Genomic DNA, 57264 nt, shown 5'->3' on the forward strand with positions numbered 1-57264 from the left:
ATCGTCACGCGGTCGGCCAGCGCGTCGCCGCGCCGCGTCGGGCGCAGGACGGTCCGCACCCGCGCCCCGTCACCGGCCGCGATCGCGAGCGGGTGCCGGTCGCGGTCCGCCGCGGCCGACGGCGGCCCGCCCGCGTACGCCCCGGTGCCGCCGACTCCTCCGACGCACGACGCGCCGGCCTCCGCCGCTCCGGCGTCCCCCGCGGGCGCCGACGGGCCGCCGAGCTGGACGAAGACCGAGCCCGCCGCCGCGGCGCCGGCCGCACTCGCACCCCAGCCCGCGGCCGCGCCTCCCGCCCCGCCAGCACCGGCCCCGTCGACCGCGCCGGCGGGGCCGCCCGCACCGAGCGTCGCGCTGCGGTCCGCGCTCGCCGACGTCCGGCTCGAGGTCGCCAAGGCCGTCGTCGGGCAGGACGCCGCCGTCAGCGGCCTCGTCATCGCACTGCTGTGCCGCGGCCACGTGCTGCTCGAGGGCGTGCCGGGCGTCGCCAAGACGCTGCTCGTCCGCTCGCTGTCGGCGGCGCTCGACCTGTCGACCAAGCGCGTGCAGTTCACGCCCGACCTCATGCCGGGCGACGTCACGGGCTCGCTCGTGTACGACGCGCGGACGGCCGAGTTCTCGTTCCGCGAGGGTCCTGTCTTCACGAACCTCCTGCTCGCGGACGAGATCAACCGCACGCCCCCGAAGACGCAGGCGTCGCTGCTCGAGGCCATGGAGGAGCGCCAGGTGTCGGTCGACGGCACGCCGCGCCCGCTGCCGGACCCGTTCCTCGTCATCGCGACGCAGAACCCGGTCGAGTACGAGGGCACGTACCCGCTGCCGGAGGCGCAGCTCGACCGCTTCCTGCTCAAGCTCACGCTGCCGCTGCCCGAGCGCGAGGACGAGGTCGAGGTGCTCGCGCGGCACGCGGGCGGCTTCGACCCGCGCGACCTCGCGGCGGCTGGCGTGCGGCCGGTCGCGGACGCCGCGCTGCTCGCCGCCGCGCGCGCCGAGGTCGCGCGCGTGCAGGTGGCGCGGGAGGTGCTCGGCTACGTGGTCGACGTGTGCCGCGCGACGCGCCGGTCCCCGTCGCTCGGGCTGGGCGTGTCGCCGCGTGGCGCGACCGCGCTGCTCGCGACGGCCCGCGCGTGGGCGTGGCTGTCGGGTCGCGGCTACGTGACGCCGGACGACGTCAAGGCGCTCGCGCACCCGACGCTGCGGCACCGCGTGCAGCTCCGCGCCGAGGCCGAGCTCGAGGGCGTCACCACGGAGAGCGTGCTCGACACGGTGCTCGCGTCCGTGCCCGTCCCCCGGTGACACGCGCATGACGCTCACGTGGCGGGCGGTGGTCCTCGCGGCCGTCGGGGTGCCCCTCGTGCTCGTGCTGCCGTCGACCGGGACGGTGCTGGTCTGGGCGCTCGTGTGCCTCGCGCTGTACGCCGTCGACGCGGCGCTCGCGGCCTCGCCGCGGCAGGTCGCGGTCCAGCGGGACCTGCCGGCGTCGGTCCGGCTGACCGAGCCGGCCACGTCGACGCTCACGCTGACGAACGTGGGCGGGCGACGGCTGCGCGGCGTCGTCCGCGACGCGTGGCCGCCGTCGGCCGCGGCGGACCGCGACCGGCACCCGCTCGCGATCGCGGCCGGTGACGGGGCGCGGGTGGCGGACCAGGGTGCATCGCCTGGTCGGCGGGCGGGGCCGGCGGCCGGTGGGCAGGGTCCGGGCCGCTCACGGGGGTCGGCGGCTGCGGTGCGCCGGTCGTCTCGTCGGTCACGGTCGGTGAACCTCGCTCTCCAGGTGGTCCAGCGCCTGCGCGAGCTGCGCCAGGCCGCTGTCGTCATGCGGTGGTGGTCCGTACAGCAGGGCCTCGACGGTGGCCGCGGGGCGGCCCGTCGCGCGGGCGACGGCGTCGACGAGCGCGTGCGGCTCGGCGGACCGGGGCAGTCCCAGCCGCGCGGAGCAGCGCGAGGCCGCGCCCGCGCGCAGGGCGGCGGCCGCGTGCCCGTAGGAGCGGGACCTGCGGTAGAGGCGTCCGCGGCCGCGCGTCGTCTCGGCGGCGGGGACGACGACGGGCAGCGGCTCGGCGACGACGCGCCCCAGCCGGCGGCCGCGCCACACCGCTGCGACGAGCACGACGAGGAGCAGCTGCAGCCCGAGGATCGGGACCCACGGGGGCAGGATGTCCGCCGTGCCGGGCCCGCTCGGTCCGCTCCCGGTCTCGAACGCGGTCGGCAGGTACCAGACCAGGCGGTCGTGCCGGCCGAGCGTGCGCAGCACGAGGGCGGCGTTGCCCTCGTCCGCGAGCCGCTCGTTCGTGAGCACGCGCCCGTCGGACAGGGCGGTCACGCGCCGGTCGCCGTCGACGACCGCGTACGCGCCGACGGTCGGGTCGTCCGCGGCGGGGAAGCACACGACCGCGTCGTCGCTCAGCGCCCGAAGGCCGGGCGCGGCGGTGATCGTGCCGGCGGCGGTCGCGTCGGGGTCGTCGCACGCGGCCGGGAGGTCGCCGTCGGGCCAGTAGCCCAGGTCGCCGCTGAGGGCGTCGGTCGCGGACTCGAGCAGCCACGGCGAGTCGACGACGACGAGGTCGGCCTCGGTCCCGACGACCGCGTCGACCGCGGCCTGGTCGAGCAGCAGGTCGCCGTTGACCACGAGCAGCGTCGTGCCCTCGCGGGCCTGCGCGACCGCGTCGCCGAGCCGGGTCACGTACCGGACGTCGACGCCCTGGCGCTGCAGGATCTGCGCGGCGGCCCGGGCCCCGCTCGGCGCGGGGTTGTCGGGCGCGAACGGGTCGCTCGACGTGCGCGGCGTGGGCAGCGCGGCCAGCAGGCCGACGAGGACGAGCAGCCCGCCGATCGCGAGCGGCAGGCGCCAGCGCCGCCACCGTCCCGTGGCGCGCGAGCGGGCGGTCGTGCCGTCGCCGAGGACCGGGGCGGGCGCGCTCACGACGGCACCACCAGACGGTCGCCCGCGGCGGCCGCGACTGTCGTCGGGCGGGTCGCCCGGACCCGCTGGTCGAGCTCGCGCAGGCGGCGGTCGTCGTCGGCCCCGGCTCGCACGTCGCCGTACGCGACGTCGTCGAACAGGTCGCCGGCGGTGCGCAGGTCGGCGCCCAGCCCGGGCAGGCGCAGCGCGGCGTCGGTGACGGCCTCGTGCGCGGTGCGGCCGGGGCGCTCGTCGAGCACGGTGCGCTCCTCGAGGCTCCGGACGACGGCGCGGAACCGCTCGAGCACCGCGAGGTGCCAGTCGCCCGCGGCGGCCGCGGCGTCGGCGGCGGCCCGCAGCTGCTCGGCGGTGCGCCGGTCGTCGGCGGACAGCACGACGGCTCCCGAGCGCGCGCGCGTGCGCGAGCGCCGCACGGGTCCGACGAACCAGAGGACGCCCAGCACGAGGGCGACGCCCGCGACGACCGCGACGGTGAGCGCGACACCGTCCGGCAGCCCCAGCGACGGCACCGAGTCGAGCTGCTCGCGCAGCCACTCGAGGAGGCGCTGCAGCAGCGACGGCTGGCGGTGGTACTCCGGCCGGGCGAGCTCGTCGCGCGCCCACTCGCGGGCCGTCTCGGCGTCCGGCTGGACGGGGACGTCGCGCAGGAGCGCGGCGACGACGGACAGCGCGGTCATCCGGCCTGCGCGGCGCGGGCGAGCTCGAGGTCGAGGCCCTCGCGGCGCATCCGGACGTCGATGTAGAGCAGCGCGTAGATGGCCGCGGTGAAGGCGGTCGTGAGCGTGTACGCGATGACGTTCCCGATGCCCGTGAGGACGATCGAGACGAAGGACGTGCCCGTCGGGTCCTGCGTCACGAGCGTCCCGACGAGCTCGAACGGGAACATCACGAAGTAGCTCGCGACGCTCACCATGATCTGCACGAGCACGTAGTACCCGAGCAGCCGCCAGAAGCTGCCGCGCGTGAGCCGCCATGCGCGTGCGACGGTCCGCCAGAACGCCTTGCCCTCGAGCATGAGCGCGGGCGGCGCGAGCAGGGTGCGGATCGTGAACCAGATCCCGGCCACGACGAGCGCGAGCCACCCGAGGATCCCGACGGTCACCGCGAGGCCCGTCTGGTCCGCCGTGGCGAGGCCGATCACGGCGCCGACCAGCAGCGCGACGACGACCAGCACGGCAGCACCCGCGAGCAGGGTGAAGCCGACGACCCACCACACGCGGCCCGAGCGCAGGACCTCGCCGATCGTGATCGTGCGGCCGAGCACCGACCGGCTGACCGACACGATGAGCAGACCCGTGAGGACCGTGGTGGCGAGCCAGATGATCGGCGCGGTCAGGATCGTGCCGACCGCCCAGCCCAGCATCGCGTCGAGGCCGCTCGCACCCGACGGGTCGAGCTCGAGCAGCGCGTCGCTGATGGCGCCTGAGACGAGTCCCTGCACGTACCACGTGAGGATCGTCGACAGCACCACCGCGCCGCCCACCACGAGCGCCGACAGCCCGAACATCACGCGCGGGTTGGCCCGGATCGCCTTGAACGCGCCGTCGAGGACCTCACCGAGACCCAGCGGCCGCAGCGGCACGATGCCCGGCTGGAGGGCGGGCGGCTTCCACGCGGAGCCCGGCGGCGGGGGAGGCGGCACGGGCGCGCCCCAGCCACCCTGGCTCGCGCCCCACTGCGTCGGAGGTGCGGGCGGTGCGGGCGGGGGGACGCCGGGGCCGGGGCTCGGCTGACCGCCGCCCGGTGCGGCCCACGCCGGCGGGCGGGGCGCGTCGTCCTGCGGGCTCGTCATGCGGAGCGCAGCCTCCTCGGGCTCGTGGTGCGGCTCGAGGCGGTGGCCGTCCTCGCGCGACGCCCATCGTGCCACGTCGCCGTCGGCGGCCGGGGGAGGTGCGGGTGATCTGTGGGCCGTCCGGGCGGTCCCGTCCTGGATCGACAGGTGACGGTGCCACAATGTCGCGCATGAAGGGACGCGTGCTGGTGGTCGACGACGACACCGCGCTCGCCGAGATGATCGGCATCGTGCTGCGCTCGGAGGGTTTCGAGCCCGTCTTCTGCGAGGACGGGGACGAGGCGCTCGCGACGTTCCGGGCGACCCAGCCCGACCTCGTGCTGCTCGACCTCATGCTGCCCGGACGCGACGGCAACGAGGTGTGCCGGCAGATCCGGGCCGAGTCGGGCGTGCCGATCGTCATGCTCACGGCCAAGAGCGACACGGTCGACGTCGTGCTGGGGCTCGAGTCCGGCGCCGACGACTACATCTCGAAGCCGTTCAAGCCCAAGGAGCTCGTCGCGCGCGTGCGCGCCCGGCTGCGCCGCAGCGACGAGCCCGCGCCCGAGCACCTCTCGATCGGCGACGTCACCATCGACGTCCCCGGTCACCGCGTCGCGCGCGCGGGCCGCCCCATCTCCCTGACCCCGTTGGAGTTCGACCTGCTCGTCGCGCTCGCACGCAAGCCGTGGCAGGTGTTCACGCGTGAGGTGCTGCTCGAGAAGGTGTGGGGCTACCGGCACGCCGCGGACACCCGCCTGGTGAACGTGCACGTGCAGCGGCTGCGCTCGAAGATCGAGAACGACCCGGAGCAGCCGGAGATCGTCGTGACCGTCCGGGGCGTCGGCTACAAGGCGGGCGTGACCCCCACGTGACGTCGGGCAGGGCCGCGCCGTGCCGCGCGTGAACAGCGTCTGGCGCCTGACGAGGGCCAGGGCGATGCGTCGGGTGCGTGCGTGGCCGCGGGCGTGGCGCGGGTCGCTGCAGTTCCGCGTCATCGCCTCGACGCTCGTGATCGGCCTCGTCGCGCTCGCGGGCGTCGGCCTCTACGTCGGCGAGCGCATGCGCGACGGCCTGTTCGACGCGCGGCGCGACCAGGTGCTCGACGAGAGCGCCCGCAGCACCCAGCAGGCGCAGGACACGTTCAGCTCCTCGAACGCGACGCTGGGACCGGACGTGCGGCGGCTGCTGCGCGACGTCGCGCAGTCCCAGCGGACGGGCACGTCGGGGGAGCGCGAGGTGTTCCTGCTGCGCGCGCCCGGGCAGACGTCGCCCGTGACCGGTGGGGCCGCGGCCTCCGACGCGTCGCTCATCGACATCGTGAGCGACGACCTTCAGCTCGCCGTGGCCGAGGGCGGCCAGCACTGGCAGTCGGTGGGCGTCGAGGCCGAGGACGGTCGCGTCGTCCCCGCGATCCTCGTCGGCCAGGAGGTCGTCGTCCCCGTCGTCGGGCGCTACCAGCTGTTCTTCCTCTACAGCCTGCAGGCCGAGCAGGACCGGCTCGACTTCCTGCAGCGCACGCTCGGGCTCGCGGGCGTCGTGCTCGTGCTGCTGCTCGGGTCGATGACGTGGCTCGTCACGCGCCAGACCGTGCACCCCGTGCGACGCGCCGCGCAGGTCGCGGAGCGGCTCGCGGACGGCCACCTGTCCGAGCGTCTGCCGGAGCGCGGCGAGGACGAGATGGCGACGCTCGCGCACTCGTTCAACGAGATGGCGGCGAGCCTGCAGGACCAGATCCACCGCATGGAGGAGCTGTCCGCGGTGCAGCGGCGGTTCGTGTCCGACGTCTCGCACGAGCTCCGGACGCCGCTCACGACCATCCGGATGGCGGGCGAGGTGATCCACGCGTCCCGCGACGACTTCGACCCCGCGACCAAGCGCTCGGCGGAGCTCCTGCAGACCCAGCTCGACCGGTTCGAGGACCTGCTCGCCGACCTGCTCGAGATCAGCCGGTTCGACGCGGGCGCCGCGGTCCTCGACGTCGAGGGCCGCGACGTGCGCGACGTCGTCGTGCGGGCCGTCGACCTCGCCGGGCCGCTCGCCGAGCGGCGCGGGTCCTGGCTGCGCGTCGTCGTGCCCGAGGACCGGTGCGTCGCCGACATCGACCCGCGTCGCGTCGAGCGCATCCTGCGCAACCTGCTCGTGAACGCGATCGAGCACGCCGAGGGCACGCAGGTCGAGGTGACGGTCGCGGGCGACGCGCACGCGGTCGCCGTGACGGTCCGCGACCACGGTGTCGGCATGACGGCGGACGAGGCCGAGCACGTGTTCGACCGGTTCTGGCGCGCCGACCCCGCGCGTGCCCGCACCACCGGCGGCACGGGCCTGGGCCTGGCGATCTCGCTCGAGGACGCCCACCTGCACGGCGGCTGGCTCGAGGCGTGGGGTCGTCCCGCGCGCGGCGCGTCGTTCCGGCTCACGCTCCCGCGGCGCGCGGGGATCCGCCTCACGTCGTCCCCGCTGCCCCTCCAGCCCGACGACGCCGTCGCGCCGGACCCGGTGCTCGACGCGCAGGAGCGCCCGCGCACCGACCCCGCGGCCCTGCCGGACCTCGACGCAGCCGTCGGCACCGCGACGTCGCCGACCGGCATCCGGGCCGTCAGCGTGCACGTCGCCTCCGGCGACGCCGACCGGCAGGAGGCCGTGCGGTGACGCGCGCCGTGCGCCGTCGTGCGAGCGCGGCCGTCGCGGCCGTCGTGACGCTGCTCCTGGCCGCCTGCACCGCGATGCCGACGTCCGGACCGGTCCAGCAGGGCGGTGACGGGCGCGTCGACGAGCCGTCGAACATCGACGTCCTCGCCGAGGGCCCGCGCCCCGACGCCGCGCCGCTCGAGATCGTCGAGAGCTTCCTCGTCGCGGGCTCCGCCGGCTTCCGGGACGACTTCGTCGTCGCCCGCCAGTACCTGGCCGGGCAGGCGCGCGCCGACTGGCAGCCGCTGGCGGGCGTCGTGGTGTCGGGCGCGCTCGAGTTCGCGGACATGGGGGACGGGCAGGTCCAGGTCGACGTCCCCGTCGTGGCCCGGGTCGACAGCGAGGGTCGGTACGCCGAGGCGCCCGCAGGGGCCGAGTCGTCGGTGACCTTCGGCCTCGTGCAGGACGACGAGGGCCAGTGGCGCATCTCGGAGGCGCCCGACGGGCTCGTCGTCCCGACCGACGACTTCGAGGTCTTCTTCCGCCAGACGTCGATCTACTTCCTGTCGCCCGACGAGACGTTCCTCGTGCCCGAGCAGCGCTGGCTCCCCGTCAAGAGCCGGGAGACGTCCGTCGTGAGCGCGCTGCTCGCCGGCCCGTCGCCCTGGCTGCGCGACGCCGTGCACACGGCGCTGCCCGACGGCGTCCAGCTCAGGCCCGAGGCGGTGCGCGTCGACCCCGAGGGCGTCGCGCACGTCGGCCTGTTCTCGACGCGCACGTCCGAGCTGCTCGACGCCGACCGGCCCCTGCTGCTCGCGCAGATCGAGCAGTCGCTCCTCGCGCTGCCCGGGGTCTCGTCGGTCGACGTGACGGCAGGAGGCGTGAACCTCGACGGCGCGGCGTCGCTGCGCGCGGGCGAGGGGCCCGCGGGTGCACCCGAGGTGCTCCACGACGACGCGCTGCTCCAGGTCGGCAGCGAGGGGCTCGTCCCGGTCGAGGGCGTGGGGCCGCTCACGGTGCCCGACCCGAGCCACCCCGCGCGCGACGAGAGCGGCACCGTGCGCGTGCTGCTGTCGGACGGGCGCGCGCTCGTGACCGTGCCGACCGAGGACGACCCGGGCACGACCCTCTACACGGGCACCGCGCTCTCGGCGCCGTCGGTGGACCGCTACGGGTACGCGTGGACGACCGATGTCGGCGTCGGGGTCGTCGCGGCGCTCGCGGCGGGGGCGACGGGCGAGCCGCCAGCCCCGGTCGTGCAGGTCGCCGCCCCCGCCCTCGACGGGCGCACCGTCCGCTCCGTGCGCGTCGCGCGCGACGGCGTGCGCGTCGCCGTGGTGTCGACGGGCGACGACGGCGTCGCGGTCCAGCTGGGTGCGGTCGTCCGCGACCGGCACGGCGTCCCGCAGGCGATCGGCGGGCTCGTGCGCGTCGGGACGCCGCTGACGGCCGCGTCGTCGGTCGTGTGGCTCGACGAGGCGACGCTCGGCGTGCTCGCGACCGACGGCGGCGAGAGCGTCGTGCACGTCGTGCCCCTCGCGGGGGAGACGACCGAGCTGCCGCGCGCGTCCGGGCTGGTCTCGCTGTCGGGCGGGCGCACGCCGTACGCGGCGACGGCCGAGGGGTCGCTGCTGCGGCTGGTCGGCACGACGTGGGTGCGGCGGCAGGACGTCTCGGGCGTGCGGGACCCGTCCGTCCCGGGCTGACGGCCGACCGCTCGACGGGGGACGCGCGCTCGGTGCCCCGACCGAGGGCCGCCCGACGGCTCGGCGCGACGACTCGCCAGGCCATGTGCCCTGGTGACACGGGCTGTGGCGCGCGCGCTCGTCGACGTGTGCCCCGGAACGGTGCGCGCGACGAGCCGTCCACAGCCCGTGCGCCGCGCGGGCCGTCCACCGGATCGCGCCCGCCGTCCCGTGTCGTGCCCGGGGAGCGCTGGGCTGGGTACGTGCCGACGACTGCGTCCCTGCCCCGCCCGCGCCTCCCGCGGACCACGAGGCGCGCGCTCGCGCGTGCCGCCCGGCACGGGCTGCGGCTCGCGCGCGACCTCGTCGCGCTCGTCCTGCCGGTCGCGTGTGCGGGCTGCGGCACGCTCGACGTCGCCTGGTGCACCACGTGCCGTTCCAGACTCGGGGGCCTGCCGTGGAGGTGCGAGGAGCGCGCGGGGCGGTTGGACGCGCTCGACGGCCGACCTCCCGTGCCCGTCTGGACGCTCGGAGACAACGTCGGTCCCGTGCGCGACGCGATCGTCGCGTGGAAGGACGGCGGACGGCTCGACCTGTCGCGCGCCCTCGTCGGCGCCGTCGCCCGGGCGGCGCAGCACGTGGCCCCTGGCGTCCCGCGGTCGCGCGCGGGGCCGCTGCTCGTCGTGGCGGTGCCGTCGACCGCGGCCGCGCGCCGACGCAGGGGCCGCTGGCTCGTGGACGACCTCGCGCGCGGGGCCGTGCGCGGCCTGCGGTCCGCCGGCGTGGACGCCCGGCGCGCGCCCGTGCTGCGGCGTCGCGGCGGCCGCGACCAGGCCGGGCTCGGTGCGCGCGCCCGTGCGCGCAACCTCGTCGGGCAGGTGCGCGTCGCCCGCGCCGCGGGCCGCGCGCTCGCGGGGCGCGACGTCCTGCTCGTCGACGACGTGCTCACGACGGGGGCGAGCGTCGCGGCGTCGTCCGCCGCGGTCAGGGCCGCCGGAGGGGTGGTCGTCGCGTGCCTGACGCTCGCGTCGACACCCGGCCCGGGCGTCCGGCCGCACGTCGCGGTGACCGGTTGGCGCCGGTCGTCCGGTTCGTGGTCCGCCGGTCGGGCGGCGATTGGTCCGACCCCCGACCGGGGGGTTAGCGTGGGTGTCTGAGCCGACGGCGCAGCGGAGCCCCGACCTCGAAGCAGTCGAGGTCGCCCCGCAGCGCGGGAGGAGGTGACGCCGCCCGACTGTCCCCCGGGGCAGGAAGAAGCATGTCGCCGGGCGGTGCGAGCCGCCCCAGACCTCTCAGGAGGCTCACATGGAGATCGTGGTTGCAGGCCGGCACACCGAGGTGCTCCCGAAGTACCGGGCACACCTCGAGCAGAAGCTCGCGAAGGTCGAGCAGCTGGCCCCCCGCGCACAGCGGATCGACGTCCTCGTGTCGCACGAGGCCAACCCTCGTCAGTCGGGCAGCTGTGAGCGCGTCGAGCTCACCGTCGTCGACAAGGGTCCCGTCATCCGTGCCGAGGCGTGCGCAGACGACCGGTACGCGGCCCTCGACCTGGCGCTCGGGAAGCTCCTCGAACGCCTGCGCCGCACACGCGACCGTCGCAAGGACCACCGCAACCACACTCCGCTGACCCCCGTCGACGTGCGTCCCCTCGAGCAGGTCCCCGAGCCCGCCGACGCACCCGCGCCGGCCGACGGCGCCGTGGAGACGACGCTCGGCGACTCGCCGGTCGTCATCCGCGAGAAGGTCCACGAGGCGCTCCCGATGACGGTCGACGACGCGCTGTACGAGATGGAGCTCGTGGGCCACGACTTCTACCTCTTCATCGACGCCGAGACCGCCCAGCCGGCCGTCGCGTACCGTCGCCGCGGCTGGAGCTACGGCGTCATCAAGCTCGACACCGCCGTGCGCACCGACGCCCCCGCGTCCGCCGCCGTCGGCGGCTGACCCACCCGTCCGACGACGCCCGGCTCTCCGACGAGGGCCGGGCGTCGTCGCGTGCAGGCGCCTCGCCCTGCGGGCCGTCCGGAGTTCCAGCGCACGCGGCACACGAGCAGGGCGCCGTGCGTGTGGGCGGTCACCGCCATGATGGGTCGGTGCCTCCCGCCGGTCTCCCCGCCCCGACCGAGTCGCTGTCGCTCTCGCAGGCGCGTCGCGTCGCCCTACGTGCCCAGGGGCTCGACGTCCCGCGACCGGAGCGGGCCGGTCCCGCGACGATGCGGCACCTGCAGCAGGTCGTCGACCGGCTCGGTCTGCTCCAGATCGACTCCGTCAACGTGCTCGCACGCGCGCACCTCATGCCGACCTTCTCGCGCATCGGCCCGTACGACCCCGCGCTGCTCGACCGCGCCGCGGGGCGGGCGCCGCGCCGGCTGGTCGAGGCGTGGGCCCACCAGGCGTCGTACGTGCCGCCGGAGACGTTCCGGCTGCTCGGCTGGCGGCAGCGCGCCTACGCGACGCAGGCGTGGGGGTCGATCGCGGAGGTCCCGCTCCAGCACGCCCCGGCGCTCGCCGAGGTCCGTGCGCTCCTCACCGCGTCCGGACCGCTCACGGCGAGCGAGGTCCAGGTCCACTTCGAGGCCGACCACCCGACGTCGCGCGACGAGTGGGGGTGGAACTGGTCGGTCGCGAAGCGCGTGCTGGAGTTCCTGTTCTTCACCGGCGAGGTGACGTCGGCGGGCCGCAACGCGGCGTTCGAGCGCCGGTACGACCTGGCCGAGCGGGTGCTGCCGGCCGAGGTCCTGGCCGCACCCGAGCCCGACGACGCGACGGCCCTGCGCCGGCTCGTCGAGATCTCCGCGCGTGCGCACGGCGTCGCGACGCTCGGCTGCCTCGCCGACTACTTCCGCATCTCGCAGCAGCGTGCCGCCACCGCGGCCGCCGAGCTCGTCGAGGAGGGCGCGCTCGTGCCCGTGCGCGTGGCCGGGTGGGAGGCGCGCCCGGTCTTCCGGCACCGGGACGCGACGCTCCCGCGCTCGGCCAGGGGCGCGGCGCTGCTGAGCCCGTTCGACCCGCTGGTGTTCGAGCGCCGCCGCCTCGAGGAGCTGTACGGCCTGCGCTACCGGATCGAGATCTACGTGCCCGAGCCCAAGCGGGTCTGGGGCTACTACGTCCTGCCGTTCCTGCTCGGCGAGCAGCTGCCGGCGCTCGTCGACCTCAAGGCGGACCGTGCCGCACGCGCCCTGCGGGTCGTCGCCGCGCACGTCAGCCCGGGGACCGAGCGGCTGCCGACCGGGACCGTCGAGGCGCTGGCGGCCGAGCTCCGGCTCGTCGCGACGTGGCTCGGGCTCGACGACGTGGTCGTCGGTGCGCCCGACGGCACGCTGCGCGGCGACCTCGCGGCCGAGCTGCGGCACGCGACCGCCGCCGCGGCGTGATGCGCCGGTCGGACTTCGCGCTCGTCGCGCTCGCGGGCCTGCTGTGGGGGACCGGCGGCCTCGCGGGCGCCGCCGCGGGGGAGAGCGGCCACCTGGAGTCGGTCGCCGTCGCGGCGTACCGGCTGCTCGGCGGCGGGCTCGTCCTCCTCGTCGGGGCCGTGCTGCTCGGGGCGTTCGGCGGCGTCCGGGTGACCCGCGCGCTCGTCGGGCACGTGACGGCCACGGCCGTGCTCGCCGCGGCGTATCAGGCCGCGTACTTCGCGGCGGTCGAGCGCGCGGGCGTCGCGACGTCGACGCTGGTCGCACTGGGGGGAGCGCCGGTGCTCGTCGCGGTGGGGACCGCGGTCGCGACGCGTCGCCCGCCGTCGCGGACGACCGTGCTCGCGACCGTCCTCGCGCTCACCGGCCTGGTCGCGCTCGTCGGCACGAGCGGCGGCACCGGACGTGCGCCGCTCGCGGGCGTGCTGCTGGCGCTCGTGTCGGCCGCGTCGTTCGCCGCGATGACCGGGCTCGGGCGTCGCGTCGTCCCGCAGGCCGGACCGCTGCCCACGACCGCGCTGGCGTTCACGCTCGGCGGAATCCTCCTCGCGGCGGTCGCGCCGCTCCTGGGGGACGCGGTCGGCGTGCCCGACACCGCGACGGGCTGGTGGCTGCTCGCGTTCCTCGCCGTCGTGCCCACCGCGACCGCGTACGGCGCCTATTTCACGGGCCTGCGCACGGTGCCGGCCACCACCGCGAGCCTCCTCGCGCTGCTCGAACCGCTCACCGCGACGGTCGGTGCGGTCCTGCTCCGCGACGAGCGGCTCGGGGTCGGCGGCGCGGTCGGCGCGGTGCTCCTGGCGAGCGCGGTCGTCGTCCTTCGCCCCCGGACCGTGACCGGGCCGACTAGCATGGTCGGGCCCGGCCACGCGGCCGGTCAGCCAGCCGCTCCGACGCCGCGCGTGCCAGGGGCGAGAACACGTCGGGAGTAGTGCGCGTGCCCACGATCGTCGACAAGGTCCTCCGGCTCGGTGAGGGCCGCGTCCTCAAGAAGCTGTCCGGCATCGCCCAGCAGGTCAACGCGCTGGAGGACAGCTTCACGTCGCTGTCCGACGCGGAGCTCCGCGAGGAGACCGACCGCTTCCGCGCCCGCCTCGCCGACGGCGAGACGCTCGACGACCTGCTCGCCGAGGCGTTCGCCGCGGTGCGCGAGGCCGCCCGCCGCACGCTGGGTCAGCGGCACTTCGACGTGCAGCTCATGGGCGGCGCCGCCCTGCACCTCGGCAACATCGCCGAGATGAAGACCGGTGAGGGCAAGACGCTCGTCGCGACCGCGCCCGCGTACCTCAACGCGCTGTCCGGCAAGGGCGTCCACGTCGTCACCGTCAACGACTACCTCGCCGAGTACCAGTCCGAGCTCATGGGCCGCGTCTACCGGTTCCTCGGCCTGACGACCGGCGTGATCCTCTCGCAGCAGCAGCCCGCGCAGCGCCGCGAGCAGTACGCCGCCGACATCACGTACGGCACGAACAACGAGTTCGGGTTCGACTACCTGCGCGACAACATGGCGTGGAGCGTCGACGAGCTCGTCCAGCGTGGCCACAACTTCGCGATCGTCGACGAGGTCGACTCGATCCTCATCGACGAGGCCCGCACGCCGCTCATCATCTCGGGCCCCGCGTCGGGCGACGCGAACCGCTGGTACGGCGAGTTCGCCAAGGTCGTGCGCCGCCTCCAGCCCGAGCGCGACTACGAGGTCGACGAGAAGAAGCGCACCGTCGGCGTCCTCGAGCCCGGCATCGCGCGCGTCGAGGACTACCTCGGCATCGACAACCTCTACGAGTCGCTCAACACGCCGCTCATCGGCTTCCTCAACAACGCCATCAAGGCGAAGGAGCTGTTCAAGCGCGACAAGGACTACGTCGTGATGAACGGCGAGGTCCTCATCGTCGACGAGCACACCGGCCGCATCCTGCCCGGCCGCCGCTACAACGAGGGCATGCACCAGGCCATCGAGGCCAAGGAGGGCGTGACGATCAAGGCGGAGAACCAGACGCTCGCCACGATCACGCTGCAGAACTACTTCCGCCTGTACTCGAAGCTGTCGGGCATGACCGGTACGGCCGAGACCGAGGCCGCCGAGTTCCAGGGCACGTACAAGCTCGGCGTCGTGCCGATCCCGACGAACCGTCCGATGCAGCGCATCGACCAGAAGGACTTCGTCTACAAGAGCGAGGACGGCAAGTTCGACGCGGTCGTCGCGGACATCGTCGAGCGGCACGCGAAGGGTCAGCCGGTCCTCGTCGGCACGACGAGCGTCGAGAAGAGCGAGCTGCTCTCGTCGAAGCTGCGCAAGCAGGGGGTCCCGCACGAGGTCCTCAACGCCAAGCAGCACGCGCGCGAGGCCGCGATCGTCGCGCAGGCGGGCCGCAAGGGCGCCGTGACGGTCGCGACCAACATGGCCGGCCGCGGGACGGACATCATGCTCGGCGGCAACGCGGAGTTCATGGCGGTCGCCGACCTCGCGGCGCGCGGGCTCGACCCCGCGGAGAACGCGGAGGAGTACGAGGCCGCGTGGCCGGGCGCGCTCGAGAAGGCCAAGAGCGCGGTCGCGGCGGAGCACGACGAGGTCGTCGAGCTCGGAGGCCTGTACGTGCTCGGCACCGAGCGTCACGAGTCGCGCCGCATCGACAACCAGCTGCGCGGCCGCTCCGGCCGTCAGGGCGACCCCGGCGAGTCGCGGTTCTACCTGTCGATGCAGGACGACCTCATGCGCCTGTTCAACTCGGGCCTCGCCGAGTCGATGATGACGCGCGCCGGCTTCCCCGAGGACATGCCGCTCGAGTCGAAGATGGTCACGCGCGGCATCCAGTCGGCGCAGGCGCAGGTCGAGTCGCGCAACTTCGAGATCCGCAAGAACGTCCTGAAGTACGACGACGTGATGTCCCGCCAGCGCGAGGTCATCTACGACCAGCGCCGTCGCGTGCTCGAGGGCGAGGACCTGCACGAGCAGGTCAAGCACTTCCGCACCGACGTGCTGTCCGCCTACATCGCGGGCGCGACGGCCGAGGGCCGACCGGAGGACTGGGACCTCGAGGCGCTCTGGACCGCCCTGAAGGCGGTGTACCCGGTCTCGATCACGCCCGAGGAGGTCGTCGAGGAGGCCGGCGGCGCGCAGCGCCTCACGCGTGAGCTCGTCGAGCGCGAGATCCTGTCCGACGCCGACCACGCGTACGCCGACCGCGAGGCCGCGATCGGCTCGGACAACATGCGCCAGCTCGAGCGGCGCGTCACGCTCTCGGTCCTCGACCGCAAGTGGCGCGAGCACCTCTACGAGATGGACTACCTCAAGGAGGGCATCGGCCTGCGCGCGATGGCGCAGCGCGACCCGCTCGTCGAGTACCAGCGCGAGGGCTACCAGCTCTTCAACGCGATGACGGACGCCATCAAGGAGGAGACGGTCGGGTACCTCTTCAACCTCGAGGTGCAGGTCGCGCCGACCGAGGAGGCGCCCGTCGTCACGGCCGACTCCGCCGCGCAGACCGCGGCTGCCGCCGGACCCGCGCCGACCCCGGCCGCGGGACCCCGCAGCGTCGCCGACGGCCCGACGCCCGGCCGCCTCGTCGCGAAGGGTCTCGACGGACCCGAGCGTCGCGTCCCGCTGCAGTACTCGGCCCCGTCGGTCGACGGCGACGCCGGCACCGTGACGAAGCGCGACGGCGGCACGCCCGCCGCGGGTCGGTCCGGTGACGCACCCGCCGCCGGCAGCAACCGCGAGGCACGTCGCAAGGCGCAGCGCCAGCAGCGCAAGGGCTGACGACACGGACAGGACCGGCCGCCCCTCGGGGCGGCCGGTCCTGTCGTGCGTGGGACGAGCCCACGCCACCGTGCCGACGCCGTGCGCCGGCATCTGACGAGTCCGCCGTCTCAGCCGATCTCCAGGACCGTCGCGCGCCACGCGCCCCGGTGCGTCTCGAGCCGCAGGGCGACCGCGCGCACGACGGAGCCGTCCTCGACGACGACGCCGGCCTCGAGCGTGTGCTCGTCGACGGCCGACGCGCGCACGCGGCGCACCTGCGGTGCGCGGCTCGACGTCCCGCGGACGCGGAGCGTCAGAGCGGCGCGCACCTGGAGCGCGTCGAGGACGCCCGGCGTGAGCCAGCGCGCGAGCTGACCGATCGGCCGCCGCCCCCCGAGGACCTCGACGGTCGCGAGCGCGATGCGCCCGGCGAGCACCCCCGGGTCGTGCGCGGGGACGGCTCCGCGGTCCTCGTCGGCGGCGTCGAGGACCGGCGAGCGGTCCTGCGCACGCAGCACGTCGAGCCGGTGCCCGATGGTGGGGGCGACGGCGTGCTGAGGTCCCGTGGCGCGCACCGGAGCGGCCGGCTCGGCGGCGCGTACGAGCCGGGCACGCGGCCCGGCGGTCCGGGCGGTGACGCCGGCGTCGAGCGTCGTGGCGGCCGGCCCGACACCGGCGAGCCCGACGCGGACCGACTCGTCGACCGCCGAAGCTCCGGCCGTCCTGCCCGTCCGCGGCGACGTGTGACCCGTGCCGTGGCCGCTCCGCGACCGGGTCGTCGGCCGCGCGCCCGCCGTCGTGCTGTCGGCCTCCGACCGGACGAAGACGCGCTCGGCGGCCGTCGCGTCCCTCAGCGCGGCGCTCACCGGAGGACCGTGCCGTCGATCGCCGGGACGACGAGCACCTGTCCGGGCAGGAGCACGTCGGGGTCCTCGCCGATGACGGTCGCGTTCGCCTCGAACCAGCGCGGCCACGCGCGGGCGATCGTGGCGACGTCCGAGCCCTCGGGAAGGTGGCGCGCTGCGATCGCCCACAGCGTGTCTCCCGGCTGCACGACCACCGTGCCGCCCGCGGTCGCCGAACCCGCGCCGACGCTGCTGGGGACGGCCGCATCCTGCGCGTCCCCCGGCGCCGGAGCGGTCGCGGGCGAGGGGGGCACGCCGTCGGCCGAGCCTGCGGGGACGGACGTCGACGACCAGGCCGCGCCACCCGAGGCCGCAGGCGCAGCCGACGCGGCGGGCGTCGGAGCGGTGTCCGTCACCGCGGGACCGGCGTGCGCCGTTCCCGTCGCCGCGGTGCCGCCCTGGAGAGGCCACGTCGTCGTGGTCCCGTCCGGAGCCGCCGGGAGGGTCGAGGGTGACGCCGCAGCCGGACCGGAGGCGCCTGCGGGCGCCTGCGAGGCCCCGCTGCCGGTCCCACGCGACGCGTCCTCCGGCGCTCGCGGAGCGGGCGACGCGCCCGTCGGGCCGGAGGCGCTGCCGCGCCCCGCCGCTCCGGCGATCGGGGGGCCCGCGGCTGCGTCAGGCACCGCACCGCCGCCCGTGCTCGTCGCACCCGCCGACGACGTACCGCCGGACGAGCCGCGCGGCGACGTCCCGTCCGCGCCCTTCACGGCCGGTACCTGCGCCGCCGTCGGTGCCCAGCCCAGGTCGGAGGGTGCGCCGACGCTCGCGGGGGCGTCGGGGACGTCGGGGGCGACCGGGGTTGCGGCCGAGGCGCCGGTCGCGCCGGCGAGGCCGACTCCTGCGCCGATCGCGAGCGCGAGGACGCGGCGGACGGCGACGGGGGCCCAGCGCTGCACCATCCGCTCGCCGGTCCGCCAGGAGGCGCCGACGGCCCGCACGGAGGTGCAGGCGAGCGCCATCCCGGCCGAGGCGGCGAGCCACACGGCCACGAGGGCGCCGACGGCCGTGACGGCGAGCTCGACAGCCGACTCGATGCGCCAGGTCCCGGCCGCCGCGAGGTCGGTGGCGCGCAGGGCGAGGAGCGCCGCGGTGACGGCGGCGACGCCGGTGGCCGCGGTGAGCCCGAGCGCCGCTCCCGCCCGCACGGCGGGACGGTGCTGGGGGCGCGAGGCTGCTGTGCGGCTCGGGTGCGCGTGTTCGGCCACGTTGAATCCCCCGTGATGTCGTTTGATGCGATTTGATGACGGATGAGGTGGGTAGATCTATCCGAATCCACACCGTTCGTCCAGCCCTGTCCGCGATCCGGGCGGTGTGCGGAGGTGGCGTCCGGCCCGGGCCTACCGTGGGCGCCGTGCGATGGGAGGCCCTGTTCGACGACATGGAGGCGCAGCTCGTCGCCGCCCGGACCGCCGCGGTGCGGCTCGACGTCGCGGAGCTGACGCGCGCCGAACGTGCGACGGTCGCGCTCACGGACAGGCTCCGCGCCGCCGGCGCCTCGTCGCTCACGGTGCGGACCGCGCACGGCGAGCCGTTGCGCGGCTCGCTCGTCGACGTCGCACCCGAGTGGCTGCTGCTCGCCGTCGGGCCTGTGCAGCAGGCGCTCGTGCCCACCGCGGCCGTCGTCGCGGTCGGTGGGCTCACCGCGCACGCGGCGCCCGCCGCCGCCGCCGTCGAGCGCAGGCTCGGGCTGGGCCACGCGCTGCGGGCGCTCGCCCGTGACCGTGCCGTCGTGCGGGTGCGTGCCGCCGGGGTCGAGATCGTCGGGCGCGTCGACCGCGTCGGTGCCGACCACCTCGACGTCACGGAAGCCGACCGTCCGGCCGGCGTGGCCGCGACGTGGGCAGTCCCGTTCGCGACGCTCGAGGTGGTCCGCTCAGGCTGACGCCGGGGAAGCGGTCCGCTCGGGTTCAGGTCGGGACGGGGGTGCGCTCAGGCTGACGTCGGGGATGGGGTGGGGCCGCGTGCTGCGTCCGTGAGCGCGGACGTGCGGCGTGCGCCGGTCAGCTCGCGCTGTCGGCCGCCGCCTCCGCCGCGTTGCGGGCGCGCGTCTGCTCGTACATCCGCTGGATGTAGCCCTCCAGCTCGGTCGCCTCGACGCGCCACACGCCACGGCCGCCGATCTGGATCGCGGGCAGCTCACCGGACCGCACGAGCGCGTAGGCCTGCGGGGCGGAGATGTTGAGGATCTCCGTGACGTCGGCGAGCGTGAGGAACCTCGGGGCCATGCTCGCAGTCTGGCACGCGCTGGCGCGCCGACCGGTTTGTCCACAACCATTCCCCCGCGACCCCGGCCGGCTCGGCAGGATGGGCGCCTGCTGCACCGACGACGACGAGGGAGTCCCGATGGAGACGAGCGTGCTGGAGCTGCCGGCGCCGGTGGCGCCACGCCTGCGCCGACCCGGCTGGCGGGACCCCCGGCTGCTCGCCGGGGTCGCGATGGTCGCGGGGTCCGTGGCGCTCGGCTCGTGGGCCGTGCGGTCCGCGCAGGCGACCGTCCCGGTGTACGTGGCGCGCACCGCGCTCGTCCCGGGTGACCGGGTGGGCGTCGGCGAGCTCGTCGTGCGCGACGTCCAGCTCGGGACGGTCGACCTCGGCGGCTACCTGCGCGCGGACCGCCCGCTGCCGGACGACGCGACCGTGCTGCGCGTCGTCGGGGCCGGCGAGCTCGTGCCGCGAGCCGCGCTGGGCGACGCCTCGCAGGACGACGTCCGACCCGTCGCCGTGCCGCTCGAGCACGCGCCGTCGCGCGCGCTCGTCGTCGGCGCGCAGGTCGACCTCTGGTACGTCCCCGAGCCGGGCGAGACGACCGCGGGCGCGGCGGGCGGCGCACCGTCCAGCGTGCCCCGCCCTCTCGCGGTCGGGCTCACCGTCGCCGAGGTCGACACGCCCGACGGGGCGTTCAGCGTCGGCGGTGCCAGCACCGTCCAGGTCCTCGTGCCGTCGGAGGCGCTGGCGGACGTGCTCGGTGCGCTGGCCGGGCCGGGCTCGGTCGACGTCGTGCCCGTGCCGGGCTCGGCGGGCTGACGTGTCGGTCGGGGTGCTGTGCGCGGTCCGGGGGATCGCGGAGTCGATCATCGTGCAGGCCGTCGAGGGGACGAACGGACGTCTGAGCGTCACGCGGCGGTGCGCCGACCTCACGGAGCTCCTGGCCGCCGCCGAGGCCGGTCTGGGTCGGATCGCGGTCGTGTCGGTGGACCTCGACCTCCTCGACCGCGAGTCCGTCGACCTCCTGCACCGCTCGGGCGTCACGGTGGTCGGTGTCGGCGACCCGGCCCGGCCGTGGCTCGCGGACCGGCTGCGCGCCTACGGGGTCGACGTGCTCGCCGATGCCCCGCACGACGAGGCGGGTGCGGGTGACCTCGTCCTGGGGGCCCTCGCCGCGCTCGACGACCCGTCGCCGACCGGCGCGCGCGGAGGGCCGCACGAGGCGGTGCCCGAGCGTCCAGCCGTCGCACCGCGCGCCGTCGACGGGTCCGTGGTGGCCGTCTGGGGGCCGACGGGGGCGCCGGGCCGCACGACCGTCGCGGTCAACCTCGCGGCCGAGCTCGCGGCGGCGAGCGGGACGACGCTGCTCGTCGACGCGGACACCTACGGCGGCAGCGTCGCGCAGGTGGTCGGCCTGCTGGACGAGGCGCCGGGACTCGCGGCCGCCGCGCGCGCGGCCGCGCAGGGGACGCTCGACCTGCACCAGCTCGCGCGACTCGCGCCGGTGCTGGCGTCCGACCTGCGGGTGCTCTCCGGGGTCTCGCGCGCGGACCGCTGGCCCGAGCTGCCCGCGTCGTCGCTGGACGTGGTCTGGTCCGTCGCACGCGGCCTCGCGCGGTGGACGGTGGTCGACTGCGGCTTCTGCCTCGAGTCCGACGAGGTGCTGACGTTCGACACCCGGGCTCCCCAGCGCAACGGCGCCACGATCAGCGCACTGGAGGCGGCGGACGTGGTGGTGGTCGTGGGCGCGGCCGACCCGGTCGGCATCCAGCGGCTGGTCCGGGGTCTCGGCGAGCTCACGGACCTGGGCCTCGGCTCGACGCGCGTCGTCGTGGTCAACCGCGTGCGGGCCTCCGTCGCGGGACCGCGACCGGGCGACGCCGTCGCCGGGGCGCTCGCGCGCTACGCAGGCGTGACGGATGCGCACCTGGTTCCCGACGACCGCGCGGCGCTCGACGCCGCTCTGCTCGAGGCCCGGACGCTGCGCGAGGCCGTCCCCGGCTCGCCCGCGCGCCGGGCTCTGGCCGGGGTCGCCGCGCGCGTGGACGCCATGGCGCGTGCCCCCGTCGGGCTCGCGGAGGTGTCCGCCGGCTGACCGGCCGAACCGGCCGGGACCGGGCCCCGAGGACCGCGGCGCGTCGGTCGGGGCGTCGCCGGACACCGTCGCGCGGCTCCGGCAGACTGGCTCCGTGCGTGTCTACGTCCCCGCGACCCTCGACGAGATCCCCGGCCCGCTGACCGCGCGGACCGCGCACGCGGTCACGCCCGCGCTGCGCGCCGCGCTGCCCGACGAGGACGACGAGACCGTCGAGTTCGTCGCGCAGCTCGCCGCGGCCGACGACGCGCTGGACCTGCTGGGCGCGCGTCCTGACGCTCCGCGCCTGCGGCTGGTCGTGTCGGTCGACGTCTCGGAGGCGAGCGTCGTGGAGGTGGGCGACGACGGTGCGGCGCCGAGCGCGGTCCGGCTGGCCGGCGACGTGCAGGCGTCCGACGTGGCGTGCGTGCACGTCGACGAGCCGGAGGCGGCGGACGACGTGCGCGCGGCGCTGGCGGGCGATGCAGAGGCGCGGGAGAGGCTCGAGGAGCGGGACCTGCTCTGGTACGACGTGTCGGAGCTCGACGCCATCCCGCGCTGACCGGGCGACGGTTCCGATCGGCCCCGGCTGCCGCACCCGGCGGTCGGGGTCGAGGTGCCGTGCACGAGCCTCCCGTGAGGCGCTGCTCGGGCGGCCGCGTGGCGTTCGTCACGAACCGCGCCCCGAGCGGGAGCCGGTTGGACCGGCACGCCACGGCTCGGGTAATGTTCACCGCCGGTACGACGTCCGGACGACGCCGTGGCTGCCGTGAGGTGGCCCGTCGGAGGTCCGGGGGTTATACCCCATGGGGTATGGTGTAATTGGCAGCACGACTGATTCTGGTTCAGTTAGTCTAGGTTCGAGTCCTGGTACCCCAGCGCGAGCACCGCTGATCGGGTGGTCCGAGTCCCTCGGAACATCGGGTAAAGTGTTCACTCGGTAAGCGAGGCCTCCGGGCCTCGTGCGCTGATAGGCCCCCGTTGTGTAGCGGCCTAGCACGCCGCCCTCTCACGGCGGTAGCGCCGGTTCGAATCCGGTCGGGGGTACGTCAAGGCCCGGTCACCACGGTGACCGGGCCTTCGTCGTTCCCGACATCCGGACGACGCTCCTCGATGACGACCACCCGGTGCCCGAGAGAGCGCCCTGCGATGCGTGACCGTCCCGGAGAGTCCGCCGGACCCGGCGCGGTCGCCCTGCGCGCGAGGACCCCCTCGCGGCCGGCTCGCGAGGGGGTCCGTGGACGGGGGAGCGGGGGTCACTCCGCGGTGCGGCGCAGGACCTCGGTGAGACGGTTCGCGGCGGAGACGACGGCGGCGGCGTGCAGCCGCCCGGGCTGGCGCGAGAGACGCTCGAGCGGCCCGGAGACGGACACCGCGGCCACGACGCGGCCCGACGGCCCGCGCACGGGTGCGGACACCGAGGCCACGCCGACCTCGCGCTCGGACACCGACTGCGCCCACCCGCGGCGACGGACGCCGGACAGGATCGTCGCGGTGAACTTGGCACCCTGGAGCCCGCGGTGGAGGCGGTCGGGCTCCTCCCACGCGAGCAGGATCTGCGCGGCGGAGCCGGCCTGCATCGTGAGCGTCGCCCCCACGGGGATGGAGTCGCGCAGCCCGATCGGGCGCTCGGCCGCGGCGACGCAGATGCGCATGTCGCCCTGGCGGCGGTAGAGCTGCGCGGACTCGCCGGTGTGGTCGCGCAGCGCGGCCAGCACGGGGCTGGCGGCGGCGAGCAGGCGGTCCTCGCCGGCGGCGGTCGCGAGCTCCGACAGGCGCGGTCCGAGCACGAACCGGCCCTGCATGTCGCGCGCGACGAGCCGGTGGTGCTCGAGGGCGACCGCCAACCGGTGGGCGGTGGGGCGGGCAAGATGGGTGGCGGTCACGAGCTGTGCGAGCGTCGCCGGGCCCGCCTCGAGAGCGCTGAGAACCGACGCGGCCTTGTCCAGGACGCCGACTCCGCTAGAGTTGTCCATAGGTCGATATTGGCGTCTCGGAGGCTGAGACGCAAGCAGGCAGGCAACAGGAACCGGGAACACCCCCCACCCGGACGAACAAGAAGAGGACCGAGAACATGGCCGGCACGTTGGCGGAGAAGGTCTGGGACGCGCACGTCGTGCGACGTGGCACGGAAGGCGCGCCCGACCTGCTCTACATCGACCTGCACCTGGTGCACGAGGTCACCAGCCCGCAGGCGTTCGAGGGGCTGCGGCTGGCCGGGCGCCAGGTCCGCCGCCCCGACCTCACGCTCGCGACGGAGGACCACAACACCCCGACGCTCGACATCGACCGGCCGATCGCCGACACGACGAGCCGCACCCAGATCGAGACGCTGCGCCGCAACGCCGCGGAGTTCGGCGTCCGCATCCACTCCCTCGGCGACGCCGACCAGGGCATCGTCCACCAGGTCGGTCCGCAGCTCGGGCTCACCCAGCCCGGTCTGACCGTCGTCTGCGGCGACTCGCACACGTCGACGCACGGCGCGTTCGGCGCGCTCGCGTTCGGCATCGGCACGAGCGAGGTCGAGCACGTGCTCGCGACCCAGACGCTCCCGCTCGCACCGTTCAAGACCATGGCGATCACGGTCAACGGCCAGCTGCCCCCGGGCGCGACCAGCAAGGACATCATCCTGGCGATCATCGCCAAGATCGGGACCGGCGGCGGCCAGGGCTACGTCCTGGAGTACCGCGGCGAGGCGATCCGGTCGCTGTCGATGGAAGCCCGCATGACGATCTGCAACATGTCGATCGAGGCCGGCGCCCGCGCGGGCATGATCGCGCCCGACGAGACGACGTTCGAGTACCTCAAGGGCCGTCCGCACGCGCCCGAGGGGGCCGACTGGGACGCCGCCGTCGAGTACTGGCGCACGCTGCGCACCGACGACGACGCGACGTTCGACGAGGAGGTCGTCCTCGAGGCGGCGGACCTCGAGCCGTTCGTCACGTGGGGCACCAACCCCGGCCAGGGCCTGCCGCTGTCGGCGGCCGTCCCGGTGCCCGAGGAGATCGCCGACGCCAACGAGCGCGTCGCCGCCGAGCGCGCGATCGAGTACATGGGCCTCACGCCCGGGCAGCCCCTGCGCGACATCAAGGTCGACACGGTCTTCATCGGCTCGTGCACCAACGGCCGCATCGAGGACCTGCGCTCGGTCGCCAAGGTCGTCCAGGGCAAGCACAAGGCCGACGACGTGCGCGTCCTGGTCGTCCCGGCGTCGGCGCGCGTCCGGCTCCAGGCCGAGGCCGAGGGGCTCGACAAGATCTTCCTCGACTTCGGCGCCGAGTGGCGCAACGCCGGCTGCTCGATGTGCCTGGGCATGAACCCCGACCAGCTCGCGCCGGGGGAGCGCTCGGCGTCCACGTCGAACCGCAACTTCGAGGGTCGCCAGGGCAAGGGCGGGCGCACGCACCTCGTGTCGCCGCTCGTCGCCGCCGCGACCGCCATCCGCGGCACGCTGTCGTCGATCTCGGACCTCGGCGAGGACCCGAGGGCGTTCGACGGCAGCCCGCTCACGGACCTCCAGTCGGTCTGACCCGACCCGCGATCGCAGAAGGAAGCACCGTCATGGAGAAGTTCACCCAGCACACCGGCGTCGGGGTCCCGCTGCGCCGCAGCAACGTCGACACCGACCAGATCATCCCGGCCGTCTACCTCAAGCGCGTGACGCGCACGGGCTTCGAGGACGCGCTGTTCGCGGCGTGGCGCGGCGACCCGGAGTTCCTGCTCAACCAGGACGCGTACAAGAACGGCTCGGTCCTCGTGGCCGGCCCGGACTTCGGCACGGGCTCGTCCCGCGAGCACGCCGTGTGGGCGCTCAAGGACTACGGGTTCCGGGTCGTCATCTCGGCGCGGTTCGCGGACATCTTCCGCGGCAACTCCGGCAAGCAGGGGCTGCTCGCCGCGCAGGTCGCGCAGGAGGACATCGAGCTCATCTGGAAGATCCTCGAGACCCGCCCGGGCACCGAGGTGACCGTGGACCTCGAGTCGCGGACCGTCACGTGCGACGACGTCGTGGTGCCGTTCCAGGTCGACGACTACACGCGCTGGCGCCTGCTCGAGGGCCTCGACGACATCGGGCTGACGCTGCAGCACGCCGACGAGATCAGCGCCTTCGAGGAGACCCGCGAGCCGTGGCGCCCGCGCACGCTCCCCGCGAAGCACCTGCCGCCCGCCGAGATCAAGGCCGCACGCCCGGTGCCGGTCACGATCGGCCGCCCCGACTGACGCAACGCGCGCGCGGAGGCCGGTGGGACGTCGACGACGCCCGCCGGCCTCCGTGCATCCGGGGGCGAACGGGACGAACGTCACGCATCCGGGCCCAGGGATGGCTACCGTGAGCCCCAGGCCCTCGGGAAGAAGAGGCGCACCGCCGCGGTTCTCCCCTCGGGCCGGGTCCACGAGTCGCCCGACGGACGTCGTCCGTGCGCGGTGGGCCGCTTGTGAAGGTTTGGGGACGGGCGGCGCGACGCGCCGCGTCCGGTCAGGAGCACGCCTCGGCGTGGGAGACGATGAGGACCATGAGCGATCTGCTGTACGTCAACGGGGGCAACCCCCTGTCGGGCGAGATCACCGTCCGCGGTGCGAAGAACTTCGTCTCCAAGGCGATGGTGGCGGCGCTGCTGGGCGAGACCCCCAGCGTGCTGCGCAACGTCCCGCAGATCCGCGACGTGGCCGTCGTGACGGGACTGCTCGAGCTGCACGGCGTGCGGGTCGACGCCGACGCGGACGCGGGCGTCCTGCACCTCGACCCGACGGACGTCGAGAGCGCGCACGTCGCCGACATCGACGCGCACGCCGGGTCGAGCCGGATCCCGATCCTGTTCTGCGGCCCGCTGCTGCACCGGCTGGGGGAGGCGTTCATCCCCGACCTGGGCGGCTGCCGCATCGGCGACCGGCCCATCAACTTCCACCTCGACATCCTTCGCCAGTTCGGTGCCGTCGTGGACAAGCAGGACAACGGCATCCACATCCGTGCGCCGCGCCGGCTGCAGGGCACCAAGATCGCGCTGCCGTACCCGAGCGTCGGCGCGACCGAGCAGCTGCTCCTGACGGCGGTCCGCGCCGAGGGCATCACCGAGCTCTCGGGCGCGGCGATCGAGCCCGAGATCATGGACCTCATCAACGTCCTGCAGAAGATGGGCGCGATCATCTCGGTCGACACCGACCGCGTGATCCGCATCGAGGGCGTCGACCGGCTCGTCGGCTTCCAGCACACCGCGCTCGCGGACCGCATCGAGGCGGCGTCGTGGGCGTCGGCCGCGCTCGCCACCGGCGGCGACGTGTACGTCCGCGGCGCGACGCAGCCCGAGATGACGACGTTCCTCAACACGTTCCGCAAGGTCGGCGGGGAGTTCCACGTCGACGACGACGGCATCCGGTTCTTCCACCCCGGCGGCGACCTGCGGTCGATCACGCTCGAGACGGACGTCCACCCCGGCTTCATGACGGACTGGCAGCAGCCGCTCGTCGTCGCGCTGACGCAGGCCAAGGGCCTGTCGATCGTCCACGAGACGGTGTACGAGAACCGGTTCGGCTTCGTCGACGCGCTCGTCGGCATGGGCGCGACGATCCAGGTCTACAAGGAGTGCCTGGGCGGCCGGCCGTGCCGGTTCGGTCAGCGCAACTTCTTCCACTCGGCGGTCATCAGCGGCCCGACGCCGCTCGCCGCGGCCGACATCGAGGTGCCGGACCTGCGCGGCGGGTTCAGCCACCTGATCGCCGCGCTGACCGCGAAGGGCACGTCGGCCGTGCGGGGCATCAGCCTCATCGACCGCGGCTACGAGCGGTTCACGGAGAAGCTCGAGGCGCTGGGCGCCGAGTTCAGCCGCGACTGAGTCCCGGTAGCATCCCCTCCCGTGCCGCCGCCGCCGAACTCGCCCCGCGCCTTCCGCGTCGTCGCCTTCATCCTGCGCCCGCCGCTGCTCGCGATGACCAAGCGCGACTGGCGCGGGGTGGAGCACATGCCGCGCGACCGTGGCTTCATCGTCGCGTCGAACCACATGACGAACATCGACCCGCTGACGTTCGCGCACTTCCTGTGGGACAACGGCTTCACGCCGAAGATCCTCGCGAAGGCGTCGCTGTTCAAGGTCCCGGTCGTCGGCAAGGTGCTGCTCGCGACCGGCCAGATCCCCGTGCACCGCAACACCGCGGCGGCGGGGGAGTCGCTGCAGTCCGCCATCGCGGCGATCGACGACGGCGCCTGCGTGGCCGTGTTCCCCGAGGGCACGCTCACGCGTGACCCGGAGCTGTGGCCGATGGTCGGCAAGACGGGCGTCGCGCGGCTCGCGCTGACGACCCGGGCGCCCGTCATCCCGGTCGCGCAGTGGGGGCCGCAGAACCTGCTCGGCCGGTACAAGAAGCTGCTCAAGCCGATCCCGCCGAAGAAGGTCTCGGTCGTCGCCGGGCCGCCGGTCGACCTCGCCGACCTCTACGACCGCCCGCAGGACAACGCGACGCTGCGCGAGGCGACCGAGCGCGTCATGGCGGCGATCACGGCGCTGCTCGAGGACCTGCGCGCCGAGCAGGCGCCGACGGTCCGCTACGACATGCGCCGGCCGGACGCACAGCGCGACGCGACCGCCGGCGGGGACCCCGCGACGGGCCCGGAGGCATCGTGACGGCCGACCTGCTGCCGCCCGACGACCCCGCCGCCCCGCGGCTGCGCGCGACCGTACTCGGCGCGGGCAGCTGGGGCACGACGTTCGCGGCCGTCATGGCCGACGCGGGGTGCGACGTGACCGTCTGGGGTCGCGACGAGAAGACGTGCCGCCAGATCGCCGACGAGCACCGCAACGAGGCGTACCTGCCGGGCATCGAGCTGCCGTGGCGCATCACGGCGACCACGGACGCGCGGGCCGCGGTGCGGGGCGCGGACGTCGTCGCGGTCGCGGTGCCGTCGCAGCAGGCCCGGGCGGTCCTGGAGCCGCTGCGGGACGCCGTCGGGCCGCGCACGGTCGTCGTGTCGCTCATGAAGGGCGTCGAGCTGTCGACCGACCAGCGCATGAGCGAGGTCGTCGCCGAGGCGCTCGCGATCGACGCGTCACGCGTCGCCGTCGTGTCGGGCCCGAACCTCGCGCGGGAGATCGCGCGCCGCCAGCCGACGGCCACCGTCATCGCGTCGACGAGCGACGAGACGGCCCGCCTCGTGGCCCGTGCGTGCGCGTCGGCGTACTTCCGCCCGTACACGAACCCCGACGTCGTCGGCGTCGAGCTGTGCGGTGCGGTGAAGAACGTCATCGCGCTCGCGGTCGGCATCTCGCAGGGGCGCGGGCTCGGCTACAACACCATGGCGACCGTCATCACGCGCGGCCTCGTGGAGATCACGCGCCTCGGGCTCGCACTCGGCGCGGACGCGGAGACGTTCCCGGGCCTCGCGGGCATGGGCGACCTCATGGCGACGTGCGCCTCGCCCGACTCGCGCAACCACACGCTCGGCGGCCACATCGGTCGCGGCATGACGCTCGAGGAGGCGATCGCCGCGACCGGCGGCACCGCCGAGGGCGTGAAGTCGTGCCGGTCGGTCCTGGAGCTCGCGACGTCGCTCGGCGTCGAGATGCCCATCACGCACGCCGTGGTACGCGTCCTGCACGAAGGGCTGCCGGTCGACCAGCTCGCCCCGCTGCTGCTCGCGCGCCCGCACAAGGCCGAGGGCGCCTGACGGCGGGTGCCCGGCGGCCGTCCACCGCTGCCGGCACCCGCCCGCCTCCGGACGTCAGCCGGCCGTGGCGACGTCCAGCGCCTGGGCCAGGTCCCGCCACAGGTCCTCGACGTGCTCGATGCCGACGGACAGCCGCAGCAGGTCCTCGGGCACGGTGACCGTCTCGAGCGGGAACCGGCGGCGGCGCTCGAGGCTCGACTCGACGCCACCGAGGCTCGTCGCGGGCACCCAGAGCCGCACCGCCGCGACGAGCGCCTCGGCGGCCGCGACCCCGCCGCGCGGGCGCAGGCCGATGATCGAGCCGAAGCCGTCCATCTGCGCCGCGGCGCGCGCGTGCCCGGGGTCGTCGGGCAGGCTCGGGTGGCGCACCTGCGCGACGCCCGGGTGGGCCGCGAGGCGGCGGGCGATCTCGGCCGCGTTGGCCTGCGACCGCTCCACGCGCAGCGCCAGCGTCCGCAGGCCGCGCAGGGCCAGCCAGGCCTCCGTGGGTCCGGCGATCGCGCCGTGGACCGTGCGGTGCCGGCGCAGCGCGGCGTGCACCGCGGGGTCGTCGGCGAGCGCGGCGCCGAGCACGACGTCGGAGTGGCCCGCGAGGTACTTCGTCACGGAGTGGACGACGACGTCGGCGCCCAGCGTGAGGGGTCGCTGACCGAGCGGCGTCGCGAACGTGTTGTCCACGGCCACGAGCGCGCCGACGGCGTGGGCCGCGTCGACGAGCGCGGGCACGTCGGCGACCTCGAGCATCGGGTTGGTCGGCGACTCGATCCACAGCATCGCGGCCGGCGTCCCGTCGCCCTGGACCGCGGCGACGACCGCGTCCGTGTCGTCGATGTCGACCGGGACGACCTCGAGCCCCGACCGCGCCGCGAGGTCCTGGGCGTGCACGAGCGTCACGTTGTAGGCGTGCCGCGGTGCGACGACGCGCCCGCCGGGCGGTACGAGGGACAGCGCCGCCGCGATCGCTGCCATGCCCGAGCCGAAGAGCAGGGCCGGATGCGCGGAGCGCTCCAGGGCGCCGAGCGTCTGCTCGAACGGGTGCCAGGTCTCGGTGTCCGCCCGCGCGTAGAACAGCTCGCCGTCGGGCACCTCGCCCTGCGAGACGTACGTCGAGGACAGGACGATCGGCGGGTTCACCGGGGCGGCCTGCGTGCGGGCCGGGCGACCGGAGCTGACGACGAGCGTCGCGGGGGACAGGGACGAGGCGTCGGGCATGGCGCCACGGTACGCGTCCCCCCGGCGGGCTCTCCGCACCGTCCGGGGCGACCCTCCGCGCCCGGTAGGGTCGGGCGCGATGAACGACACCGCGCTCCCGTCGCCCACCCCCTCCGTCGGCTCTGCGCAGGACGGCACGAGCGCGCGCCCGCGCGTCATGGTGCTGTTCGGCGGACGCTCCGGGGAGCACGCGATCAGCTGCGCGACGGCGGGTGGCGTGCTCCGCGCGCTCGACCGGGACCGCTACGACGTCGTCGCGGTGGGCATCACGCCGACCGGGCGCTGGGTGCTCGCCGAGGACGACCCGGACCGCTGGGCGATCCGCGACGGCCGGCTCCCGCAGGTCGAGGACACCGCCGCGCACGTGCTGCTGCCGCAGGCGACCGACGACCGCGAGGTGCAGGTCCTCGAGGCCGGTGAGCTGCCGCGCGCGCTCGGCGCGGTCGACGTCGTCTTCCCGCTGCTGCACGGCCCGTTCGGCGAGGACGGCACGCTCCAGGGGATGCTCGAGCTCGCGGACGTGCGGTACGTCGGCGCGGGCGTGCTCGCGTCGGCCGTCGGCATGGACAAGCACATGATGAAGCTGGTCCTCGCTGGTCACGGCCTGCCCGTCGGGCCGTTCACCGTGATCCTCCCCGGCGAGCAGGACCGCGACCCCGGGGGCGTCGCGCGGCGCGTCGAGGCCCTCGGCCTGCCGCTGTTCGTCAAGCCCGCGCGCGCCGGCTCCAGCCTCGGCATCACGCGGGTCGACGACCTCGCCGACCTGCCGGCGGCGCTCGCCACCGCACGCGAGCACGACCCGAAGGTCGTCGTGGAGGCCGGCATCGTCGGGCGCGAGATCGAGTGCGGCGTGCTCGGCGGGCGCGACGGGCAGCGGGCGCGCGCGTCGCTGCCCGGGGAGATCGTCGTCACCGACTCCCGGCACACGTTCTACGACTTCGAGGCGAAGTACCTCGACGAGGCCGGCGTGACGCTGTCGTGCCCAGCGGACCTGCCCGACGACGTCGTCGCCCGGGTGCGGGACACGGCGGTGCGGACGTTCGAGGCGATCGGCTGCGAGGGCATCGCACGCGTCGACGTGTTCGTCACGCCCGACGGCGAGGTGGTGGTCAACGAGATCAACACCATGCCCGGCTTCACGCCGTACTCGATGTACCCGCGCATGTGGGAGGCGTCGGGCGTGACCTATCCCGAGCTCGTCGACGAGCTCGTGCAGCTCGCGCTCGCCCGCCCCACCGGCCTGCGCTGACACGGGCCGCTCCCGACCCGTCGTCTCGGCCCGTGCGGCCGACGGCCGCGGCCCGGGCGTGGGACGACCGCGTCAGCCCGTGAGGCCGACGCAGGACCGCTCGACCGCCGCCTGCGCGACCGCCGGGCCGAGCACGTCGACGAAGGACGTGCTGCTCGTGGTCGCGGCGACCTCGGCGGGCACCCGCACCTCGACTGCGGGCACCCGGCCGTAGGTCGTGAAGGTCCAGTCCGACCCCTGCTCGTCCGCCGGGTCGTCCGCGACGACGACCCAGTCGACGGACGTGCCGTCGGGCGCCTCGACCGTCACGCAGCGGTCCGTCGTCGGCCCCAGGGGCTCGACCCCGCAGCGCAGCACGACCGCCGCGTGCGGGTCGCCCCACGCGGTCGTCGCCTGGCTGGTCGTGTCGACGCGCTCGAGGTCGTCGCCGAGCGTGTCGGGCGTGGAGAGCACCACGTCCGCGCACACCGGGTCCGTGGCGTGCGGTGCGACCGTCACGGGCACGGCCTGGGCGCAGCCGCCGAGCGCGAGGAGCGCCACGACGGACACGCCGGCGCGCAGACGGGATCGGGTCGAGGGCACACGTCACGGTAACCCGCGGCGCGGGGCGCTCACGCACACGGTCCGGTCGTGGGGCACGCGCTCCGCCCGCGGCCCGGCCGTGACGCGCGCGAGCCGGTCGCGACGTCCGCGTCGCCCGAGGGTGACCTTCGCCACGCTCGGTGCGGTGCGCGGGCGCGGCGCTCCGACGTCTAGCGTGGCGGCGTGACCGACCAGCCCGGCCCGCGCGTCGCCGACCTGTCCGAGGACGGGCTGCTCGCCCGGATCTTCCCGCACCTGCCGCAGGGCCCACGCACGCTCGTGGGGCCGGGCGACGACGCCGCGGTCGTCACCGCGCCGGACGGCCGGTTCGTCGTGACGACCGACGTGCTCGTCGAGGACCGTCACTTCCGCCGCGCCTGGTCCTCCGGCGACGACGTCGGGCAGCGCGCCGCCGTCCAGAACCTCGCCGACGTGGCGTCGATGGGGGCCGTGCCGACGAGCCTCGTCGTCGCGCTCGTCGTGCCCGGCGACCTCCCGGCCGACTGGGTCGAGGGCCTCGCCCGTGGGTTCGGCGACGCGTGCCGACCGCACGGCGTCGACGTCGTGGGCGGGGACCTGTCGGGCGGCCCGCTCGTCGTCGTCTCCGTGACCGCGCACGGCGACCTGGAGGGGCGTGCCCCGGTCCTGCGGTCCGGTGCGTGCGCGGGCGACGTCGTGGCGCACGCCGGCGCGTGCGGGACCTCCGCCGCCGGGTGGGCGGCGCTCGCCGCGGGCCGGCCCGAGCTGGATCCGGACGCCGTCGACGCCTTCCGACGCCCGTCCTCGCCGCTGCACGCGGGCCCGCTCGCCGCGACGTCGGGCGCGACGGCGATGCTCGACGTGTCGGACGGGCTGCTGCGCGACGCGGGGCGTCTCGCGCGCGCGAGCCGTGTGGTCGTCGACCTCGACGACCCGGCGACGGGGCGTCCCGACGGACTGGCGCGCGACGTCGCGCGCGTGCGGCCGACGGCGGAGCGCCTGGGCGTCGACCCGCTGGCGTGGGTGCTGGGCGGCGGGGAGGACCACGGGCTGCTCGCGACGTTCCCGCCGGACGTGGAGCCGCCGGCGCCGTTCCGGCGGATCGGCGTCGTGCGCGCTGCTGCCGGCGACGCCGGTGACGCGCCGCGGGTCCTGGTCGGCGGGCGGGTGCCGGACGTCGCGCCCGGCTGGGACCACTTCGCGGGCTGACGGCGCCCGCCGCGCGCTCGGTCGGGGTAGCACCGCCAGGAGTCACCCGACAGCAGCCGCGCCTCGCACCGCGCCGGTCGCGACGGCGAGCTCGGGCGGAGGGAGACGTCGGACGTCAGTTGCGGCGGTACCGGACCTCGAGGAGCTCGGCGCCGCCGACGTCGTCGTAGCGCTCGACGCCGTCGGCCTGGAAACCGTGCCGGCGGTAGAAGTGCCGCGCGCGCTCGTTCGCGGCGAGCACCCACAGCGAGACGCGCGTGCGCTCACCGATCTCCGCGAGCACCGTGCGGATGAGGTCGCGCGCGACGCCGTGACCCCAGGTGCCGGGGTCCAGGTAGATCGAGTAGATCTCGCGGTCGCCGCGGTTGGCGTCCTCGTCGCGGCTGGGCCCGACCGAGATGAAGCCGACGATCTGGCCGCCGGCCTCCGCGACCCACGTCCGGACGCGGTCCTCGGCGCCGTGCGCGAGGTAGCCCTGCCAGTCGCGCGTGCGGGCGTCGACGTCGAGGCTCGCGAGGTAGTCGGCGGGCACGATCCCCGCGTAGGCCTCCTGCCAGGACCGGACGTGCACGGCGGCGATCGCGGCGGCGTCGGCGGCTGCGGCGGCGCGGACGGTCACCTCGTCGAGCTGCTCGATCATGACGTCACCCTGCCACATGGTCCGGGCATGGCGAAGGCCCGCGAGGCGATTGCCTCACGGGCCTTGCGACCGGTGGTGCGGCGGCGTCAGACGGCGCGCTGGACCTTGCCGGCCTTGAGGCACGAGGTGCACACGTTGATGCGCTTCGGGGTGCCCGCGACGACGGCGCGGACGCGCTGGATGTTCGGGTTCCAGCGGCGCTTCGTGCGCACGTGCGAGTGCGAGATGCTGTGCCCGAAGCTCGGGCCCTTGGCGCAGACGTCGCAGTTGGCAGCCACGATCTTCTCCTGTGTTCTTGCGGTCGGTCCCGGCCCCGACGGGTCGGGACCGATGCGGGCACGTCGCGGGGACCGCGACGAAGTCGGTTGTCGGGACGCGTCCGTCACCGGGCCTGGGGCGACCGGATCGGGGTCGACGGGCCGGTGTGGCCCGCGCGTCACCTGTGCCCGAGTCGTCGGGCAACCGGTCAAGACTAGCCCATGGCCCGCAGGCGACCCAAATGTGGGCGGGATGCGGCAGGGTGGGGGTCCAGCAGCGGGACCCCGGGCCGCCCGCCGCCGGCGTCGACGTGCGCCGCGACGCCGACGCCCGGGGCGGTGACCGGAGGGATGGACGTGCTCGACGCCGACGTGCTGCGCGCCTGGGCCGGCGGTGCCCGGACGGCGCTCGCGCTCGCGCGGCCCGCCGTCGACGCGGTGAACGTCTTCCCGGTCGCCGACGCCGACACCGGGACGAACGCCCTCCTGACGATCACCGGGGGAGCCGAGGCCGTGACGGCGCTGCCCGTCGGGACCGACGCGCTCGACGTGGCGCGCGCGTTCGCGCGAGGTGCGCTGCTCGCCGCGCGCGGGAACTCCGGCGTCATCCTCAGCCAGTACCTGGCCGGGTTCGCCGACGGCCTGGCGGGTGCCGCCCCGACGGACCCGTCGGCGGCGCTGCTCACGACCCCTGTGGGCGTACCGGCAGCCGTCGGCTCCGGGGGGTCGGCCCTGGCGCAGGCCGCCGGCCGTGACGAGGCAGCCGCCGACGTCGTCCGCGCGCTCGCGGCCGCCGCCACGGCCGCGCGGGCCGCGGTCGCCGAGCCGTCCGAGGGGACGGTCCTCACGCTCGCCGACGCGGTCGCCGCGAGGGCCGCCTCGCTGCCCCTCGAGCTGCCGGCGGTCACGCTGCTCGGCACGGTCCTCGACGACGCGCGCGCCGCGCTGGCGCCCATCAGCGCCGAGCACCCCGTCCTGCGCCGTGAGCACGTCCCCGACGCGGGGGCGTGCGCGCTCCTGGTCGTGCTCGACGCGCTGCACCGCGCGGTCACCGGGACGCCCGAGCCGACGACGCCGGCGTCCTGGCTGCCGCCCGTCGAGCACCACGCGCACGCGGCCCACGAGGGCGGCGGCGCGTTCGAGGTGATGCTCGTCGTCCGGGCGTCGCCCGGCGAGGACGTGTCCGAGGCGCTGAAACGCCGCCTGTCTGCCGTCGGCGACTCCGTCGCGGTCGTCGGCGGCGACGGCGTGTGGCACGTGCACGTGCACACCGACCACCCGGACGCGGTGATCGAGGCGGCGGCGCTCGGCGCGCGCGAGCAGGTCGTCGTGCGGCTCGTCGACGCCCCGCACGGTCAGTCCGCGGGTGAGGAGATGCCGCCCGCGGGGCGGTGGGGCATGGTCGCGTGCACCGCGGCCCCGGCGCTCGCCGCCTGGTACGCGGCTGCGGGGGCCGTGACGCTCGTCGTCCCGCCCGACGCACCCGTGACCGCGGCGCACGTCGCGCGCGCCGTGGCCGACACCGGCGCCGACGACGTCGCGCTGCTGCCGGGGGGTGTCGTCGGGGCGGACGCGCTCGCCGAGCGGCCCGGACCGGTCGTCGAGGTGCTCGACGCGGACGACGAGCTGCGCGTCGTGGTGGCGGTGCTCGCCTGGGCGGGCTCGGGGGCCGCGGCGGGCGTGCACGACGCCGTGCGGGCGCTCGGCCGGCTGCGCGTCGTGCGCGTCGACGTCGCGGAGGCGCTGCCGTCCGCCCTCGCCGACCTGGTGTCGAGCGCCGAGGGCGAGAGCATGACGGTGGTGCACCGCGACCCGCTCGACGCGACGAGCAAGGCGTACGTCGAGGCGGCGGCGAGCTCGCACGGGCTCGAACCCGTCCTCGTCGGGCCGACGGGGACCGGGGCGGCGTTCTGGCTGGGGGTGGACTGATGGCGGGGCGTGCGCAGGGCGGTCAGGGCGGGGTCCGGTACGTCGACGGCGTCGAGCCGCGCGGCGGGTACCTGGACCAGCCGGTGACGTCGGTCGCACCCCGCGCCGGCAAGCCGTTCGCGGCGCTCGGGATGCGGACCGTCGGCGACCTGCTGCGGCACTACCCGTTCCGGTACGCGGACCCGGGCACCCTCACCGACATCGCGAGCCCGCGCGTCGGCGACACCGTGACCGTCGTCGCGGACGTGCGGCAGGCCGTCGTCCGGAGGGCGCGGTCGACGAACGCGTCGCGGCTCGAGGTGCGGATCACCGACGGGCGCGCCGAGCTCCAGCTCATCTTCTTCGGCGGTGCGCGGCACCACGAGCGGCTGCTCGTGCCCGGGCGGCGCGGGCTGTTCACCGGGCAGATCTCCGCGTTCGGCGGGCACCTGCAGCTCGCGCACCCGACGTACGAGATGTTCGACGACGACGGCGAGGGCGAGCGGGTCGCCGTCGAGCGCGCATCGTGGCCCCGGCCCGTCTACCGGGCGGGCTCGGGGCTGGACACGACGAAGATCGCGGCCGCCGTCCGCACGGTCCTCGGCACGCTTCGCGACGAGGACGTCGTCGACCCGGTGCCGCCGGAGCTGCGCGAGGAGCGCGGGCTCGCCGACCTGCACCGCACGCTGCGCGACCTGCACGAGCCGCACACGACCGCCGACTGGCAGGCCGCGCGCGACCGGCTGCGCTACGAGGAGGCGTTCGTCCTGCAGGCCGAGCTCGCGCGCCGCCGCGCGCGTGCCGCCGCCGAGCCCGCGACCGCACGGCCCCCGGTGAGCGACGGGCTGCTCGCCGCGTTCGACGCCCGGCTGCCGTTCACGCTCACGGCGGGCCAGGTCGAGGTCGGGGAGACGATCGCCGCCGAGCTCGCACGCCCGGTGCCGATGCAGCGGCTGCTGCAGGGCGAGGTCGGGTCCGGCAAGACGCTCGTCGCGCTGCGCGCGATGCTCCAGGTCGTCGACGGCGGCGGGCAGGCCGCGCTGCTCGCCCCGACCGAGGTGCTCGCCGCGCAGCACGCCCGGTCGCTCCGCGCGCTGCTCGGCGACCTCGCGGAGGGCGGCATGCTCGGCGGCGCCGACACCGCGACGCGCGTCGTGCTGCTCACCGGCTCGCAGTCCACCGCCGCGCGCAAGGCGGCGCTGCTCGACGCGGCGAGCGGGGCCGCGGGCATCGTCGTGGGGACCCACGCGCTCCTGTCGGCGACGGTGCAGTTCGCCGACCTCGGGCTCGTCGTCGTCGACGAGCAGCACAAGTTCGGCGTCGAGCAGCGCGACACGCTGCGCGCCAAGGCGTCCACCAGCCCGCACCTGCTCGTGATGACGGCGACACCGATCCCGCGGACCGTCGCGATGACGGTGTTCGGCGACCTCGAGACGTCGGTGCTGCGCGAGGTGCCCGCGGGTCGCAGCGGCGTGGTGACGCACGTCGTGCCCGCCGACAACCCCGTCTGGATGTCGCGCACCTGGGCCCGCGTGCGCGAGGAGGTCGACAAGGGCGGTCGCGCGTACGTCGTGTGCCCGCGCATCGACGGCGACGACGACCAGGGCGCCGACGACGCCGACCTCGTCCGCGAGGACGCGCCCGAAGAGGACGCCGGGCCGAGCACGCCGCGACGACCGCTGCGCGCCGTGCTCGAGGTCGCCGCCGAGCTCGCGGAGGAACCGGCGCTCGCCGGTCTCGGGGTCGGTGTGCTGCACGGGCGCATGCCGCCCGACGAGAAGGACCGCGCGCTCGCGGACTTCGCGTCGGGCCGCGTGCCGGTGCTCGTGTCGACGACCGTCGTCGAGGTCGGCGTCGACGTCCCCGAGGCGACCGTGATGGTGATCCTCGACGCGGACCGGTTCGGCGTGTCGCAGCTGCACCAGCTGCGCGGGCGGATCGGGCGCGGCACCGCACCCGGCGTGTGCCTGCTCGTGTCGACCGCCGAGCCCGGCACACCCGCGGCGGAGCGCGTCGACACGCTCGCGCGCACGTCGGACGGGTTCGCGCTCGCGAGCTTCGACCTCGAGCAGCGCGGCGAGGGCGACGTGCTCGGCGCGTCGCAGTGGGGTGGCTCGTCGTCGCTGCGCCTCCTGCGCGTGACGCGCGACGGCGACGTGATCGAGCAGGCGCGGCAGGACGCGCGCGCGCTCGTCGAGCGCGACCCCGAGCTCGCGTCCTGGCCGCCGCTGGACGACGCGATCCGCGCGCTGCTCGCGGGGGACCGCGAGGAGTTCCTCGACCGCGCCTGACGACGCGCACGCGGGCGCGCGGGGCGGCTGTCGCCGTCCGCGGTGACCGCGCGACCGTCCCGGAGCCGCCGCCGGGCCGGAGCCCCCCGGGGACGCGGGGGCGGGCGCCGTGGGCGAGCGCGCACGGCCGGGCGGTCTACCCTGGCGGGCGTGTCGAAGCCCGTCGTGCGCGCCCAGGACCTGGTAGTCGGCTACGGCGGGGCACCGGTGTGCGCGCCCGTGAGCTTCACGCTCGCCCCCGGGAAGGCGGTCGCGCTGGTCGGTGCCAACGGCTCGGGCAAGTCGACGGTGCTCAAGACGATCCTCGGCCTGCTCACGCCGGCGCAGGGCACGCTGCGCGTGTTCGGCGACCCCGTCGACGAGCGGGACGTGCTGTTCCGCACCCGGGTCGCGGCGGTGCTCGACGACGACGCGTACTTCCCGGCGCTCACGGTCGCGGAGCACCTGTACCTCACCGCGCGCGGCCACGGCGTGCTCGGCGCCGACGGCGTCGTCGACACGCTCCTCGACGAGTTCGGGCTGTCCGACCACCGTCGCGCGCTGCCCGTCGCGCTGTCCTCGGGCCAGCGCCGGCGCCTGCTCCTCGCCGCCGGGTTCGCCCGCCCCCGGTCGCTGCTGGTGCTGGACGAACCCGAGCAGCGCCTCGACCGCGCGATGCGCGACCGGCTCGCCGACCGCCTGAACGTCGAGAAGCGCGACGGCGGCGCGGTGCTGCTCGCGACGCACGACCCCGACCTCGTCCGCGCGGTCGCCGACCGTGCGGTGGTCGTGTCGGACGACGTGAGCCGCGTGGTCGACCCGGCCGAGGCGGCCCGCGTCATCAGCCGGGAGAACCCGTGAGCGACGAGGCGGCGGTCGCGCCCTCCGACGTCGGCGAGGTCCCGTCCGCGCGGGCCATCCGCCGGTACACCGCGCACGCCGGCAACGCGCGCGGCGGCGCGAACCTCGGGTCGGTCCTGTCGGACGTCTACTACGCCGTGATCGCGGTCGGCGTGAGCGTGCTCATCGCGCTCGGCGCTGCGCGCACGCTCCGGCTCGAGGTGCACCCCGCGTCGCACGTCGTGACGGGCTGGGCGCTCGACCTGTCGACGCTCGTCGCGGTCGTGCTCGTCGCGGGCGCCGGGGCGCTGCTGTCCGTCGCCGGTCGTCTCGGCCCGGTCGGGGCGGGCGGCGCGGAGGCGGCGTGGTGGCTCGGCCTCCCGGTCGACCGGCGGGGCCTGCTGCGGCCGGCGTCGCTGCGTCTGCCGGTCGTGGCCGGGCTCGTCGGCGGCGTGCTGGTCGCCGTGCTCGACGCGGGGCTGCTGGCCGAGTCCGGGGGCACCGTCAGCCGGGTCGCCGTCGCCGCCGCGTTCGTGGCCGCCGCCGTCGTCCTCGTGGCGGCCGCCGCGCAGACCACGGGCACCGCGCGCCGCACGCTCGCGCTCACGGGCGACCTGGTCGCGGTCGCCGCGCTCGCCGCGGCCGCCGTCCTGCTCGTCACCGACGTCCAGGTGCCGCCGCCCGCGCCCGGCTGGGTCCTCGTCGCGGTGCTCGCGGTGCTCGTCGCGGGGCTCGGCGTGCTCGTCGACCGTCGCCTGGCGCACATCCCCGAGCGCTCGCTGCGCGAGAGCGGCTCCGTCGCGGCCCAGGCGGTCGGCGCAGTCGTCTCGCTCGACTCGCGCGAGCTCGGGCGTGCGCTCACCGACGGCGCGCTGCCGTCCGCGCGTCGTCGCGTCAGCCGGCTGCGGACCGTCCGCGGGGCCGCGTCCGCGCTCGTCACGGCCGACCTCGTGGTGCTGCGGCGCTCGACCCGGCACCTCGTGCAGCTCCTGGTCGCCGCGCTCGTGCCCGCGATCGTCGTGGTCGTCCCGCAGCTCGCGTCCCCGTTCGGCGTCCTCCTGGCCGTCCTCGTGGCGGGCTACGTCGCCGCGAGCGCGACGGGGGAGGGGGCACGACGCGCCGAGATGGCCCCCGTGCTCGACCGGCTCCTGCCGCTCGAGGCGAAGACGGTCCGCCGTCTGCGCATGGTGGTCCCCGGCGTCGCGATGCTCGCGTGGTCGCTGCTGGCGTTCACGGCCGTCGGGCTGTGGGCCGACCGGCTCGTCGGGTGGCTCGCGCTCGCGGTCGCGGCGACGCCGGTGTGGGCCGCCGCCGCGGTGCGCGCCGCGTACCGGTCGGCCCCGGACTGGTCGGGGCCGCTCGTCTCCACGCCCATGGGGGCCCTCCCGGGCGGCGTCGCCGCCGTGCTCGCCCGCGGGCCGGACGTCGTCGTGCTCGGCCTGCTGCCCGTGTGGATCGCGATCCTCGTCGGCCGGACCGGGCCGGTCTTCCTCGCCGCGCAGGTGCTGTTCTCCGTGATCGCGGTGCTCGTCGCCTCGTCGATCGAGACCCGGCCGCTCATGGAGCGGATCATGGACGCGCAGGAGAACCCGCCCGAGAAGCCCGGGGCTCGCCGGTGACGCGCATCGTCGCCGGGACCGCGGGCGGGCGCACGCTCCAGGTGCCGCGCCGCGGCACGCGGCCGACGAGCGAGCGCGTCCGTGAGGCGCTGTTCTCCCGGCTCGAGCACCTGGGCGTCGTGTCGGGCGCGCGCGTGCTCGACCTGTACGCCGGGTCCGGCGCGCTGGGGCTGGAGGCGGCGAGCCGCGGCGCGGTGGCGGTGACCCTGGTGGAGTCGTCGCGGGACGCCGCCGAGGTCTGCCGGCGCAACGTCGCGACCCTGGGGCTCCGCGGGGTCACCGTGGCCGCCGAGCGCGCGGAGAAGTTCGTCCAGCGCCGACCCGTCACCCCGTGGGACCTCGTCCTTGTCGACCCGCCCTACGACGTCGCAGAGGCCGACCTGGCGGCCGTCCTGGCCGGTGTGGCACGGGGCGTCGCCCACGACGGTGTGCTCGCCGTCGAGCGCTCGAGCCGCTCACCCGAGCCGACGTGGCCCGCCGGCTGGGACGGTGTCGAGCGGCGCGTCTACGGCGAGACGGTCGTCTGGTTCGGCGAGCGGGCGACCGCCGAGAACCTCCCTGGCGACGCCGCGCAGCCCGACGACGACGTAGGCGCCCGTGACACTGCGGGCAGGCCCGGACCAGGCCCGGACGAGGACTGACCCGGCCGCGTCCGACGGGCGCGCACGGGCCGTTCGCCTACCCTGGCCGGGTGACCACAGCCGTCTGCCCGGGATCCTTCGACCCCCTCACCCTCGGCCACGTGGACGTGGTGCGGCGTGCGCGGACGATGTTCGACGAGGTGGTCGTCGCCGTGGCGCGCAACTCGTCGAAGACGCCGCTGCTGACCGCCGACGAGCGCGTGGCGCTGGCCCGCGCGGCGTTCGCGGACCTCGACGGCGTGCGGGTCGAGGCGGTCGACGGGCTGCTCGCGGACTTCGTCCGGCAGCAGGGCGCGTCGGCCGTGGTGAAGGGTCTGCGCAGCGGCGCGGACTTCGACGCGGAGCTGCCCATGGCGCTCATGAACCGGCACCTGTCGGGCGTGGACACGGTGTTCGTCGTCGGCGACCCGGCGCTCGCCCACGTGGCGTCGTCGCTGGTCAAGGACGTGGCGCGGTACGGCGGGCCGATCGACGACCTGGTGCCGGCAGGGGTCGGTGACGCGGTGCGGGCGGCGCTCGCGCGGACGGGAGGGAGTGCACGATGACCGAGGACGCGACGACCCGGCCCGAGGGCCTGACGGGCGTGCTGGACGCGATCGCAGCGGCGGTGACGCACGCGCGGGCGATGCCGATGTCGTCGTCCGTGCTGGTGAACCGCGCCGAGCTCCTGGACCTGCTCGACCAGGCGCGCGACGTGCTGCCGACGCAGCTCACCCGCGCCGACGAGGTGCTCGCGGACGCCGACGCGGCACGTGCCGAGGCGCGGGCGCAGGCGGACCGGATCATCGACGACGCGCGCCGGCGCGCGGCCGAGCTCGTCGACTCCGAGGCCGTGGTGGTGGCGGCCCGCGAGCGGGCGCAGCAGATCGTCCAGGAGGCCGAGGAGTCGGCCGCGGGCCTGCGCCGGGATGCGGACGACTACTGCGACCGGCGGCTCGCGGACTTCGAGATCGACCTCGGCAAGGTGCTGAGCCAGGTGCAGGCGGGTCGCGCGAAGCTCGCGGACCGGCTGGACGGCGGCGCGGACGACCGGTCCGAGGGGTCGGTGCTCTGAGCCGCGGGGCTGATTTGGGAGCCCTCGGTCGCGTGTCGTAGAGTTGGCGGTTGGTCCTGCCGGTCGTGGCGTGGACCGAGATCCAAGACGAGGGGACCTTCGGCCGTGCAGCGCCCTGTTCACCTCGATCCCCGCTCGCCGTTCGTGCTCGACACGCATGAGCTCGGCCGACGTCCGGGATCGACGCGGACCGTGCAGCTCACGGTCGGTGCCCCCGAGGATCTCGGGACCGACGTGATCGGCATCCCTCCTGGTACCGACGTCGAGCTGGATCTCCGGCTCGAGGCGGTCATGGAGGGGGTCCTGGTCTCCGGATCCGTCCGTGGCCGGGCGGTCGGGGAGTGCGTGCGCTGCCTGGAAGAGGTCGTCGAGGACGTCGACGTCTCGATCCAGGAGCTCTACGTCTACCCCGAGCGCGCCGCCGCCGCGGTCGAGGAGGGCGACGAGGACGAGGACGTGCGTGAGCTGGAGGGCGATCTGATCGACCTCGAGCCCGCGCTGCGGGACGTGGTGGTGCCGGCTCTGCCGTTCCAGCCGCTGTGCCGCCCCGACTGCCCGGGTCTGTGCTTCGAGTGCGGAGCTCGCCTGGCGGACGACCCTGACCATTCGCATGAGACGCTTGACCCTCGCTGGTCCGCCCTGAGCGGCCTGACGAGCAAGGTCGACGAGACGAAAGAGAGCTAGCCGTGGCGGTTCCGAAGCGCAAGATGTCGCGCAGCAACACCCGTGCGCGTCGGTCGCAGTGGAAGACCACTGCCGCGACGCTGACCTCGTGCCCCGTCTGCAAGGCGGACAAGCTGTCGCACGCCGCGTGCCCGTCGTGCGGTGCGTACAACGGCCGTCGCTACGCCGAGGCCGTGCGCAGCGAGCACGAGGCCCGCTGACACCCTCGCTCGTCGCCGTGACGCACGTGACCGCCCTGTGACCGGGATGAGTGCCGCGGCCGACAGGCTCATCGAGAAGCTCGGGGTCCATCTGGACCCCGAGCTTCTCGTGCTGGCGCTGACCCACCGCTCGTTCGCGCACGAGGCGGGTGGCATCCCGACCAACGAGCGCCTCGAGTTCCTCGGTGACACCGTGCTCGGTCTCGTCGTCACCGAGTCGCTCTACCGGCGCCACCCCGACCAGCCCGAGGGTGCGCTCGCGAAGATGCGGGCGGCGACGGTCTCGCAGCGCGCGCTCGCGGGTGTCGCGCGCGAGCTCGACCTCGGCGCGTTCGTCCTGCTCGGCAAGGGCGAGCTCGCGACCGGCGGGGCGGACAAGGACTCGATCCTGTCCGACACGCTCGAGGCGATCTTCGGCGCGGTCTACCTGTCGCACGGGCTCGAGACGGCCCGCACGGTCGTCGACCGGTTCGTCGGGCCGACGCTCGACGCCGCCGCGGGCCTGGGCGCCGGGCTGGACTGGAAGACGTCCCTCCAGGAGCTGTCCGCGGCGCTCGGCCTGGGCGCCCCCTCGTACGAGGTCGTCGGCGAGGGCCCCGACCACGCCCGCACCTTCACGGCGCGCGCCGTCATCGCCGGCGAGGCGCGCGGCTCGGGCACGGGACCGGCGAAGAAGCTCGCGGAGCAGCACGCCGCGGAGGACGCGTACCGCGCCCTGGAGGCCCTGGCCGCGCTCGGTCCGGCCGCCGACGGCGGTCCCGACGGCCCGGCGGGCGACGTGCCCCTCGCCGCCGACGCGCCCGCCGTCACCGCGGACGCGTCCGCCGAGGGCTGAGGCGGGTGCCGGAGCTCCCCGAGGTCGAGACCGTCCGTGACGGGCTCGCCCGTCACGTGCTGGGCCGGACGGTCACGGGTGTCGCGGTCCATCGGGACTACAGCGTGCGGCGGCACGTCGCCGGGCCCCTCGACTTCGGCGGACGGCTCACCGGCCGGCGGCTGGACGCGGCGGTGCGGCGCGGCAAGTTCCTGTGGCTGCTGCTCGACGGCGAGGACGACGCGCTGCTCGCGCACCTCGGCATGAGCGGGCAGCTGCTCGTGCGCGACGCCGCGAGCCTCGACGAGGCGGCCCGGCACCCCCACCTGCGCGTGCGGCTCGGGTTCGACGACGGCTCGGCGCTCGACTTCGTCGACCAGCGGACGTTCGGCCACCTCAGCGTGCCTGACCTGGTGCCGACACCGGACGGGGCGCCCGGCGGGCTCGGGTCGGACCGCGCAGCCGTGCCGGAACCCGTCGCCCACATCGCGCGGGACCTGCTCGACCCGTCGCTCGACCGCGCGCGTCTGGTCGACGCCGTCCGCGCCCGTCGCACCGGGATCAAGCGCGCGCTCCTCGACCAGACGCTCGTCTCGGGCATCGGCAACATCTACGCGGACGAGGGGCTGTGGCGGGCGCGGCTGCACTACGCGCGCGCGACGGACACGCTGCGCCGGGCAGAGGTCGAGCGTGCGCTCGACGGGGCGCACGAGGTCATGACGCAGGCGCTCGCGCAGGGCGGCACGAGCTTCGACGCGCTGTACGTCAACGTCAACGGCGCGTCGGGCTACTTCGACCGGTCGCTCGCCGTGTACGGGCAGGAAGGACGGCCGTGCCCGCGGTGCGGCACGCCGGTCCGGCGCGACGAGTTCATGAACCGCTCGTCGCACACGTGCCCGCGCTGCCAGCCGCGACCCCGCAACGGTCGGTGGTGACGTCGCCCTGGTCGACGTCGTGCGGGGCGCCGACGCGCACGGGCCGCGTGTGACTCCGCGCTCGACGTCGTCGCGCGGCGACCCGTGACTCAGCGCTCGACGACGTTGCGCAGCGGGTGTCCGGCGGCGAACGCGGCGTAGTTCTCCGCGACGAGCGCGGCCGCGCCGACGGGCCGGCCGCCGGCCGCGTGCGGGCTCACCAGGATCCGCGGCTCGTCCCAGAGCGGCGACGTCGCCGGCAGCGGCTCCTCGTCGAACACGTCGAGCGCGGCGCCCGCGAGCCGGCCCGACCGCACGGCGTCGAGCAGCGCGTCCTCGTCGAGCGTCGAGCCGCGGCCGGCGTTGACGACCCACGCGTGCGCGGGCAGCAGCGCGAGCACCTCCGCGTCGACCGCGTGCCGCGTCGCGTCGGTCGCGGGCAGCAGGCTGATCAGGAGGTCGGTGCGGGGAAGCAGGTCGGGCAGCGCGTCGGCGGTGACGACGGGGTAGCCGTGCCGGTCGCCCGCGTGCGTCGCGACGCCCGTGACCTCGGCGCCGAGCGCGGTGAGCAGCGGCGCCAGGCGGGTCGCGATCGACCCGAAGCCCCAGACCCCGACGCGGGCGCCGTCGAGGGTGCGCAGCGAGTCGCGCGGCCGGACCGGCTGCACGCCGCCGAGCTCGGCCGCCCACCGGTGCCCGGCCTGCGCGCGGACGAGGTCGGGGACGCGCCGCACGACGGCCAGGATCAGCGCGAGCGTGTGCTCGGCGACGGGACCGTCGTGCAGGCCCCGGCCCGACGTCACGACGACGTCCGCGCCGAAACCGGCGGCGAGCACCGCGTCCGGCCCCGCGGCGAGGGTCTGGACCCAGCGCAGGCCGGTCAGGCGCTCGGCGCACGCGCGCAGGTTCTCGGTGCTGTTCCCCCAGGCGACAAGCACCGAGGCGTCGAGGGCGTCGTCGGGCGGCGGCGCGTCGGGTGCGTACCGGACGACGCGCACGTCGTCGGGGAACGCGGGCGCGTCCTCCAGCGTGGTGGGCAGCAGAACCGTCGTCACACCTGGATACGATGCCATCGTGCCGTCGATCAGCCAGCCGACGAGGTCGGGACCCATCACCGTCATGATCGTCGACGACCACGAGGTCGTCCGCCGCGGGATCGCCGAGGTCGTCGAGCGGACCGACGGGATGACCGTCGTCGCCGAGGCCGGGTCGGTCGCCGACGGCGTCCGTCGCGCCGGTCTGGTGCGACCGCAGGTCATGCTCGTCGACCTGCAGCTGCCCGACGGCACGGGGATCGACCTCATGCGGACCGTCCGCGACGCGCAGCCCGACGCGCGCGCGATCGTCCTCACGTCGTTCGACGACGACGACGCGCTGGCCGCGGCGCTCGAGGCCGGCGCCGCCGCCTACCTGCTGAAGTCGGTCCGCGGCGCCGAGATCACGGACGTCATCCGCGCGGTGGCCGCGGGTCGCACGCTGCTCGACGAGCGCACCGTGACGCGTCGCAAGGCGGGCCACGAGGACCCGACGGAGAACCTCACGCCGAGCGAGCTGCGCGTGCTCGACCTCATCGGCGAGGGCCTGTCGAACCGCGAGATCGCCGAGCGTCTGGGCGTCGCGGAGAAGACCGTCAAGAACCACATCACGTCGCTCCTGGCGAAGATGGGCCTGCAGCGCCGCACCCAGGTCGCGGCGTGGGTCGCGTCGCGCAAGCACGCCGGGTGGCGCGCCGAGCCCGGCCACTGACGCCTCCCACCTGCGAGACCACCCTCGACGGGTGAGCCCCGCGCCGACGCGCGTCGCTAGCGTCGCGAGCGGGCGGGGGGACGACGCCCCCGCACGACGGTGGGAGCGGCGCATGGCGGCGGACTCGCAGACCCGGACACCCGCAGCGGCACGCGTCGGACCGCCCCCACCCACCTTCATCACGTGGATCGCGCTCGCGTTCATGACGACGTCGAGCGTCGCGAGCCTGCGGGCCGCGCCGACGATGGCCGTCTACGGGCTCGCCGCGGTGTTCCTCTACGTCGTCCCGGCGATCGTCTTCCTGCTGCCGACGTCGCTCGTCTCGGCCGAGCTCGCGTCGGGCTGGTCGGGCGGCGTGTACCGGTGGGTCGCGGAGGGCATCTCGAAGCCCGCGGGGTTCCTCGCGGTGTGGTGCCAGTTCGCGATGACGCTGTTCTACTACCCGTCGCTGCTCGCGTACGTCGCGAGCACGTTCGCGTACGTCGTGAACCCGGCGCTCGCGTCGAACGGCCTCTACACGGCGATCGTCATCGTCGTCCTGTACTGGACCGGGGTGTGGGTCTCGTCGCAGGGCACCAAGGCCGTCGCGGGCCTGTCGTCGATGGGGCTCGTGATCGGCACCCTGGTCCCGGGCGCGCTGCTCGTGCTGCTCGGCATGGCGTTCCTCGCGCAGGGGAACCCGTCCGCGGCGCCGATGGACGCCGAGCACCTGCTGCCCGCGTGGACCGGCATCGCGTCCCTCGTGCTCATCGTCAACAACTTCCTGTCGTACGCGGGCATGGAGATGAACGCCGTGCACGTGTCGAGCCTCAAGGAGCCGTCGCGCGAGTTCCCGCGGTCGATGTTCCTCGCGATCGGGCTGGTCCTCGCGATCTTCATCCTCCCGGCGCTCGCCATCAGCTGGGTCATCCCGGCCGACGCGCTGTCGCTCACGGCGGGCGTCATGCAGGCGTTCGACGCGTTCTTCGCGCACTTCTCGATCCAGTGGCTCACGCCGATCGTCGGGCTCATGCTCATCGCCGCGTCGCTCGGCGGGATGCTCACCTGGCTGGCGGGGCCGTCGCGCGGCCTGCTCGTCGTCGCGCGCGAGGAGGGCTACCTGCCACCGTTCCTGCAGCGGCTCAACGTGCACGGCGTGCAGCAGAACATCCTCGTGACGCAGGGCTTCCTCACGACGCTGATCGCGCTGCTCTACGCGTTCATCCCCGAGGTGTCGAGCGCGTACTGGATCTTCTCGGTGATGACGACGCAGGTGTACCTGATCATGTACCTGCTGCTGTTCGTTGCGGCCGTCAAGCTGCGCCGACGTGCGCCCGACCACCCGCGCGGCTACCGCGTGCCCGCGCTGACGCTCGTCTGCACCGTCGGGTTCGTCGCGTCCGTCGCGGCGCTGCTCATCGGGTTCGTGCCGCCCGCGCAGTTCTCGTCGGGGAACGGGCTGGTGTACGTCGCGATCGTGGGCGGCGGGCTCCTGCTCATTGGTCTCGTCGCGCCGTTCGCGTTCTACGCGTCGCGCAAGCCGTCGTGGCGCACGGCGTCGGCCGGCACCACCGCCGACGCCACCGCCGGGGAGCCGACGTGAGCCCCGTCGTGGCCGGCCGGCGGCGCTGGCCCGTCTACACCGCGTGGGGGCTCCTGCTCGTGGGACTGCTCGCCGCCATGATCGTCGGCTTCTCGAACCGGCAGACCAACAAGGACGTGTCCGAGGCCGACGCCAAGGCCGCCGAGCTCGTCGCCGCGTTCGACGCCGCCGGGCTCGTCCCGCTCGACCAGGACGTCGTCGCCGACGTGCTCGGCAGCGACGGCGGGATCGTGTGCACCGACCCGGAAGGCGCGCTCGCGATCGCAGCACGTCGCACGGGGCTCGAGAACGGTGCGGCCGGCCCGGGCGTGCGCGCGTCGGCGTTCCCCGAGAACCTGCTGACCGCCGGCCGGCTCGTGCTGGAGACGTACTGCCCGGACGTCGTCGACGACTACGACGACTTCGTCGGGTCGCTCGAGCTGCACGACGGGACGACGACCGGTGGCTGACGCACCCGCCCTCGCCGACGTCCGGCGCACCGTCGCGGAGCTCATGCCACGCGCCCTCGACGACCTCGCGGCGCTCGTCGCGATCCCGTCGGTCGCCGACGAGCGGCTGTTCCCGCGCGCCGAGTGCGAGCGCGCCGCCGCCTGGGTGGCCGACGCGCTGCGCGCCGAGGGGATCGACGACGCCCGTCCCGTCCCGACGCCCGACGGCTCGTCGACCGTGCTCGGCCACCGGCCCGGTCCCGCGGGGACGCCGACCGTGCTGCTCTACGCGCACTACGACGTGCAGCCGCCGCTGCGCGACGAGGCGTGGCTCTCGCCGCCGTTCACGCTCACGCCGCGCGACGGGCGGCTCTACGGGCGCGGCGCCGCGGACTGCAAGGGCAACGTCGTGGCGCACCTGACCGCGCTGCGGGCGCTGCGCCAGCTGCTCGGCGACCTGCCCGTCGGCGTGCGGGTCGCGATCGAGGGGTCCGAGGAGCAGGGCACCGGCGGGCTCGAGGAGTACGTGCGCGCGCACCCCGAGCAGTTCGCCGCGGACGCGGTGCTCGTCGCCGACACCGGCAACGCGACGCTCGGTCGGCCGACGCTCACGGTGTCGCTGCGCGGCGCGACCAACGTCGTCGTGCGCGTCGAGACGCTGGCGGGCGAGGTGCACTCCGGCATGTTCGGCGGCGCCGCGCCCGACGCCCTCGCCGCGCTCGTCGCGATCCTCGCGACGCTCCGCGACGCGCAGGGCGCGACCACCGTGCAGGGGCTCGACGCGAGCGGCACGTGGGACGGCGTCGCGTACGACGCCGCGCAGTTCCGGCACGACGCGGGCGTGCTCGCCGACGTCCGGCTGCTGGGCGGTGCGAGCGTCGCCGACACCCTGTGGGCGCGGCCGGCCGTGACAGTCCTCGGGATCGACGCGCCGCCCGTCGTGGGGTCGGCCGCCGCCGTGCAGCCCCGCGCCGCCGCGCGGCTCAACCTGCGCGTCCCGCCCGGGACCGATGCCCGCGCCGCCCGCGACGCGCTCGTCGCGCACGTGTTCGCCGTCGCGCCCTGGGGCGCGCACGTGTCCGTCGAGACCGAGCCCGTCGGCCAGCCGTTCCGCGCGCGCACCGACGGGCCGGTCTTCGCCGCGCTGTCGCAGGCGCTCGCGGACGCGTTCGACCAGCCCACCGTGACCGCGGGGCAGGGCGGCTCGATCCCGCTGTGCAACGTCTTCGCCGAGACGCTCCCGGACGCGGCCGTCGTGCTGCTGGGCGTCGAGGAACCGGCGTGCCTCATCCACGCGCCGAACGAGTCCGTCGACCCCGGCGAGATCGAGCGGCTCGCCGTGGGGGAGGCGCTGTTCCTCGCGCGCCTCGCCGACGTCGCGCGCTGACGACGCGTCCCGCGTCGCGCGGGTCGCCGGCCAGGCGTCAGGCGAGCGGGGCCTGCCAGGTCAGGAGCGTGCCGCGGCCGTCGGGCGACGCGCCGAGCGTGAACGAGCCGCCGTGCTGCCGGGCGCGCGACGCGAGGTTGCCGGTGCCCGAGCGGCGGTCGCGACGCTCCGGCAGGCCGGTGCCGTCGTCCTGGACCTCGACCAGCACGCGCCCGAGCGGGCCGTTGCCGTTGACGGAGACGCGCACCGTGACCGACGACGCGTGCGCGTGCCGGGCGGCGTTCGCGAGCCCCTCGCGTACGACCGCCACGACGTCGTCCGTGAGCTGCTGGCCGAGCCGGTCGTCGAAGCGGTCCTCCTCGAACGGGTCGTCGGACAGCCCGCTGCCGTCGAGCGACAGGATCACCGACGGCGCGAAGCCCAGCCCGGTGCGGGCGAGCGACGCCTCGCGCCGCAGCCGCTCGACCAGGCCGGTCGCCGCGTCCGGGTCCCGCAGGGCGTAGACGATCTCGCGGATCTGCCGCACGGACGAGTCGACGTTGTCGAGCGCGTCGTCGACGATGCTCAGCAGCTCGCTCGGGTCGACGCCGCGTGCCGCACGGCGCTTGACCGTCTCGAGCTGCATGCCCGTCGCGAACAGCTGCTGGATCGCGAGGTCGTGCAGGTCGCGCGCGATGCGCTCACGCTCGTCGAGCAGCGCCGCGACGTCCTGCGCGTGCCGGGCCTCCGCGAGCACGTAGGCGAGCGCCGCCTGCGACGCGAACGACTCGGCGGTCGCGAGGTCGCCGTCCTCGAACGGCGGCTCGCCGATACGGCGCAGCAGGATGAGCACGCCCACGCCCCGGCCGGACGTCTGCATGGGCGCGTACATCGCGGACCCGAACGCGCGCATCGCGGGCACCTTGACGCTCCGTGACTGCGAGAGCGACGGCGTGAGCAGCCCCTTGCCCTCGGTCATCACGGTCCAGGCGCGACCACCCTCGGGCATGACCGTGCCCATGAGCTTGTCGGCCTCGTGCCCGTCGGCGAGCTCGATGAGGAGCCGTCCGCCCAGCCCGGGGAGCGCGAGGGCCGCGGTGTCGGCGTGCGCGACCTCGCGCGCGGTCGCGGCGATGTGCTCGAGCGCCTCCTCCTCGTCGATGCCCTCGAGCAGCATCGTCGTGATGTCCTGCCCCGCGCGCAGCCAGTGCTCGCGGCGCGACGACTCGGCGTAGAGCTGCGCGTTCGCGACGGCCACGCCGGCCGCCGCGGCCAGCGAGATGACGGTGCTCTCGTCGCCGTCCGTGAAGCCGCCCTCCTTCTCGGACAGGTAGAGCTGGCCGTAGATGCGCTCGCCCGTGCGCACGGACGCCCCGAGGAACGAGCCCATCGGCGGGTGGTTCTTCGGGAAGCCGCGGAACGCGGGGTGGTGCGTGAGGTCGTCGAGGCGCAGCGCGCCCTCGATCGGGATCTGGCCGAGCACGCCGAGCGCGTGCGGCGCCGTGCCGAGCATGCGGGCCACGGCTGTCGGCACGCCCGCGTAGACGAAGGTCGTCGACGTGCCGGTCGGGTCGAGGACGTTGATCGCCGCGTAGCGGGCGCCCGTGAGCTCGGCGCTGACCTGCACGAACCGGTTGAGGACCGACGGCAGGTCGAGCTGCGCGGCGACGGACAGGATCGCGTCGAGCAGGTCCGCCACGCCGTCGCCGGTGAGGTCGACGACCTCCTCGGAGTGGACCTCGCTCAGCACGCCGCGCGCGAACGGGGTCCCCACCACGGGACGCTCCACGGGCGGACGCTCAGCCATGCGTCGCGCCGCCGACCTGCCCCACGCGGGATCGCGCACCGTCGCCCTCCCCGGCGTCGCCCTGCTCGCTGTCCAGGGCCACACGGTAGCCCGGGACCCGCGCGAGCAGGTCGTCGTGGGAGCCGCGCGCCGCGACCTCGCCGTCCTCGAGCCACAGGACCTCGTCCGCTCCGGCGAGCGCCGAGACGCGGTGCGTGATGAGCAGCACGCCACGCCGGCCGGTGCGGGCCTCGTCGAGGAGCGTGCCTACCAGGCGGTCCGCGGTCGCCGCGTCGAGGTGCTCCGCGGGCTCGTCGACGAGCAGCAGGGGAGCGGGGGCGAGCAGCGCGCGCGCGAGCAGCAGGCGGCGACGCTCTCCGCCGGAGACCGTGCGGGCGTCGGGGCCGACGAGCGTGTCGAGCCCGTCGGGGAGCCCGGCGAGCCACGGGCCGAGCCCGACACGGTCGAGCGTGGCACGCGCCTCCGCGGGCGTGACGTCGCCGCGCGCGACGCGCAGGTTCTCCAGGACCGTCGTGCCGAACACGTGCGCGTCCTCGGTGACCGCCACCACCGCCGCGGCCACCTCGTCCCGCGCGAGTGTGTCGAGGTCCACGCCGTCGAGCGTGACCCCGCCCGCGCGGGGCGGCAGGAGGCCGGCGAGCGTGAGCAGCGTGGTCGTCTTGCCGGTGCCGCTGGGTCCGGCGACGGCGACCGACCGGCCGCGTCGGAGCGTGAGGTCCAGGCGCCGGAGGACGTCCCGGCCGTCGGGCCACGCGCACGTGACGCCGTCGGCGCGGAGGACGGGATCGGCGGTCCCCGCGTCGGGCGTGGGCGCGGCCCCGGCCGAGCCGGCCGGCTCGCCGGGACGTGCGTGCACGTCGGCGTCGTCCAGCAGCGCGAGGATGCGCGCGGCCGCGGCACGCGACCGCTGGACCTGGATCGCCGCGGAGGGGAGCAGCGACGTCGCCTCGAACGCGGCGAGCGGCGTCAGCACGACCACTGCGAGCTCCACGGGCGCGAGCAGCCCGGCACCGACCGCGGGCACGCCGGTCACGAGCGCGGCGAGGACCGCGAGGCCGACCGCGAGCTGCCCGACGGCGGCGGCCACGGCGGCCGGGCGGGCGCCGGCGTCCGCCGCGACCGTGACCCGCGCGTGGGCGGCGGTCAGCGCCGCGCGCTCCGTCGCCGCGCGTCCCGCCACGGCGAGGGGCCCGGCGTCGTCGAGCAGGCCGAGCGCGGTCGCGGACAGGTCGGCGCGCGCGTCGGCGGCGCGCTGCTCGGTCGTGCGGGAGGCGCGTGCCGCGAGCGCGGGGGCCACGACGCCCGCCAGGAGCAGGCACCCGGCGAGCGCGAGCCCGGCGGGCACCCAGAACGCGCACATCGCGACGACGGTCCCGACGCCGAGGCACACGGCGACGGCGGCAGGCAGCAGACCACGGACGACGACGTCGCCGACGGTGTCGACGTCGGCGCCGACGCGCGCGAGCAGGTCGCCGCGGCGGACCCCGGCGAGCGCGGCGGTCCGCCCCGCGGCGAGCCGCTCGTACAGCGTCGTCCGCACGTTCGTCATGCCGCGCAGCGCGACGTCGTGCGAGACGAGGCGCTCGAGGTAACGCAGCACGCCACGGCCGATGCCGAACGCGCGCACGGCGACGGTCGCGACGGACAGCTGCAGCACGGGCGGCATCTGCGACGCGCGGGCGATCAGCCACGCCGACACCGCGGCGAGCGCGACCGCGCAGCCCAGCGCGAGCGTGCCCAGCAGCGTCGCGAGCGCGACGCGGCGCAGGTCGACGTCGAGGAGGCGGACGGCCCGGCGCAGCGCGCCGCGGGGCTCACGGGTGCTCACGCGACCACCTGCCCGGCCGTGGCACGGACCGGTACGACGGTGTCCGCGCACGCCGCGAGGGACGCCCGGTGCGCGACGAGCACGACCGTGCGGCCCTCGTCGCGCAGCGCCCGGACGGTGTCGAGCACGACCCTCTCGCCCGACGCGTCGAGGTGCGCGGTGGGCTCGTCGAGCACGACGAGCGGGGCGGAGGAGAGCAGCGCGCGCGTGAGCGCGACCCGCTGCCGCTGCCCGACGCTGAGTCCGGCGCCGCCCCGGCCGAGCGGCGTGCGCCAGCCCGCCGGGAGCGTCGCGAGAACCGCGTCGAGACCCGTGAGCGCCGCGGCGCGGGCGCGCGAGGCGTCGTCCCCGCCGACGACCTCGGCGAGCGTGCCGGGCTCGAGCACGGGCCGCTGCGGCAGCCACGTGACCTGCGACCAGTACGAGTCCCGGTCGACGTCCGCGAGGTCCAGCAGGCCGTCCGGTCCGTCGACCACGACGCGCCCCTCGTCGGGCGGCAGCAGGCCGAGCAGGACGTCGACGGCCGTGGACTTGCCCGCACCGCTGGGGCCCGTGAGCGCGACGACGGTCCCGGGCCGCACGACGAGGTCGAGCGCGGCGGGCGCGAGGCCGTCGGACGTCGCGACGCCGACGCCGTCGAGCCGCAGCGTCGCGGACGCGAGGTCGGGGGCGGTCCGCGTGCCACGCGCCGGAGCGGGCTCGTCGAGCAGCGCGAACGCCTGATCCGCGGCCGCGACCCCGTCGACGGCCGCGTGGTACTGCGCGCCGACCTGGCGCAGCGGCAGGAACACCTCGGGCGCCAGGATCAGCACCGCGAGCCCCGTGACGAGGTCGAGGTGCCCCTCGACGAGCCGCAGGCCGATCCCGACGGCGACGAGCGCGACCGACAGTGTGGTGAGGAGCTCGAGCACCATCCCCGACAGGAAGGCGATGCGCAGCGTGCCCATGGTCGCGCGGCGGTGCGCGTCGCCGAGCGCCCGGACGCGGGCCGCGGGGCCGCGCTCGCGGCCGAGCGCCTGGAGCGTGGGCAGGCCCGCGAGGAGGTCGAGCACCTGCGCGCCGAGCCGCTGCATCGTGGCGAGGCCCCGCTCGGAGCGCCCCTGCGTGAGGCGCCCGACGAGCACCATGAAGATCGGCACCAGCGGGATCGTGCCGACCAGGATCGCGGCGGAGATCCAGTCGAGGCCCAGGACGACGAGCAGGGTGCCCGGCGTGACAGTCGCCGCGAGCACGAGCTGCGGCAGGTACCGCACGAAGTACGGCTCGAGCGCGTCGAGCCCCCGGGTGACGAGCGTGACGAGGGCGGGCCCGTGTCCTGCCGCGAGGTGCCGGGGACCGAGGTCGACCGCGCGCTCGACGACCGCGTCCCGCAGCTCGCCGACCGCGCGCGTCGCGGCCCGGTGCGCGTACCGCTCCTGCAGGCCCGTGACGAGCACACGTGCGGCGACGACCGCCGCGAGGCCCGCGACGAGCGGGGCGATCGCGTCGAGCGTCGCGCCGTCGTGCACGGCCCGCCCGACGGCGCGCGCGAGCAGCAGCGCCTGCGCGACGACGAGCGCCGCGGTGAGGACCCCGAGGCCCGCGGTCAGCGCGACGTAGCCGCGTGCGCTGCGCGCGTACCGCAGGAGCCGGAGGTCGAGCGGGCGCACGTCAGCGCGGCTCCGCGTCGCCGGCGGGCACGTCGTCCTCGCGACCTGCGCCGACCGACGCCGGGACCTGCGGGCCCGACCGGTCGAAGGTGAGGCCCGTGTGCGCGGGGATGTGGTGGCCGCTGATGCGCTTGCGGAACACCCAGTACGTCCAGCCCTGGTAGAGCAGCACGAGCGGGGTGAGGAACACGGCGACCCACGTCATGACGGTGAGCGTGTAGTCGGTGGACGACGCGTTGTCGACGGTGAGGGAGTTCGCGGGGTCCAGCGCGGGCATCACGTCGGGGTACATCGACCCGAAGATCAGCACGACGACGGCGACGATCGCGACGGCGGACGCGACGAACGCCTGCCCCTCGCGGCGGGCGCGCGTCGCGAGCACCAGGGCGACGAGCGCGAGCGCGGCGACGACGACCGCGACCCACGTCCACGCGACGGAGTACGCGAGCTGCGCCCAGACCGCCCACACGGCCCCGACGGCGAGCGTCGCGACGGACGACCTCGCGGCGAACGCGCCGGCCCGGGCCCGGACGTCGCCGTCGGACTTGAGCGCGAGGAACACGGCGCCGTGCGTGAGGAAGACGAGCGCGGTGAGCGCGCCGCCGAGCAGCGCGAACGGGTTGAGCAGCGCGAAGAACCCGCCCACGTACTGGTGGTCGGCGTCGAGCTCGACGCCCCGGACCAGGTTGGCGAACGCGACGCCCCACAGCACGGCCGGCACCCACGACCCGACGATGAGCGCCCGGTCCGCCCAGGCCCGCCAGCGGTCGTCGTCGATCTTGCCGCGCCACTCGAACGCGACGACGCGGACGATGAGCGCGAGCAGGATCAGCAGCAGCGGCAGGTAGAACCCGGAGAACAGGGTCGCGTACCACTCGGGGAAGGCCGCGAACGTCGCACCGCCCGCGGTGAGCAGCCACACCTCGTTGCCGTCCCAGACAGGCCCGATCGTGTTGATCATGACGCGGCGGTCGCGGTCCTTCGCCGCGCGGTCGCCGCGGTTCAGGATGCCCAGCAGCATCCCGACGCCGAAGTCGAACCCCTCGAGGACGAGGTAGCCGGTCCAGAGCACGGCGATGAGCAGGAACCAGACGGTCGACAGCTCCATGGTCGGGGGCTCCCGTTCTCAGTACGCGAAGGACAGCGGACGCTCGGCGGACTCGTCGTCCGGGTCCGGTCGGTTGGCGGGGTTGTCCGGGCTCGGGTCCTTCTCGCTCGCGGCGACGCCCTCGACCGCGTAGCGGTGCATGAGGCGGAACCAGATCACGGCGAGCACGCCGTAGAGCGCGGTGAACGCGAGGAGCGAGGTGAGGATCGTGCCGGGGCCCGTCACGGTCGAGACGCCGCGCGCGGTGAGCAGCCAGACGCCGTCGACGCCCGACGGGTTCGGGTTGGGCGCGACGACCCACGGCTGACGGCCCATCTCGGTGAAAATCCAGCCGAACGCCGACGCGAGGAACGGCGTCGCGAGCGCCGCGACCGCGAGCCGGGAGACCCACACGTTCCCGGTGACGCGGCCCTTGCGGGTCACCCACAGCGCGACGAGCGCGAGCGCCGCCGACCCGACGCCGAAGCCGATCATCAGACGGAACGACCAGTACGTCACCGCGAGGTTCGGCTGGTACGAGATCGGCTCGCCGTCCTCGCCGGTGAAGCCGTACTTCTCCTCGTACTGCGCCTGGAGGTCCTCGACACCCGGGAGCGGCTCGGTGAAGGAGCCCGACGCGAGGAACGACGTCAGGCCCGGGATCTCGATGAGGTGCTGCACGCCCTCGCACGAGTC

At 75.5% G+C, this 57264-nt stretch carries 52 protein-coding genes and 2 tRNA genes (1 of these 54 only partly in view); 37 read left to right on the top strand and 17 right to left on the bottom strand.

Annotated elements, in window-relative coordinates:
- Positions 1-144: 144 nt before the first annotated feature.
- Complete coding sequence (locus tag OMK64_RS06160; protein ID WP_272727312.1) at positions 145-1296, top strand: AAA family ATPase; 1152 nt, start codon at positions 145-147, stop codon at positions 1294-1296.
- Between the two features lie 451 nt (positions 1297-1747).
- On the opposite strand, the gene OMK64_RS06165 is transcribed toward OMK64_RS06160, so the two are convergent.
- The 3 genes from OMK64_RS06165 to OMK64_RS06175 are packed head-to-tail and all read right to left on the bottom strand — an operon-like array spanning position 1748 to position 4790.
- Positions 1748-2923 (bottom strand): DUF4350 domain-containing protein, encoded by a 1176-nt coding sequence (locus OMK64_RS06165; RefSeq protein WP_272727207.1) that lies wholly within the window; start codon positions 2921-2923, stop codon positions 1748-1750.
- Positions 2920-3600, bottom strand: coding sequence for a DUF4129 domain-containing protein (locus tag OMK64_RS06170; protein WP_272727208.1), 681 nt, complete (start codon positions 3598-3600; stop codon positions 2920-2922). The genes OMK64_RS06165 and OMK64_RS06170 overlap by 4 nt, the downstream gene beginning before the upstream one ends.
- Positions 3597-4790: a DUF7847 domain-containing protein gene (locus OMK64_RS06175; RefSeq protein WP_272727209.1), complete on the bottom strand. Its 1194-nt coding sequence runs from the start codon at positions 4788-4790 to the stop codon at positions 3597-3599. Before OMK64_RS06175 ends, OMK64_RS06170 begins: the two co-directional genes overlap by 4 nt.
- A 95-nt stretch (positions 4791-4885) precedes the next feature.
- On the opposite strand from OMK64_RS06175, the gene mtrA reads away from it, so the two are divergent.
- The 8 genes from mtrA to secA all read left to right on the top strand — a co-directional run bounded on the left by mtrA (position 4886) and on the right by secA (position 16180).
- The gene (mtrA, locus tag OMK64_RS06180) at positions 4886-5569 is read left to right on the top strand and encodes an MtrAB system response regulator MtrA (protein WP_272727210.1); all 684 of its coding nucleotides are present in this window, start codon (positions 4886-4888) and stop codon (positions 5567-5569) included.
- Between the two features lie 64 nt (positions 5570-5633).
- Positions 5634-7346 (top strand): MtrAB system histidine kinase MtrB, encoded by a 1713-nt coding sequence (gene mtrB, locus OMK64_RS06185; RefSeq protein ID WP_272727313.1) that lies wholly within the window; start codon positions 5634-5636, stop codon positions 7344-7346.
- The gene (locus tag OMK64_RS06190) at positions 7343-9031 is read left to right on the top strand and encodes an LpqB family beta-propeller domain-containing protein (RefSeq protein ID WP_272727211.1); all 1689 of its coding nucleotides are present in this window, start codon (positions 7343-7345) and stop codon (positions 9029-9031) included. The genes mtrB and OMK64_RS06190 overlap by 4 nt, the downstream gene beginning before the upstream one ends.
- 242 nt (positions 9032-9273) lie before the next feature.
- Complete coding sequence (locus tag OMK64_RS06195; protein ID WP_272727212.1) at positions 9274-10167, top strand: ComF family protein; 894 nt, start codon at positions 9274-9276, stop codon at positions 10165-10167.
- A 148-nt stretch (positions 10168-10315) separates the two neighbouring features.
- Positions 10316-10954: a ribosome hibernation-promoting factor, HPF/YfiA family gene (gene hpf, locus OMK64_RS06200; protein ID WP_272727213.1), complete on the top strand. Its 639-nt coding sequence runs from the start codon at positions 10316-10318 to the stop codon at positions 10952-10954.
- A gap of 149 nt (positions 10955-11103) precedes the next feature.
- Complete coding sequence (locus tag OMK64_RS06205; protein WP_272727214.1) at positions 11104-12384, top strand: winged helix-turn-helix domain-containing protein; 1281 nt, start codon at positions 11104-11106, stop codon at positions 12382-12384.
- A complete protein-coding gene (locus tag OMK64_RS06210) occupies positions 12384-13355 on the top strand; it encodes a DMT family transporter (RefSeq protein ID WP_272727215.1) in 972 nt (323 codons plus the stop codon). Before OMK64_RS06205 ends, OMK64_RS06210 begins: the two co-directional genes overlap by 1 nt.
- 5 nt (positions 13356-13360) lie before the next feature.
- On the top strand, positions 13361-16180 hold the full coding sequence (gene secA / locus OMK64_RS06215) for a preprotein translocase subunit SecA (protein WP_272727216.1): 2820 nt from the start codon (positions 13361-13363) through the stop codon (positions 16178-16180).
- A 110-nt stretch (positions 16181-16290) separates the two neighbouring features.
- Here the strand turns inward: secA and OMK64_RS20865 are convergent, their stop codons facing one another.
- Entirely contained in the window at positions 16291-17028 is a 738-nt protein-coding gene (locus OMK64_RS20865) for an Rv3235 family protein (protein ID WP_272727217.1), read from the bottom strand.
- Positions 17025-18212 carry a LysM peptidoglycan-binding domain-containing protein gene (locus tag OMK64_RS06225; RefSeq protein WP_272727218.1) on the bottom strand — a complete coding sequence of 396 codons (1188 nt, stop codon included), beginning with the start codon at positions 18210-18212 and terminating at the stop codon, positions 17025-17027. The genes OMK64_RS20865 and OMK64_RS06225 overlap by 4 nt, the downstream gene beginning before the upstream one ends.
- A 206-nt stretch (positions 18213-18418) precedes the next feature.
- Here OMK64_RS06225 and OMK64_RS06230 point away from each other — a divergent pair, with 206 nt between their 5' ends.
- On the top strand, positions 18419-18949 hold the full coding sequence (locus OMK64_RS06230) for a hypothetical protein (RefSeq protein ID WP_272727219.1): 531 nt from the start codon (positions 18419-18421) through the stop codon (positions 18947-18949).
- A gap of 118 nt (positions 18950-19067) precedes the next feature.
- On the opposite strand, the gene OMK64_RS06235 is transcribed toward OMK64_RS06230, so the two are convergent.
- On the bottom strand, positions 19068-19292 hold the full coding sequence (locus OMK64_RS06235) for a helix-turn-helix domain-containing protein (RefSeq protein WP_272727220.1): 225 nt from the start codon (positions 19290-19292) through the stop codon (positions 19068-19070).
- Positions 19293-19410: 118 nt separating this feature from the next.
- On the opposite strand from OMK64_RS06235, the gene OMK64_RS06240 reads away from it, so the two are divergent.
- The 5 genes from OMK64_RS06240 to OMK64_RS06260 all read left to right on the top strand — a co-directional run bounded on the left by OMK64_RS06240 (position 19411) and on the right by OMK64_RS06260 (position 22393).
- Positions 19411-20091, top strand: coding sequence for a hypothetical protein (locus OMK64_RS06240; protein WP_272727221.1), 681 nt, complete (start codon positions 19411-19413; stop codon positions 20089-20091).
- Position 20092: 1 nt separating this feature from the next.
- Positions 20093-21367 carry a CpaE/TadZ family protein gene (locus OMK64_RS06245; protein ID WP_272727222.1) on the top strand — a complete coding sequence of 425 codons (1275 nt, stop codon included), beginning with the start codon at positions 20093-20095 and terminating at the stop codon, positions 21365-21367.
- 94 nt (positions 21368-21461) lie between these two features.
- Positions 21462-21908, top strand: a complete 447-nt coding sequence (locus tag OMK64_RS06250) for a DUF6912 family protein (protein WP_272727223.1) — start codon at positions 21462-21464, stop codon at positions 21906-21908.
- Between the two features lie 245 nt (positions 21909-22153).
- Positions 22154-22225, top strand: a tRNA-Gln gene (locus tag OMK64_RS06255).
- Positions 22226-22320: 95 nt separating this feature from the next.
- Positions 22321-22393 (top strand) — tRNA-Glu (locus OMK64_RS06260).
- A gap of 209 nt (positions 22394-22602) precedes the next feature.
- On the opposite strand, the gene OMK64_RS06265 is transcribed toward OMK64_RS06260, so the two are convergent.
- Positions 22603-23322: an IclR family transcriptional regulator gene (locus tag OMK64_RS06265; RefSeq protein ID WP_124342436.1), complete on the bottom strand. Its 720-nt coding sequence runs from the start codon at positions 23320-23322 to the stop codon at positions 22603-22605.
- Positions 23323-23420: 98 nt separating this feature from the next.
- Here OMK64_RS06265 and leuC point away from each other — a divergent pair, with 98 nt between their 5' ends.
- The 5 genes from leuC to OMK64_RS06290 all read left to right on the top strand — a co-directional run bounded on the left by leuC (position 23421) and on the right by OMK64_RS06290 (position 29003).
- Complete coding sequence (gene leuC / locus OMK64_RS06270; RefSeq protein WP_272727224.1) at positions 23421-24875, top strand: 3-isopropylmalate dehydratase large subunit; 1455 nt, start codon at positions 23421-23423, stop codon at positions 24873-24875.
- 32 nt (positions 24876-24907) lie between these two features.
- Entirely contained in the window at positions 24908-25567 is a 660-nt protein-coding gene (gene leuD / locus OMK64_RS06275; protein ID WP_272727225.1) for a 3-isopropylmalate dehydratase small subunit, read from the top strand.
- A gap of 293 nt (positions 25568-25860) precedes the next feature.
- Positions 25861-27177: a UDP-N-acetylglucosamine 1-carboxyvinyltransferase gene (gene murA / locus OMK64_RS06280; RefSeq protein ID WP_272727226.1), complete on the top strand. Its 1317-nt coding sequence runs from the start codon at positions 25861-25863 to the stop codon at positions 27175-27177.
- A 21-nt stretch (positions 27178-27198) separates the two neighbouring features.
- Positions 27199-27963 carry a lysophospholipid acyltransferase family protein gene (locus tag OMK64_RS06285; RefSeq protein WP_272727227.1) on the top strand — a complete coding sequence of 255 codons (765 nt, stop codon included), beginning with the start codon at positions 27199-27201 and terminating at the stop codon, positions 27961-27963.
- Positions 27960-29003, top strand: a complete 1044-nt coding sequence (locus tag OMK64_RS06290) for an NAD(P)H-dependent glycerol-3-phosphate dehydrogenase (protein WP_272727228.1) — start codon at positions 27960-27962, stop codon at positions 29001-29003. The genes OMK64_RS06285 and OMK64_RS06290 overlap by 4 nt, the downstream gene beginning before the upstream one ends.
- A 54-nt stretch (positions 29004-29057) precedes the next feature.
- On the opposite strand, the gene OMK64_RS06295 is transcribed toward OMK64_RS06290, so the two are convergent.
- Positions 29058-30215: a trans-sulfuration enzyme family protein gene (locus OMK64_RS06295; RefSeq protein ID WP_272727229.1), complete on the bottom strand. Its 1158-nt coding sequence runs from the start codon at positions 30213-30215 to the stop codon at positions 29058-29060.
- A gap of 79 nt (positions 30216-30294) precedes the next feature.
- On the opposite strand from OMK64_RS06295, the gene OMK64_RS06300 reads away from it, so the two are divergent.
- On the top strand, positions 30295-31464 hold the full coding sequence (locus OMK64_RS06300) for a D-alanine--D-alanine ligase family protein (protein WP_272727230.1): 1170 nt from the start codon (positions 30295-30297) through the stop codon (positions 31462-31464).
- 72 nt (positions 31465-31536) lie between these two features.
- On the opposite strand, the gene OMK64_RS06305 is transcribed toward OMK64_RS06300, so the two are convergent.
- On the bottom strand, positions 31537-32046 hold the full coding sequence (locus OMK64_RS06305; RefSeq protein ID WP_272727231.1) for a DUF3515 family protein: 510 nt from the start codon (positions 32044-32046) through the stop codon (positions 31537-31539).
- A gap of 183 nt (positions 32047-32229) precedes the next feature.
- Here OMK64_RS06305 and OMK64_RS06310 point away from each other — a divergent pair, with 183 nt between their 5' ends.
- On the top strand, positions 32230-33234 hold the full coding sequence (locus OMK64_RS06310; RefSeq protein WP_272727232.1) for a thiamine-phosphate kinase: 1005 nt from the start codon (positions 32230-32232) through the stop codon (positions 33232-33234).
- Between the two features lie 115 nt (positions 33235-33349).
- On the opposite strand, the gene OMK64_RS06315 is transcribed toward OMK64_RS06310, so the two are convergent.
- Together OMK64_RS06315 and rpmB are read right to left on the bottom strand one after the other, a co-directional pair.
- The gene (locus OMK64_RS06315; protein WP_272727233.1) at positions 33350-33874 is read right to left on the bottom strand and encodes a GNAT family N-acetyltransferase; all 525 of its coding nucleotides are present in this window, start codon (positions 33872-33874) and stop codon (positions 33350-33352) included.
- Positions 33875-33960: 86 nt separating this feature from the next.
- The gene (gene rpmB, locus OMK64_RS06320) at positions 33961-34152 is read right to left on the bottom strand and encodes a 50S ribosomal protein L28 (protein ID WP_013771599.1); all 192 of its coding nucleotides are present in this window, start codon (positions 34150-34152) and stop codon (positions 33961-33963) included.
- Positions 34153-34470: 318 nt separating this feature from the next.
- Here rpmB and OMK64_RS06325 point away from each other — a divergent pair, with 318 nt between their 5' ends.
- The 11 genes from OMK64_RS06325 to mutM all read left to right on the top strand — a co-directional run bounded on the left by OMK64_RS06325 (position 34471) and on the right by mutM (position 45096).
- The gene (locus OMK64_RS06325; RefSeq protein WP_272727234.1) at positions 34471-36060 is read left to right on the top strand and encodes a DAK2 domain-containing protein; all 1590 of its coding nucleotides are present in this window, start codon (positions 34471-34473) and stop codon (positions 36058-36060) included.
- The gene (locus OMK64_RS06330) at positions 36060-38330 is read left to right on the top strand and encodes an ATP-dependent DNA helicase RecG (protein ID WP_272727235.1); all 2271 of its coding nucleotides are present in this window, start codon (positions 36060-36062) and stop codon (positions 38328-38330) included. Before OMK64_RS06325 ends, OMK64_RS06330 begins: the two co-directional genes overlap by 1 nt.
- Before the next feature lie 150 nt (positions 38331-38480).
- The gene (locus tag OMK64_RS06335) at positions 38481-39170 is read left to right on the top strand and encodes an ABC transporter ATP-binding protein (protein ID WP_124344189.1); all 690 of its coding nucleotides are present in this window, start codon (positions 38481-38483) and stop codon (positions 39168-39170) included.
- On the top strand, positions 39167-40768 hold the full coding sequence (locus OMK64_RS06340; protein WP_272727236.1) for a DUF6297 family protein: 1602 nt from the start codon (positions 39167-39169) through the stop codon (positions 40766-40768). Before OMK64_RS06335 ends, OMK64_RS06340 begins: the two co-directional genes overlap by 4 nt.
- Entirely contained in the window at positions 40765-41409 is a 645-nt protein-coding gene (rsmD, locus tag OMK64_RS06345) for a 16S rRNA (guanine(966)-N(2))-methyltransferase RsmD (protein WP_272727237.1), read from the top strand. Before OMK64_RS06340 ends, rsmD begins: the two co-directional genes overlap by 4 nt.
- Before the next feature lie 50 nt (positions 41410-41459).
- Positions 41460-41954, top strand: a complete 495-nt coding sequence (gene coaD, locus OMK64_RS06350) for a pantetheine-phosphate adenylyltransferase (protein WP_272727238.1) — start codon at positions 41460-41462, stop codon at positions 41952-41954.
- The gene (locus OMK64_RS06355) at positions 41951-42463 is read left to right on the top strand and encodes a hypothetical protein (RefSeq protein ID WP_272727239.1); all 513 of its coding nucleotides are present in this window, start codon (positions 41951-41953) and stop codon (positions 42461-42463) included. The genes coaD and OMK64_RS06355 overlap by 4 nt, the downstream gene beginning before the upstream one ends.
- Positions 42464-42568: 105 nt before the next feature.
- On the top strand, positions 42569-43147 hold the full coding sequence (locus tag OMK64_RS06360) for a YceD family protein (protein WP_272727240.1): 579 nt from the start codon (positions 42569-42571) through the stop codon (positions 43145-43147).
- Positions 43148-43149: 2 nt separating this feature from the next.
- On the top strand, positions 43150-43347 hold the full coding sequence (gene rpmF, locus OMK64_RS06365; protein WP_162352438.1) for a 50S ribosomal protein L32: 198 nt from the start codon (positions 43150-43152) through the stop codon (positions 43345-43347).
- A 46-nt stretch (positions 43348-43393) separates the two neighbouring features.
- The gene (rnc, locus tag OMK64_RS06370) at positions 43394-44182 is read left to right on the top strand and encodes a ribonuclease III (RefSeq protein ID WP_272727241.1); all 789 of its coding nucleotides are present in this window, start codon (positions 43394-43396) and stop codon (positions 44180-44182) included.
- Between the two features lie 5 nt (positions 44183-44187).
- Positions 44188-45096, top strand: a complete 909-nt coding sequence (gene mutM, locus OMK64_RS06375; RefSeq protein WP_272727242.1) for a bifunctional DNA-formamidopyrimidine glycosylase/DNA-(apurinic or apyrimidinic site) lyase — start codon at positions 44188-44190, stop codon at positions 45094-45096.
- Positions 45097-45185: 89 nt separating this feature from the next.
- On the opposite strand, the gene OMK64_RS06380 is transcribed toward mutM, so the two are convergent.
- Positions 45186-46148, bottom strand: coding sequence for an NAD(P)-dependent oxidoreductase (locus OMK64_RS06380; RefSeq protein ID WP_374694065.1), 963 nt, complete (start codon positions 46146-46148; stop codon positions 45186-45188).
- A gap of 46 nt (positions 46149-46194) precedes the next feature.
- Between OMK64_RS06380 and OMK64_RS06385 the strand changes: the two genes are divergently transcribed.
- The 4 genes from OMK64_RS06385 (at position 46195) to OMK64_RS06400 (ending at position 50218) form a co-directional block, all read left to right on the top strand.
- The gene (locus OMK64_RS06385) at positions 46195-46821 is read left to right on the top strand and encodes a response regulator (RefSeq protein ID WP_272727314.1); all 627 of its coding nucleotides are present in this window, start codon (positions 46195-46197) and stop codon (positions 46819-46821) included.
- Between the two features lie 112 nt (positions 46822-46933).
- Positions 46934-48403 (top strand): glutamate/gamma-aminobutyrate antiporter GadC, encoded by a 1470-nt coding sequence (gene gadC, locus OMK64_RS06390; protein WP_272727244.1) that lies wholly within the window; start codon positions 46934-46936, stop codon positions 48401-48403.
- Positions 48400-48852, top strand: coding sequence for a hypothetical protein (locus OMK64_RS06395; RefSeq protein ID WP_272727245.1), 453 nt, complete (start codon positions 48400-48402; stop codon positions 48850-48852). The genes gadC and OMK64_RS06395 overlap by 4 nt, the downstream gene beginning before the upstream one ends.
- Entirely contained in the window at positions 48845-50218 is a 1374-nt protein-coding gene (locus OMK64_RS06400; protein ID WP_272727246.1) for a dipeptidase, read from the top strand. Before OMK64_RS06395 ends, OMK64_RS06400 begins: the two co-directional genes overlap by 8 nt.
- A gap of 37 nt (positions 50219-50255) precedes the next feature.
- On the opposite strand, the gene OMK64_RS06405 is transcribed toward OMK64_RS06400, so the two are convergent.
- The 5 genes in view from OMK64_RS06405 to OMK64_RS06425 are tightly spaced (at most 18 nt apart) and all read right to left on the bottom strand, a layout consistent with a single transcriptional unit that may run on beyond the window.
- Positions 50256-51986 carry a sensor histidine kinase gene (locus tag OMK64_RS06405; RefSeq protein WP_308201775.1) on the bottom strand — a complete coding sequence of 577 codons (1731 nt, stop codon included), beginning with the start codon at positions 51984-51986 and terminating at the stop codon, positions 50256-50258.
- A 10-nt stretch (positions 51987-51996) separates the two neighbouring features.
- Positions 51997-53832: a thiol reductant ABC exporter subunit CydC gene (gene cydC, locus OMK64_RS06410; protein ID WP_272727248.1), complete on the bottom strand. Its 1836-nt coding sequence runs from the start codon at positions 53830-53832 to the stop codon at positions 51997-51999.
- Positions 53829-55481, bottom strand: coding sequence for a thiol reductant ABC exporter subunit CydD (gene cydD / locus OMK64_RS06415; protein WP_272727249.1), 1653 nt, complete (start codon positions 55479-55481; stop codon positions 53829-53831). The genes cydC and cydD overlap by 4 nt, the downstream gene beginning before the upstream one ends.
- Position 55482: 1 nt before the next feature.
- Positions 55483-56589, bottom strand: coding sequence for a cytochrome d ubiquinol oxidase subunit II (cydB, locus tag OMK64_RS06420; protein ID WP_272727250.1), 1107 nt, complete (start codon positions 56587-56589; stop codon positions 55483-55485).
- 18 nt (positions 56590-56607) lie between these two features.
- Positions 56608-57264: the 3' portion of a cytochrome ubiquinol oxidase subunit I gene (locus OMK64_RS06425; protein ID WP_272727251.1), read on the bottom strand. 852 nt of this gene lie beyond the right edge of the window; the window shows 657 of its 1509 coding nt (coding positions 853-1509); the start codon falls outside the window, past its right edge; the stop codon is at positions 56608-56610.

Source organism: Cellulomonas fimi (genome assembly GCF_028527925.1).
In the GTDB taxonomy this organism is placed as follows: domain Bacteria; phylum Actinomycetota; class Actinomycetes; order Actinomycetales; family Cellulomonadaceae; genus Cellulomonas; species Cellulomonas fimi_C.

What these genes read in the sequence shown, in the direction of transcription:
- OMK64_RS06170 (WP_272727208.1), bottom strand. Translation starts at nt 3,600, where the DNA reads ATGACCGCGCTGTCCGTCGTCGCCGCGCTCCTGCGCGACGTCCCCGTC.
- murA (WP_272727226.1), top strand. Translation starts at nt 25,861, where the DNA reads ATGAGCGATCTGCTGTACGTCAACGGGGGCAACCCCCTGTCGGGCGAG.
- OMK64_RS06210 (WP_272727215.1), top strand. Translation starts at nt 12,384, where the DNA reads ATGCGCCGGTCGGACTTCGCGCTCGTCGCGCTCGCGGGCCTGCTGTGG.
- OMK64_RS06385 (WP_272727314.1), top strand. Translation starts at nt 46,195, where the DNA reads ATGATCGTCGACGACCACGAGGTCGTCCGCCGCGGGATCGCCGAGGTC.
- OMK64_RS06380 (WP_374694065.1), bottom strand. Translation starts at nt 46,148, where the DNA reads ATGGCATCGTATCCAGGTGTGACGACGGTTCTGCTGCCCACCACGCTG.
- mtrB (WP_272727313.1), top strand. Translation starts at nt 5,634, where the DNA reads ATGCGTCGGGTGCGTGCGTGGCCGCGGGCGTGGCGCGGGTCGCTGCAG.
- cydB (WP_272727250.1), bottom strand. Translation starts at nt 56,589, where the DNA reads ATGGAGCTGTCGACCGTCTGGTTCCTGCTCATCGCCGTGCTCTGGACC.
- rnc (WP_272727241.1), top strand. Translation starts at nt 43,394, where the DNA reads ATGAGTGCCGCGGCCGACAGGCTCATCGAGAAGCTCGGGGTCCATCTG.
- OMK64_RS06240 (WP_272727221.1), top strand. Translation starts at nt 19,411, where the DNA reads ATGGAGACGAGCGTGCTGGAGCTGCCGGCGCCGGTGGCGCCACGCCTG.
- OMK64_RS06235 (WP_272727220.1), bottom strand. Translation starts at nt 19,292, where the DNA reads ATGGCCCCGAGGTTCCTCACGCTCGCCGACGTCACGGAGATCCTCAAC.
- OMK64_RS06300 (WP_272727230.1), top strand. Translation starts at nt 30,295, where the DNA reads ATGAACGACACCGCGCTCCCGTCGCCCACCCCCTCCGTCGGCTCTGCG.
- OMK64_RS06315 (WP_272727233.1), bottom strand. Translation starts at nt 33,874, where the DNA reads ATGATCGAGCAGCTCGACGAGGTGACCGTCCGCGCCGCCGCAGCCGCC.
- leuD (WP_272727225.1), top strand. Translation starts at nt 24,908, where the DNA reads ATGGAGAAGTTCACCCAGCACACCGGCGTCGGGGTCCCGCTGCGCCGC.
- OMK64_RS06265 (WP_124342436.1), bottom strand. Translation starts at nt 23,322, where the DNA reads ATGGACAACTCTAGCGGAGTCGGCGTCCTGGACAAGGCCGCGTCGGTT.
- hpf (WP_272727213.1), top strand. Translation starts at nt 10,316, where the DNA reads ATGGAGATCGTGGTTGCAGGCCGGCACACCGAGGTGCTCCCGAAGTAC.
- OMK64_RS06295 (WP_272727229.1), bottom strand. Translation starts at nt 30,215, where the DNA reads ATGCCCGACGCCTCGTCCCTGTCCCCCGCGACGCTCGTCGTCAGCTCC.
- gadC (WP_272727244.1), top strand. Translation starts at nt 46,934, where the DNA reads ATGGCGGCGGACTCGCAGACCCGGACACCCGCAGCGGCACGCGTCGGA.
- OMK64_RS06330 (WP_272727235.1), top strand. Translation starts at nt 36,060, where the DNA reads ATGGCGGGGCGTGCGCAGGGCGGTCAGGGCGGGGTCCGGTACGTCGAC.
- leuC (WP_272727224.1), top strand. Translation starts at nt 23,421, where the DNA reads ATGGCCGGCACGTTGGCGGAGAAGGTCTGGGACGCGCACGTCGTGCGA.
- mtrA (WP_272727210.1), top strand. Translation starts at nt 4,886, where the DNA reads ATGAAGGGACGCGTGCTGGTGGTCGACGACGACACCGCGCTCGCCGAG.
- OMK64_RS06355 (WP_272727239.1), top strand. Translation starts at nt 41,951, where the DNA reads ATGACCGAGGACGCGACGACCCGGCCCGAGGGCCTGACGGGCGTGCTG.